The sequence below is a fragment of the Oceanihabitans sp. 2_MG-2023 genome (genome assembly GCF_030547245.1).
In the GTDB taxonomy this organism is placed as follows: Bacteria; Bacteroidota; Bacteroidia; order Flavobacteriales; family Flavobacteriaceae; genus Oceanihabitans.
In genome coordinates, this window is the sequence record NZ_JAUOQT010000009.1 from 1 (window position 1) to 57,671 (window position 57,671).

General features: G+C 31.6%; 57 protein-coding genes and 1 pseudogene (1 of these 58 running past the window's edge). 34 read left to right on the top strand and 24 right to left on the bottom strand.

All coding sequences use genetic code 11. The features are described from left to right. Positions 1-1,109 (bottom strand): annotated as a pseudogene (locus Q4512_RS14765) (hypothetical protein); the annotation flags it as partial. A gap of 198 nt (positions 1,110-1,307) precedes the next feature. Here Q4512_RS14765 and folE point away from each other — a divergent pair. The 7 genes from folE to Q4512_RS14800 all read left to right on the top strand — a co-directional run bounded on the left by folE (position 1,308) and on the right by Q4512_RS14800 (position 7,969). Next, a complete protein-coding gene (folE, locus tag Q4512_RS14770) occupies positions 1,308-1,985 on the top strand; it encodes a GTP cyclohydrolase I FolE (protein WP_303426017.1) in 678 nt (225 codons plus the stop codon). A gap of 24 nt (positions 1,986-2,009) precedes the next feature. After that, complete coding sequence (gene cysS, locus Q4512_RS14775; protein ID WP_303426019.1) at positions 2,010-3,503, top strand: cysteine--tRNA ligase; 1,494 nt, start codon at positions 2,010-2,012, stop codon at positions 3,501-3,503. 44 nt (positions 3,504-3,547) lie between these two features. Next, positions 3,548-3,787: a membrane protein insertion efficiency factor YidD gene (gene yidD / locus Q4512_RS14780; protein ID WP_303426020.1), complete on the top strand. Its 240-nt coding sequence runs from the start codon at positions 3,548-3,550 to the stop codon at positions 3,785-3,787. Between the two features lie 71 nt (positions 3,788-3,858). Continuing rightward, positions 3,859-4,785, top strand: coding sequence for a prolipoprotein diacylglyceryl transferase (gene lgt / locus Q4512_RS14785; protein ID WP_303426021.1), 927 nt, complete (start codon positions 3,859-3,861; stop codon positions 4,783-4,785). A 137-nt stretch (positions 4,786-4,922) separates the two neighbouring features. Continuing rightward, on the top strand, positions 4,923-5,417 hold the full coding sequence (locus Q4512_RS14790) for a DUF192 domain-containing protein (RefSeq protein WP_303426022.1): 495 nt from the start codon (positions 4,923-4,925) through the stop codon (positions 5,415-5,417). Further along, complete coding sequence (locus tag Q4512_RS14795) at positions 5,407-6,255, top strand: serine aminopeptidase domain-containing protein (protein WP_303426023.1); 849 nt, start codon at positions 5,407-5,409, stop codon at positions 6,253-6,255. Before Q4512_RS14790 ends, Q4512_RS14795 begins: the two co-directional genes overlap by 11 nt. Before the next feature lie 94 nt (positions 6,256-6,349). Further along, entirely contained in the window at positions 6,350-7,969 is a 1,620-nt protein-coding gene (locus tag Q4512_RS14800; RefSeq protein ID WP_303426024.1) for a hypothetical protein, read from the top strand. Positions 7,970-8,217: 248 nt separating this feature from the next. On the opposite strand, the gene secDF is transcribed toward Q4512_RS14800, so the two are convergent. From secDF to asnB, 6 genes are all read right to left on the bottom strand, one after another. Continuing rightward, positions 8,218-11,193 carry a protein translocase subunit SecDF gene (secDF, locus tag Q4512_RS14805; RefSeq protein ID WP_303426026.1) on the bottom strand — a complete coding sequence of 992 codons (2,976 nt, stop codon included), beginning with the start codon at positions 11,191-11,193 and terminating at the stop codon, positions 8,218-8,220. A gap of 143 nt (positions 11,194-11,336) precedes the next feature. Then, the gene (locus Q4512_RS14810; protein WP_303426028.1) at positions 11,337-11,954 is read right to left on the bottom strand and encodes a hypothetical protein; all 618 of its coding nucleotides are present in this window, start codon (positions 11,952-11,954) and stop codon (positions 11,337-11,339) included. Positions 11,955-12,048: 94 nt separating this feature from the next. Beyond that, the gene (locus Q4512_RS14815) at positions 12,049-12,975 is read right to left on the bottom strand and encodes a malate dehydrogenase (protein WP_303426030.1); all 927 of its coding nucleotides are present in this window, start codon (positions 12,973-12,975) and stop codon (positions 12,049-12,051) included. A 65-nt stretch (positions 12,976-13,040) separates the two neighbouring features. Then, a complete protein-coding gene (locus tag Q4512_RS14820; protein WP_303426032.1) occupies positions 13,041-13,877 on the bottom strand; it encodes a tetratricopeptide repeat protein in 837 nt (278 codons plus the stop codon). Between the two features lie 72 nt (positions 13,878-13,949). Beyond that, positions 13,950-15,899 (bottom strand): DNA topoisomerase (ATP-hydrolyzing) subunit B, encoded by a 1,950-nt coding sequence (gyrB, locus tag Q4512_RS14825; RefSeq protein ID WP_303426034.1) that lies wholly within the window; start codon positions 15,897-15,899, stop codon positions 13,950-13,952. Positions 15,900-16,207: 308 nt separating this feature from the next. Then, positions 16,208-17,881, bottom strand: coding sequence for an asparagine synthase B (asnB, locus tag Q4512_RS14830; RefSeq protein ID WP_303426036.1), 1,674 nt, complete (start codon positions 17,879-17,881; stop codon positions 16,208-16,210). Between the two features lie 270 nt (positions 17,882-18,151). Here asnB and Q4512_RS14835 point away from each other — a divergent pair, with 270 nt between their 5' ends. Continuing rightward, positions 18,152-18,697 carry a DUF2911 domain-containing protein gene (locus Q4512_RS14835; protein WP_303426038.1) on the top strand — a complete coding sequence of 182 codons (546 nt, stop codon included), beginning with the start codon at positions 18,152-18,154 and terminating at the stop codon, positions 18,695-18,697. 49 nt (positions 18,698-18,746) lie between these two features. On the opposite strand, the gene Q4512_RS14840 is transcribed toward Q4512_RS14835, so the two are convergent. After that, positions 18,747-19,379 (bottom strand): 7-carboxy-7-deazaguanine synthase QueE, encoded by a 633-nt coding sequence (locus tag Q4512_RS14840; RefSeq protein WP_303426040.1) that lies wholly within the window; start codon positions 19,377-19,379, stop codon positions 18,747-18,749. Between the two features lie 96 nt (positions 19,380-19,475). Between Q4512_RS14840 and Q4512_RS14845 the strand changes: the two genes are divergently transcribed. From Q4512_RS14845 to Q4512_RS14875, 7 genes are all read left to right on the top strand, one after another. Further along, positions 19,476-20,999: a helicase HerA-like domain-containing protein gene (locus Q4512_RS14845; RefSeq protein WP_303426042.1), complete on the top strand. Its 1,524-nt coding sequence runs from the start codon at positions 19,476-19,478 to the stop codon at positions 20,997-20,999. 107 nt (positions 21,000-21,106) lie between these two features. After that, on the top strand, positions 21,107-21,661 hold the full coding sequence (locus Q4512_RS14850; RefSeq protein ID WP_303426044.1) for a hypothetical protein: 555 nt from the start codon (positions 21,107-21,109) through the stop codon (positions 21,659-21,661). Positions 21,662-21,672: 11 nt separating this feature from the next. Continuing rightward, the gene (locus tag Q4512_RS14855; RefSeq protein WP_303426045.1) at positions 21,673-22,644 is read left to right on the top strand and encodes a YitT family protein; all 972 of its coding nucleotides are present in this window, start codon (positions 21,673-21,675) and stop codon (positions 22,642-22,644) included. Between the two features lie 56 nt (positions 22,645-22,700). Continuing rightward, entirely contained in the window at positions 22,701-23,066 is a 366-nt protein-coding gene (locus Q4512_RS14860; RefSeq protein WP_303426046.1) for a cupin domain-containing protein, read from the top strand. Position 23,067: 1 nt separating this feature from the next. Beyond that, positions 23,068-23,892 (top strand): alpha/beta hydrolase, encoded by an 825-nt coding sequence (locus tag Q4512_RS14865; protein ID WP_303426048.1) that lies wholly within the window; start codon positions 23,068-23,070, stop codon positions 23,890-23,892. Positions 23,893-23,912: 20 nt separating this feature from the next. Then, complete coding sequence (locus Q4512_RS14870) at positions 23,913-24,659, top strand: pseudouridine synthase (RefSeq protein ID WP_303426050.1); 747 nt, start codon at positions 23,913-23,915, stop codon at positions 24,657-24,659. Continuing rightward, entirely contained in the window at positions 24,652-25,074 is a 423-nt protein-coding gene (locus tag Q4512_RS14875) for a VOC family protein (RefSeq protein ID WP_303426052.1), read from the top strand. The genes Q4512_RS14870 and Q4512_RS14875 overlap by 8 nt, the downstream gene beginning before the upstream one ends. Here Q4512_RS14875 and Q4512_RS14880 read toward each other — a convergent pair. The 4 genes from Q4512_RS14880 to Q4512_RS14895 form a co-directional block, all read right to left on the bottom strand. Beyond that, complete coding sequence (locus tag Q4512_RS14880; protein WP_303426054.1) at positions 25,067-25,789, bottom strand: TIGR02206 family membrane protein; 723 nt, start codon at positions 25,787-25,789, stop codon at positions 25,067-25,069. The genes Q4512_RS14875 and Q4512_RS14880 overlap by 8 nt on opposite strands. A gap of 15 nt (positions 25,790-25,804) precedes the next feature. Beyond that, positions 25,805-26,683: a bifunctional 5,10-methylenetetrahydrofolate dehydrogenase/5,10-methenyltetrahydrofolate cyclohydrolase gene (locus tag Q4512_RS14885; RefSeq protein WP_303426055.1), complete on the bottom strand. Its 879-nt coding sequence runs from the start codon at positions 26,681-26,683 to the stop codon at positions 25,805-25,807. A 43-nt stretch (positions 26,684-26,726) separates the two neighbouring features. Next, a complete protein-coding gene (ffh, locus tag Q4512_RS14890) occupies positions 26,727-28,055 on the bottom strand; it encodes a signal recognition particle protein (RefSeq protein WP_303426056.1) in 1,329 nt (442 codons plus the stop codon). Between the two features lie 202 nt (positions 28,056-28,257). After that, positions 28,258-30,009: a LamG domain-containing protein gene (locus Q4512_RS14895; RefSeq protein WP_303426058.1), complete on the bottom strand. Its 1,752-nt coding sequence runs from the start codon at positions 30,007-30,009 to the stop codon at positions 28,258-28,260. Positions 30,010-30,152: 143 nt separating this feature from the next. Between Q4512_RS14895 and Q4512_RS14900 the strand changes: the two genes are divergently transcribed. The 3 genes from Q4512_RS14900 (at position 30,153) to Q4512_RS14910 (ending at position 33,969) form a co-directional block, all read left to right on the top strand. Beyond that, positions 30,153-30,668, top strand: coding sequence for an RNA polymerase sigma factor (locus Q4512_RS14900; protein ID WP_303426059.1), 516 nt, complete (start codon positions 30,153-30,155; stop codon positions 30,666-30,668). Positions 30,669-30,785: 117 nt separating this feature from the next. Further along, positions 30,786-31,682 (top strand): FecR family protein, encoded by an 897-nt coding sequence (locus tag Q4512_RS14905; protein WP_303426061.1) that lies wholly within the window; start codon positions 30,786-30,788, stop codon positions 31,680-31,682. Continuing rightward, positions 31,675-33,969: a TonB-dependent siderophore receptor gene (locus Q4512_RS14910; RefSeq protein ID WP_303426063.1), complete on the top strand. Its 2,295-nt coding sequence runs from the start codon at positions 31,675-31,677 to the stop codon at positions 33,967-33,969. The genes Q4512_RS14905 and Q4512_RS14910 overlap by 8 nt, the downstream gene beginning before the upstream one ends. A gap of 1 nt (position 33,970) precedes the next feature. Here Q4512_RS14910 and Q4512_RS14915 read toward each other — a convergent pair whose 3' ends face one another. Then, positions 33,971-34,624: a uracil-DNA glycosylase family protein gene (locus Q4512_RS14915; RefSeq protein ID WP_303426064.1), complete on the bottom strand. Its 654-nt coding sequence runs from the start codon at positions 34,622-34,624 to the stop codon at positions 33,971-33,973. Then, positions 34,624-34,968: a hypothetical protein gene (locus tag Q4512_RS14920; RefSeq protein ID WP_303426066.1), complete on the bottom strand. Its 345-nt coding sequence runs from the start codon at positions 34,966-34,968 to the stop codon at positions 34,624-34,626. Before Q4512_RS14920 ends, Q4512_RS14915 begins: the two co-directional genes overlap by 1 nt. 251 nt (positions 34,969-35,219) lie before the next feature. On the opposite strand from Q4512_RS14920, the gene Q4512_RS14925 reads away from it, so the two are divergent. Continuing rightward, a complete protein-coding gene (locus Q4512_RS14925) occupies positions 35,220-35,351 on the top strand; it encodes a 30S ribosomal protein THX (RefSeq protein ID WP_215968596.1) in 132 nt (43 codons plus the stop codon). Here the strand turns inward: Q4512_RS14925 and yaaA are convergent, their stop codons facing one another. From yaaA to Q4512_RS14940, 3 genes are all read right to left on the bottom strand, one after another. Next, positions 35,352-36,110, bottom strand: a complete 759-nt coding sequence (gene yaaA / locus Q4512_RS14930) for a peroxide stress protein YaaA (RefSeq protein ID WP_303426067.1) — start codon at positions 36,108-36,110, stop codon at positions 35,352-35,354. It abuts the gene before it with no gap. Positions 36,111-36,386: 276 nt separating this feature from the next. Beyond that, positions 36,387-37,427 (bottom strand): RluA family pseudouridine synthase, encoded by a 1,041-nt coding sequence (locus Q4512_RS14935; protein WP_303426142.1) that lies wholly within the window; start codon positions 37,425-37,427, stop codon positions 36,387-36,389. A 52-nt stretch (positions 37,428-37,479) separates the two neighbouring features. After that, on the bottom strand, positions 37,480-38,034 hold the full coding sequence (locus Q4512_RS14940) for a PASTA domain-containing protein (protein WP_303426068.1): 555 nt from the start codon (positions 38,032-38,034) through the stop codon (positions 37,480-37,482). A 149-nt stretch (positions 38,035-38,183) separates the two neighbouring features. On the opposite strand from Q4512_RS14940, the gene Q4512_RS14945 reads away from it, so the two are divergent. The 3 genes from Q4512_RS14945 to coaD all read left to right on the top strand — a co-directional run bounded on the left by Q4512_RS14945 (position 38,184) and on the right by coaD (position 40,315). Beyond that, positions 38,184-39,158, top strand: coding sequence for a D-alanine--D-alanine ligase (locus tag Q4512_RS14945; RefSeq protein ID WP_303426070.1), 975 nt, complete (start codon positions 38,184-38,186; stop codon positions 39,156-39,158). Positions 39,159-39,168: 10 nt separating this feature from the next. Then, positions 39,169-39,777, top strand: a complete 609-nt coding sequence (locus tag Q4512_RS14950; RefSeq protein ID WP_303426071.1) for a zinc-ribbon domain-containing protein — start codon at positions 39,169-39,171, stop codon at positions 39,775-39,777. Positions 39,778-39,859: 82 nt separating this feature from the next. Next, positions 39,860-40,315, top strand: coding sequence for a pantetheine-phosphate adenylyltransferase (gene coaD, locus Q4512_RS14955; protein ID WP_303426072.1), 456 nt, complete (start codon positions 39,860-39,862; stop codon positions 40,313-40,315). A 43-nt stretch (positions 40,316-40,358) separates the two neighbouring features. Here coaD and Q4512_RS14960 read toward each other — a convergent pair whose 3' ends face one another. Then, complete coding sequence (locus tag Q4512_RS14960) at positions 40,359-42,020, bottom strand: SulP family inorganic anion transporter (protein WP_303426073.1); 1,662 nt, start codon at positions 42,018-42,020, stop codon at positions 40,359-40,361. Positions 42,021-42,119: 99 nt separating this feature from the next. Here Q4512_RS14960 and Q4512_RS14965 point away from each other — a divergent pair, with 99 nt between their 5' ends. Next, on the top strand, positions 42,120-43,853 hold the full coding sequence (locus tag Q4512_RS14965; protein ID WP_303426075.1) for a M14 family metallopeptidase: 1,734 nt from the start codon (positions 42,120-42,122) through the stop codon (positions 43,851-43,853). Between the two features lie 3 nt (positions 43,854-43,856). Here Q4512_RS14965 and Q4512_RS14970 read toward each other — a convergent pair whose 3' ends face one another. Then, entirely contained in the window at positions 43,857-44,438 is a 582-nt protein-coding gene (locus Q4512_RS14970) for an NUDIX hydrolase (RefSeq protein ID WP_303426144.1), read from the bottom strand. 91 nt (positions 44,439-44,529) lie between these two features. Between Q4512_RS14970 and pyrE the strand changes: the two genes are divergently transcribed. Both pyrE and Q4512_RS14980 read left to right on the top strand, forming a co-directional pair. Next, the gene (pyrE, locus tag Q4512_RS14975) at positions 44,530-45,174 is read left to right on the top strand and encodes an orotate phosphoribosyltransferase (RefSeq protein WP_303426076.1); all 645 of its coding nucleotides are present in this window, start codon (positions 44,530-44,532) and stop codon (positions 45,172-45,174) included. 67 nt (positions 45,175-45,241) lie between these two features. After that, positions 45,242-45,637, top strand: coding sequence for an SRPBCC family protein (locus Q4512_RS14980; protein WP_303426078.1), 396 nt, complete (start codon positions 45,242-45,244; stop codon positions 45,635-45,637). On the opposite strand, the gene Q4512_RS14985 is transcribed toward Q4512_RS14980, so the two are convergent. After that, a complete protein-coding gene (locus Q4512_RS14985; RefSeq protein ID WP_303426079.1) occupies positions 45,634-46,365 on the bottom strand; it encodes a biotin--[acetyl-CoA-carboxylase] ligase in 732 nt (243 codons plus the stop codon). The genes Q4512_RS14980 and Q4512_RS14985 overlap by 4 nt on opposite strands. Positions 46,366-46,451: 86 nt before the next feature. On the opposite strand from Q4512_RS14985, the gene rsfS reads away from it, so the two are divergent. The 7 genes from rsfS to Q4512_RS15020 all read left to right on the top strand — a co-directional run bounded on the left by rsfS (position 46,452) and on the right by Q4512_RS15020 (position 51,634). Continuing rightward, on the top strand, positions 46,452-46,823 hold the full coding sequence (gene rsfS / locus Q4512_RS14990) for a ribosome silencing factor (RefSeq protein WP_303426080.1): 372 nt from the start codon (positions 46,452-46,454) through the stop codon (positions 46,821-46,823). 29 nt (positions 46,824-46,852) lie between these two features. Next, positions 46,853-48,772: an ATP-dependent zinc metalloprotease FtsH gene (gene ftsH, locus Q4512_RS14995; protein ID WP_303426081.1), complete on the top strand. Its 1,920-nt coding sequence runs from the start codon at positions 46,853-46,855 to the stop codon at positions 48,770-48,772. Positions 48,773-48,888: 116 nt separating this feature from the next. Then, complete coding sequence (locus Q4512_RS15000; RefSeq protein ID WP_303426082.1) at positions 48,889-49,497, top strand: LUD domain-containing protein; 609 nt, start codon at positions 48,889-48,891, stop codon at positions 49,495-49,497. A 71-nt stretch (positions 49,498-49,568) separates the two neighbouring features. Continuing rightward, positions 49,569-50,390: a phosphatidate cytidylyltransferase gene (locus Q4512_RS15005; RefSeq protein WP_303426083.1), complete on the top strand. Its 822-nt coding sequence runs from the start codon at positions 49,569-49,571 to the stop codon at positions 50,388-50,390. Further along, positions 50,380-51,030 (top strand): phosphatidylserine decarboxylase family protein, encoded by a 651-nt coding sequence (locus tag Q4512_RS15010; protein ID WP_303426084.1) that lies wholly within the window; start codon positions 50,380-50,382, stop codon positions 51,028-51,030. Before Q4512_RS15005 ends, Q4512_RS15010 begins: the two co-directional genes overlap by 11 nt. Beyond that, positions 51,030-51,296, top strand: coding sequence for an acyl-CoA-binding protein (locus Q4512_RS15015; protein WP_303426085.1), 267 nt, complete (start codon positions 51,030-51,032; stop codon positions 51,294-51,296). The genes Q4512_RS15010 and Q4512_RS15015 overlap by 1 nt, the downstream gene beginning before the upstream one ends. Then, positions 51,293-51,634 (top strand): SdpI family protein, encoded by a 342-nt coding sequence (locus tag Q4512_RS15020; protein WP_303426086.1) that lies wholly within the window; start codon positions 51,293-51,295, stop codon positions 51,632-51,634. Before Q4512_RS15015 ends, Q4512_RS15020 begins: the two co-directional genes overlap by 4 nt. A gap of 53 nt (positions 51,635-51,687) precedes the next feature. On the opposite strand, the gene pafA is transcribed toward Q4512_RS15020, so the two are convergent. Next, a complete protein-coding gene (pafA, locus tag Q4512_RS15025; protein ID WP_303426088.1) occupies positions 51,688-53,355 on the bottom strand; it encodes an alkaline phosphatase PafA in 1,668 nt (555 codons plus the stop codon). Positions 53,356-53,477: 122 nt separating this feature from the next. Between pafA and Q4512_RS15030 the strand changes: the two genes are divergently transcribed. Both Q4512_RS15030 and Q4512_RS15035 read left to right on the top strand, forming a co-directional pair. After that, the gene (locus Q4512_RS15030) at positions 53,478-54,215 is read left to right on the top strand and encodes an ABC transporter permease (RefSeq protein WP_303426090.1); all 738 of its coding nucleotides are present in this window, start codon (positions 53,478-53,480) and stop codon (positions 54,213-54,215) included. Further along, entirely contained in the window at positions 54,215-54,982 is a 768-nt protein-coding gene (locus Q4512_RS15035; protein WP_303426091.1) for an ABC transporter ATP-binding protein, read from the top strand. Before Q4512_RS15030 ends, Q4512_RS15035 begins: the two co-directional genes overlap by 1 nt. 52 nt (positions 54,983-55,034) lie before the next feature. Here the strand turns inward: Q4512_RS15035 and Q4512_RS15040 are convergent, their stop codons facing one another. The 3 genes in view from Q4512_RS15040 to Q4512_RS15050 are tightly spaced (at most 50 nt apart) and all read right to left on the bottom strand, a layout consistent with a single transcriptional unit that may run on beyond the window. Further along, positions 55,035-56,516: a DUF389 domain-containing protein gene (locus Q4512_RS15040; RefSeq protein ID WP_303426093.1), complete on the bottom strand. Its 1,482-nt coding sequence runs from the start codon at positions 56,514-56,516 to the stop codon at positions 55,035-55,037. A gap of 50 nt (positions 56,517-56,566) precedes the next feature. Next, positions 56,567-57,646, bottom strand: a complete 1,080-nt coding sequence (locus Q4512_RS15045) for a mannose-1-phosphate guanylyltransferase (protein WP_303426095.1) — start codon at positions 57,644-57,646, stop codon at positions 56,567-56,569. A gap of 1 nt (position 57,647) precedes the next feature. Beyond that, positions 57,648-57,671, bottom strand: the 3' portion of a protein-coding gene (locus Q4512_RS15050) for a SprT-like domain-containing protein (RefSeq protein WP_303426097.1). 576 nt of this gene lie beyond the right edge of the window; only the last 24 of its 600 coding nucleotides appear in the window; the start codon falls outside the window, past its right edge; its stop codon occupies positions 57,648-57,650.

Sequence of the window (57,671 nt, forward strand, 5' to 3'; positions counted from 1 at the left end):
GGGATATTAATTACTGCCTCCCCTGTTGCATCTAGCGTTACTGGAGAACCTAACACCCCGGTATAATCTACGATATCCCCTGGGCTACCTTGTATTGTGAATGTTGCTGTGCCTCCAGAACAGGTCGTCGTATTACTGGTTAATGTTACCGTTGGCGTAGCACTTATTATAACATCTATACTATCGTTATCTATAAAAGTGGATCCGTCACAATTGGTATATTCCACCTCCACGGTAAAAGTTTCATTTGTAGTTGGGCAAACATTAATAGTTGGTGTATTAGCGATTGGACTATTAGTTCCATCAAACCAAGTTACCGTATAGTTTGGTGTTCCGTTAGGAGTGAAACGCCAAGCTTCATTTGTTCCAACCCAATTACTTGTATTTCTACCTGGAGGAAAAAAAGCATCGGTTCCTGCATCATTTTGTATACCAACAACAGCATTTCCATTAAGCCAAAAACAGGTTGGTTTTTCTTCTATATATATATCAATAGTATTTGTTCCTTCGTATAAAACTATCATTTGAGTTGACAATTCTGTAGCACACCCAAATTGAGGGACATTATAATAGGACGCAACAAATCTCCTGCATGGGGCAGCTCCTTGTATTTCCCAAGCAATTTCATGAGAACCACCACTAGCAGAAGGGTCCATATCATGACCAGCTCCAAAAATATTAGCTTCCCCTAAAGCTGAATTAGAATTATTTGGTAATGTATCTGCAAAAATATATTCATTTCCTGAATTTGCTAACGTTGTTTCAAAACTCAAGACACCATTAACTCCGACTAATATATTATTATATTGATTCCCATAAAAACAAAACTCAAAACCTAATGGTATGATATCTGACCAAACATCATCAGAAAATAAGAACAATTGATTTGTTAACCCAGAAAAAGAAGACGGAGGAGCATAAGGTATGGAGGAAACTGCATAAGATGTGGTTTCTCCTGTCTCTAAAAAAGTAGCTGTTAAATCTGCACACCCAGTTGTACAATCCAAATTTATTTGAGTAGGACCTGCATCTACATTAGAACAACCTGGTCCTTGAGCTACTACAAAACGAGTAACAAACAAACAAATAATAAACAAAAATCTCTTCATGAAAAGCACTTAACTTTTTTTATCTAATCGTAAAAACCAAATTTATCTCGCAAAATACTTAACTTAAAGCAATTAGCAGGAAAAGTTATAAAAAAATAAGAAAAAAATCGAAATCAATTATAAATTAATTCTACTTCAATTCAAACTAAAACAAATGGGAATTACTTATCTTTGTAAATTATAATTATTATTTTTTTGATGAAACTGGACAGCAAGATAGACGAATTAAACGCTATAGGAGACAACCATATTGGTACATCTATAAATACACCGATGCGTGAAGATGCTTTTACTCTTACAAATGAAGAGAAAATAGATCTTATTAAAGAAGATGTTAGACATATTATGGAAACATTAGGTCTAGATTTAAAAGACGACAGCCTTAAAGGTACTCCAAATAGAGTAGCAAAAATGTTTGTAAAAGAAATTTTTAGTGGTTTAGACCCTAAAAATAAGCCTAGCGCTTCAACTTTTGATAACAAATATAAATATGGAGAAATGCTTGTGGAAAAAAACATCACTGTTTATTCTACTTGCGAACATCATTTATTACCAATTGTTGGAAGAGCACATGTTGCATATATATCTAACGGAACTGTTGTTGGTTTATCAAAAATGAATCGTATTGTCGATTATTATTCCAATAGACCACAAGTACAAGAGCGTTTAACGATTCAAATTGTAAAAGAATTACAAGAAGTATTAAATACAGAGGATGTTGCCTGTGTTATAGACGCTAAACATTTATGTGTTAATTCTAGAGGAATAAAAGATGTAGATTCTAGCACTGTAACCAGTGAATTTGGTGGTAAATTCAAGGAAAAAGATACACGTAGAGAATTTTTAGATTATATTAAATTAGATACTACTTTTTAGTAGTTAAAGTAAACGGCCTACTTTATGCAAACTTCACAAAAGCAAAACATAGAAATATACAATTCCCTTTCTGGTAAAAAAGAAAAATTCACACCTATAACAGAAGGATATGTTGGCATGTACGTTTGTGGACCAACGGTTTACAGTAATGTACATTTAGGGAATGTTAGAACTTTTATGTCTTTTGATATGATTTTTCGCTACCTCCTACATATAGGCTATAAAGTACGCTATGTTAGAAATATTACAGATGCTGGGCATTTAGAAAATGATGCAGATGTTGGAGAAGATAAAATCACCAAAAAAGCAAGATTAGAAGCTATTGAACCAATGGAAATTGTACAGCGTTATACTGTAGATTTTCATAATGTACTTAATACATTTAATTTTCTTCCTCCAAGTATTGAACCTACTGCAACGGGTCATATTATAGAGCAAATAGAACTGATACAAACTATTATTGATAATGGTTTTGGTTATGAAGTGAATGGTTCTGTGTATTTTGATGTACATAAATACAATCAAACTAACGACTATGGCATTTTAAGCAAACGTAAACTAGAAGATTTAATTCACAATACACGTGAATTAGATGGGCAAAGCGATAAAAAAAATCCGCAAGATTTTGCCCTTTGGAAAAAAGCAGAACCAACACATATTATGCGTTGGCCTTCACCTTGGAGTGATGGTTTTCCTGGTTGGCATCTTGAATGTACAGCAATGAGCACCAAATATCTTGGCGAATATTTTGATATTCATGGAGGTGGAATGGATTTAAAATTTCCACATCACGAATGTGAAATTGCTCAAAATAAAGCAGCTAAAGGAAAAGACCCTGTAAAATATTGGATGCACGCCAATATGCTAGAACTTAATGGTGCACGAATGAGTAAATCGACAGGAAATTACATTAATCCTTCCGAATTACTTACAGGAAAAAACAATATTATGTCTAAAGCATACAGCCCAAGTGTGGTTCGATTTTTTATGATGCAAGCTTCTTACAGAAGTGTTTTAGACCTTACAGACAACGGTTTATTAGCAAGCGAAAAAGGCTTTAATCGTTTAATGGAAGCTGTCAATGGATTAGAAACACTAACACCTTCTAAAGAAAGTTCTAAAAATACCAAAGAAACTTTAGCTATTTTAAAAAGCAAGTTTTATGAAGCAATGAATGACGACTTCAATACACCAATATTAATTTCTTGGTTATTTGAAGGTGTAACAATCATCAACAAAATAAAATCTGTTAACGAAACGATTTCCAAAGATGATTTAAAAGATTTCACAGCATTAATACATACTTTTGTTTTTGATATTTTAGGTTTAGAAAACAATTCAGCATCCAATACAGGAACAGACAAACTTTCTGGTGCTGTAGATCTTTTAATAAAACTAAGACAAGAAGCAAGAGCAAATAAAGACTTTGCCATGTCTGATAAAATTAGAGACGAATTAGCTGCAGTTGGTATTAATTTAAAAGATGGTAAAGAAGGCACCACTTTTTCGACTAATTAACGAATAAAGAGCATTTTATTAATTTTGCTCCTCACCTATTGGTTATGAAAAAGATACTTATCGCACCTTTCTTATTCCTTATCAAAGTATATCAAACATTAATTTCACCGTTAACACCTTCAACGTGTAGGTTTCAACCAACTTGTTCGCATTACACAAAAGAAGCGTTAGAAAAACATGGTTTTTTTAAAGGTGGAAAACTAGCAGTAAAACGAATTTTTAGTTGTCACCCTTGGGGAGGCTCAGGTTATGATCCAGTTCCAGAAAAGCTTTCTGAAAAATAACATTTCATTAAGTCCGGTTTCTTTTTAATCCATTTGCAATTGTCTATATTTACGTTTTCAAAATAAAATCTATGCATTTTTTAATATTCGATTGGAATCCGTTAACAGGAATTGACATTATTGGTAATTTTAAATTACACTTTTATAGTGTAATGTGGATTATTGCATTCCTTTTAGGATTGCAAATCATGAAACGTATTTTTAAAAGAGATCAAATTAAACCAGAATATTTAGACCCTCTTTTTTTATATACCATAATAGCCACTATGCTTGGTGCTCGATTAGGTCATGTAATATTTTACCAATCGGAACTTATATCGCAAGACTTTTTTAGCATATTTTTACCTTTCCGTTTTGTGCCAAAATTTGAATTCACTGGTTTTCAAGGATTAGCGAGTCATGGAGCAGCAATAGGAATTATTATTGGAATGTATTTATATAGAAGAAAATATAAGTACAAATCATTAATGTGGATTTTAGACAGAGTTGTAATTCCTGTAGCAAGTGGCGCAGTATTTATTCGTTTAGGAAATTTTATTAATTCTGAAATTATAGGAAAAATCACAGATTCTCCTTTAGGTGTTCGCTTTATTCAACAAGAATATAACAAATATGAAGCGATGCAATTAACGGGTATGAAAACGCCCAAAGAAGCTTATGATGCCATTGCAAATAACCCACAATTTCAAAATTTATTAGATGCAATACCTTTAAGACATCCAGCACAATTGTATGAATCTTTTTGCTACATCTTTGTATTTTTAATTTTATGGTATTTCTATACTAAAACCAATAAAGACAAACAAACAGGTTTCTTATTTGGTTTATTTTTAGTATTACTTTGGACGATTCGTTTCTTCGTAGAGTTTGTAAAAGAAGCACAAGTAGATGATAGAGCTACTTGGGCTTTAAATACTGGGCAATGGTTAAGCATACCTTTTATTATAATTGGCCTATACTTTATGTTTGTTTATAAACCAAAAACTAAAGTAATTTAGATAAAACAATGTCACCTCGAGCATTACTAAAATAAAATATTTTTTTTATAGAAAGTAGTGAACGTAGTTTCTCGAGAGGTATTTAAAATTTACTATTTATAAAATAGGTCTCGACTACGCTCGACCAAACATTTATTATGAAATTCAGATTATTTACCAGTATTATTTTATGCTTCATCCTCTTTTTAAGCGCCTGCAAAGATGAAAAAAAAGACATAAAACCAATTGAAGTTTCCTTTACAAAAGAAGGAGATCTTACTATTTATAAAGCAGCAACAGACTCTATAGTTACAAGACTAAATATAGAAATTGCAGATACAGATTATGATGTACAAACTGGTTTAATGTATAGAAATACTATGAAAGAAAACCAAGCGATGTTATTTGCTTTCCCTACCATGCGTGAACGTTTTTTTTATATGAAAAACACTAGAATTCCATTAGATTTAATTTACTTAGATAACAACAAACACATTGTTAGTTTTCAAGAAAACGCTGTGCCTTTTGATGAAGCCTCTTTACCTTCACGAGTTCCTGCGCAATATGTTTTAGAAGTCAATGCAGGACTAGCTGAAAAATGGCTTTTAGAAGTTGGTGACCGAATAGAATATACAACGATCAATGAAAAATAATGTTCGTAGTATATTTTTAAAAACTACAACAGGACATGCTATTAATGTCACTATATTTTCACCTGAAAAGTCGAACAAAAAAAGTATAGTAATATCGTCGGCAACAGGAGTTTTACAGAAATTCTATTCTAAATTCGCCCTTCATTTTAGTACCTTAGGCTTTACTATTTATACTTTTGATTATTATGGTATTGGTGCTTCTAATACCGAGAGCTTAAAAAAAAACAAAGCCAATTTAAACACTTGGGCTTTAGATCAAGCTGCTGTTATAAAATTTGTTAAACAAAAACAACCACAAAACAAAGTAACACTAATAACGCATAGTATTGGCGGACAACTCATTGGTTTGAATCCAGAAATACACACAGTAGATTCTATAATAACTGTAGCATCACAAACTGGATATTGGAAATATTTTAAAGGCTTTCCTAAGTTTCGATTATTTGCGTTTTGGTACTTTATAATACCAATAGCAACTCCGTTATTTGGTTATTTTCCAGCTAAAAAACTAGGTTTATTTGAAAACTTACCAAAACAGGTTGTTTACCAATGGCGAAAATGGGGAATTCATCCTAAATATATGTATAGCCAGTTTAACGATTTAGAATTTAGTAAAATAACTAGTAATGTACTCGCTTTAAGTTTTCCTAGAGATAGCTTTGCATCTAAGGAATCTGTAGATTGGTTAGCATCTAAATTTAAAAACACAAATGTAGACCGAAGACACATTATTCCTGAAGAGTTACAAATTGAAGATGTACAACATTTTGGTTTTTTTAGAGAATATTTTAAAGATTCACTATGGCAAATCACTGAAAATTGGATAGTTACAAATTAAAATTTATTTCGTTTTAGATAAAATACGTAGTACTACGTATTTTTTTTGTGCTCATTTATGGCTACTTTTAAGATGCTAATTAATCTTAAATATTATGAAAAAATTAATCACATTGCTCGTATTACTATTTAGTGTACATTGTTTTAGTCAGGAATATCATATTGTAGATTATGTTGTAATTGGAACACAAGACAATAATGACTACCAAATACATGCTAAATTTAATGACAACGATTTTAACTTAAAAATAGCAAATAAAAACGCTCACGAAGAGAGCATAGGTATTCCATACAAAGTAGACGAAGCAGTTTTTAACAGAGCAATTATAAATTTAATTAAAGAAAAATTAGACACCACAGTTGTACACAGTGATCTATCAGATGAAGCTGCTAAAATTATATTAAATAAAATTTCAAACAAAAAGAAATCATTACGCAGTCTTACCGAAATTATAGATGGTGAACCTGCTCAATATTCGGGAAAAATAACTTTAAATCAAACCATACCTTTAAAACGTGTTGACACTTCTAAATGTAATGGTCAGACGCAAAATTTTCTTGAAGAAAACACTACTCCGAAATTACACATTGAAAAAGCATATATTAATTTCTTTAACAATAAAGCTTCTACTATAGTTTTAGAAGGTAGAGTTAACAATGATTCCACAGAAAAAGTTACTGTAGTAAACAACAACTTTAGTGTGCCAATTCGTTTTTTTAATAACTATGGCAGCAAAAATAAGTTTAAAACAAATAAAAATATTTGCTATGAACTGGAATACAATGATATATTTGATTTTGACTCTGATCAACACTTTAATTACTCTGTAGCTAATGATGAGTTACATTTTGACAAAGACAATTTAGAACAACAAGTAAGACAACGTCAATTTTTTGATTTTTTTACAGCAGTATTATATACAGATGTTATGGCCTTTGACAATAATAACAGTAATAGTCTAGTTAATGCACAAGCTAAATTACTTTTACCTTTAAACCAAAAGAACTCAACCATTGGAACTGCTAACTATACACTTTTTAGACAAATGATAGCAGAAGCTAACATTGCTCTTTACAATGGATCTAATGATACTTTTAGAACTATTGAAATCTCTAAAAACAGTACAGAAAATGGTAGCTTTAGTAATTTTGACTTATTAACCAAAAACAATATTAACGGAAGTCTTTCTGTAGATGTTTTATCGCATGAAGCCAAACGCTTTTTCTCTTATATTTCTTTAGGTTATCAAGGTGCTTTTTATAGGACTGCTCTTAAAACATCTATCATTAATTCTGGTGATGGTGACACCGCTAAAGACGATGAAAATATTTCGTCTTTAATATCTACCAGTCATGGTCCTTATTTAAATATAGAGATTAGACCACAAACCAATTTTGGTGCAGATGTTAGTCTAAGTTTAAATAATCTTTCTTATAGTGGCGCTAATAGCATAGGTGATATAAATATAAAAGAGACTATAGTGGATAATGGTGTTGAGCATTTTGGATTTCAATATAACGTAGTTAATATCAAGGCAGATTTTTATTGGTTAACGAATCCGAAAAAAGGAAAAAAAGGTGGTGTTTTTGCGCGATTAGGCGCTTATTATCATACGCAAAATTATCAAGTACATCCGCAGTTGATGGTTGGTTATGCTACTAATTTAACTTCTTTTGTAAACAAATTTAGTCCTAATAAGGAGGAAGATAAATAGTATTGCGTTAAGGATTGATGCGGCATCCTTTTGTTTTAGCAGCAAGAATATTTACTAGTATGGATTGCTATTTAAGGTATGAATATTTACAAGAAAACAATCCAGTAACAAAAGATATAGCGGAAAGCCTGACACTACGAAGTCTAAACGTAGTAGTGTAACGCCCAAATTAATAAAATAGAAGAAATAAAAAAACCTTTCTGCATAACACAGAAAGGTTTTTTAATATTTAAAAAAGGATTCGTTGCTTATGCTTCTAACGTTTCTTCTTCTTCTTTTTCTTTAATCTTTAAAGCATCTGTAGCTCCTGCTTTTTTAACAGAATCGTACATGATTGGTGTTGCAATAAACAATGAAGAATAGGTACCTACAATAACACCTACTATTAATGCAAACATAAATCCTCTAATAGAATCTCCACCAAAAATAAAGATTGCTAATAACACAACTAGTGTAGTTAAAGAGGTATTTAATGTTCTACTTAGTGTACTACTTAATGAGGCATTAATTACTTTATCAAAATCCCAAGCAGTATGCTCATTAAAGAACTCTCTAATTCTATCGAATACAACTACGGTATCATTTAAAGAGTAACCAATTACCGTTAATATTGCGGCAATAAATGCTTGGTCAATTTCCATTGTAAATGGCATGAACTTGTAAGTAAGTGAGAAAACACCTAATACAATTAATACATCATGAAATACTGCTGCTACTGCACCAAGTGAGAATTGCCATCTTTTAAAACGGAATAAGATATATAAGAATACTACGATTAAAGATCCTAAGATTGCCCAGAAAGATGCTTTCTTAATATCATCTGCAATAGATGGACTTACTTTATAAGACTCCATAACACCAATTTGTTTATTTTCATCGTTAAGATCTATAAATTGATCGTAACTAATGTTCGATAAATGTGGTTGTAATGCGTTGTATAATTTATGTCTTATTTCTTCATCTACTTCTGAAGAAGCTTCATTAATTTTATACTTAGTAGTAATTTTTACATCGTTACTTGTACCAATTAACTTCGCATCTGCACTACCAAATACATCTTCTGCAGAAAGCACTCCTGAAATTTCGGATGCACTAACTGGTTGCTCGAAACGAACTTGGTAGGTTCTTCCTCCAACAAAATCTACACCTTGATCTAATTTATTTGTAAATAATGATCCTAAACTTAAAAGAATAAATATTCCAGAAATAACATAAGCAATCTTACGTTTTTTCAAGAAGTCTATATTTATGTTTCTAAATAAGTTTCTTGTTAAACCTGTAGAGAATTCTAATTTCCCTCCTTTATTAGAATACCAATCTACTAGTAATCTTGTAATAAAGATTGCTGTAAATAATGAAGTTGCAATACCAATAATTAATGTCGTTGCAAAACCTTTAATTGGTCCTGTACCAAAAACAAATAATATTAATGCTGTTAAACCAGTTGTTACATTGGCATCTAAAATAGAAGAAAGTGCGTTTGCAAAACCATCTTTTATTGATGTAGCTTGGTCTTTACCTTTAGCTAGCTCTTCTCGAATACGCTCGAAAATAAGAACGTTTGCATCTACCGACATACCAATGGTTAATACAATACCTGCAATTCCAGGAAGCGTTAATACTGCTCCTAAACCAGAAAGAATACCAAATATTAATAAGATGTTTAATGCCATTGCAATATCTGCAAATAGACCTGCTTTACCATAGTAGAAAACCATCCATAAAAGCACTAATGCTAATGCTATTAAAAAGGACATTTTACCACTATCGATAGCTTCTTGACCTAAAGATGGACCAACTACATCACTTTGAATAATATCTGCTCTAGCAGGCAATTTACCAGCACGTAAAACGTTTGCTAAATCGGTTGCTTCATTTAATGTAAAGTTTCCTGATATTTGAGAATTTCCACCAGCAATCGCTCCTGTTGTTACTCCAGGTGCAGAATATACTACGTTATCTAAAACAATAGCTATTTGGCTTCTTTGTGTAAAAGCTCTTCCAGTCATTTCCTCCCAGATTTTAGCACCTTTACTATTCATTTGCATACTTACAAGAGGTTTTCCTAAAGGATCATAATCTTGTCTTGCATCTACAACTACACCACCACCTAATTCTGGTACGTTTTCTCTGTTAGCTATAAGTGCGTATAAGTCTACTAACTCACTATCTCCTTTTTGTTTCCCAAATGCAAACTTTACATAACGTTGTTCTGCAGGAAGTAAGTTTCTTACTTGTGGCATATTTAAATACTCACTAATAATTTCTCTATCTGCAATATTTACTAAAGCAATTGCTGCAGGATCTTGAGAACCGATTAATTTATCTAAAAGCGGATTTGCTACTACTGCTGTAGAATCTGGATCATCTCCTAAAAGATCTGCAATTTTATCTTCTTCTGAAGTGGTTTCTTTAACTTCTTCGGTGTTTACTTCTTTTGATTTTTCAATACTCTTAATGGTTTCATTAGCTTGTACTAGAAAGTTATTGAAAAGTGTTTTGTTGTACACATCCCAAAACTCTAATTGTGCTGTACTTTGTAATAATTTAGTAGCACGTTCTGCATCTTTAACTCCTGGTAACTCTACTAGAATACGTCCTGAGTTTCCTAAACGTTGGATATTAGGTGATGTAACACCAAACTCATCAATACGTTTACGTAATACTTCGAAAGCAGAAACAATAGACTCATCAATTTTTCTTGAAATTACCGGTTTTACTTCTTCATCCGTCATATTTCCATCAATTTCTCCATCTAAAGCTCTAGTATAGAAAATATCTGGCGAAGCTAATTTAGTATCTCCTTTTATAGCTTCAAAAGAAGTATAAAAATCTTCTAAATAGGTGCTTTGACTATCTTTTTGAAGTTCTGTTGCATCGTCTAATGCTTTATTAAAAATAGGATCTGTAGTATTGTTAGCTAATCCTTTTAATATGTCTTTTACAGAAACTTGTAATATTACGTTAACTCCACCTTTAAGGTCAAGTCCTAAGTTCATAGCATTTTCTTTTACCTCGTTATAGGTATATTTTGCTATTCCAATATTATAGACTTCTTGGTTCGATAATGAATCTAAATATCTGGTTTCTTTTACACTATCTCCATTTGCATAAGCAGCCGCATTGCTTTCAATACTACTGTTTTTAAATGTGAATGATAATTGGTAGATACTTACCAAACCAAACAATAGTGCAAATAATTTTACTAATCCTTTGTTTTGCATTTTAATGATTTTTTATGGTCCATTTTTTGAACGTGCAAATATATAGTTTACACGTAATTTTTTGACACTTTTTAATGTTTAAATAAAATTTTAGCTCGTTTACTCTTAAACACAAGTATGTCTTAAGAAGTTAATTAGCTAGTTTATGAAGTTTTGTTAGTATTTGGGCCTGCTCTAACTTCAGGTATTTTATACGAAGTATTATCTATTGCAATTGCAATATTTGTATTTACTTTATAGACAACTTGTAAGTATGTGTTTAGCTTATTTACCTCTATAGGGCAAGCTGAAAAATACACATTAGGATTAGAATAACGATCGCTTTCTAATCTAGGTTCGATAGCCACTTTACCATCAAAACCAGAATTAGCGTCCTTAGCATCCTGAATTTTATAAACATCTAGATTATAATTTTCATTGGTTGCTGGTTTTTCAGGATGTTTTTCTTGGTTTGAAGCATAGTCTATAGCTAGCTTTTTTTCTTTGGAAAGTTTACTTTTAATACTAACAACATCTGCATCACTATAATACGTGATTTTTAGTTGTCCGTTTTCAATTTTATGAATTTGAATATGGTTTACACCAAAATCTAACAATTGCTTTTTTACAATTGCAACGGTGTTTTCAATTTGATTAGAAGTGATAGTAGTGTCAGAAAACTGTAGTACTATTTTCTGATTTGGCAAAGCAGATTGTTCCTTACTAATATAACCTAGTAAGGTAAAAGCAATAACTAAAGTACAGATGTACCACTTTTTCATGCGCCAAATATAAAAAATAAAGACTGTATTTCTACAGTCTTTATATAAATATTAAATAAAACCTATCTGGTTTAAAACCAGACAGGTTGATAAATTACAATTCTAGCAACCCATTAGTTGCTTTAACACCTTCAGCTGATTCAGCTAATTTTGTTTTTTCCGCATCTGTTAAGCTTATTTCAACAATTTTTTCAATTCCATTAGCACCTAATACACAAGGAACACCAATAGATAAATCGCTTAACCCAAATTCTCCGTCTAATAAAGCAGAACAAGGAAAAATCTTTTTAGTATCGCAAGCAATTGCTTGTACCATTGCAGATACAGCTGCTCCTGGAGCGTACCAAGCAGAAGTACCTAATAAACCGGTAAGTGTTGCACCACCAACTTTAGTATCTTGTACTACTTGATCCATTCTTTCTTCCGATAAAAACTCAGAAACTTTTACACTATTTCTTGCAGCTTTACCTATTAATGGTACCATACCTTTATCGCTATGTCCACCAATCACCATTCCGTCCACATCAGAAATTGGAGCTCCTAATGCTTCTGCTAATCTGTATTTAAAACGAGCAGAATCTAAAGCGCCACCCATTCCTATAATTTTATTTTTTGCTAAACCTGTAGTTTTATGTACTAAGTAAGTCATTGTATCCATTGGGTTACTTACCACAATAATGATTGTATTTGGCGAATGTTCTATTAAGCTAGAAGATACCATTTTTACAATTCCTGCATTAATACCAATTAACTCTTCACGAGTCATACCTGGTTTTCTTGGAATACCTGAAGTAATTACACAAACATCAGATCCTGCTGTTTTAGAATAATCATTAGTACTTCCTGTTATTTTAGTGTCGAAATTATTTAATGATGCAGTTTGCATTAGATCCATTGCTTTACCTTCTGCAAAACCTTCTTTAATGTCTAAGATTACTACTTCGCTAGCAAAGTCTTTAATAGCAATATATTCTGCACAACTTGCACCTACTGCTCCTGCTCCTACTACTGTTACTTTCATTTTTTATATATTTTGTTTGTGTTGAATTTTATAACTGTAAAATTAATACTTTATATTGAATTTTACTATAAACCAAACCAGCTTTTACGTACTTGATATGGATAGCGTTCATAAATAGAGTTATCTTCGTACATAATATCATCATTTATAAAATCTTCTTTTGCTTCTTTAAACTTAAGCTCTGCTTTATCTCCCTCTCCTATCCTAGCTAAACATATTGCTTGATAAAATTTCACGTCGCTAAATTTTGGTTGCAGTAGTAATGCTTCATCGAATATTTTAATTGCTTCTTTGTAGTTATTTAATTCGTAATTCGCAATTCCTAAGTACATTAAATCGTTAAAATGAATCCACTCTTCGCCGTCTTCTTTAACGGATTGGGCGATACTTTTTTCAAAAAAAACTTTAGCCGTTTCAAATTCGTTTAATTGTAAATAACATAAGCCTAAATAAAAATAATAGGAATGATCCATGACATACGATTCTCCATTTAATTCTAAAGCCTTATTAAAATCTACAATGGCATCTTTATAATTTTTAGAAAATATACATTTCATAAAAGCCATATAATCTAACCATTTCACCGGATTTAATGCTGCTGCTTTTTCTAAGTATGGTAAGCCAAGTTCATCTTTATTTTCTTTATACAGAGGCATAGCTCTTTGTTGGTAGAGATACGCCATATTGGGATTTTTAATTATTGCAGAATCTAAAAATTTTCGTCTTGCTTCAGAGTTTAACCCAAATTGGTAGGATTCTTTTACTATCGCTGTTGCAATAGAATCGGATTTAAAATCGACTTTAACTTCTATTTCACTTTTTTGCTGTTCTTTATTATTACAATTAAAAAACAAAAGACATATAACTATAAAACCGCAATATTTTTTTTTTAAGTACAACATATATATTAGATTAAAAAAAAACCTGTAAGGTTGTGAAACTTTACAGGTTTAAATTATTAAAATAGAAATGAATTACGCATCAATATTAGCATAAATTGCATTTTTTTCTATAAACTCTCTACGAGGCGGAACCTCATCTCCCATTAACATAGAGAACACGCGATCTGCTTCTACTCCGTTTTCAATATGAATTTGACGCAATGTTCTAAATTCAGGATTCATTGTAGTATCCCAAAGTTGTTCTGCATTCATCTCTCCAAGACCTTTATAACGTTGTATTTTTGAAGACTCTCCAAACTCTTCCATGATTGCTACACGTTCTTCATCAGACCAAGCATATTGCTTTTTAGCTCCTTTTTTCACTAAATATAAAGGTGGAGTTGCAATATAAATATGTCCGTTTTCTATTAATTCTTTCATGTAACGGAAAAAGAATGTTAGAATTAAAGTTTCAATGTGCGAACCATCAATATCGGCATCACACATAATTACAATTTTGTGGTATCGTAATTTAGAAAGATTTAATGCTTTACTATCTTCTTCTGTTCCAATAGTAACACCTAAAGCGGTAAAGATATTCTTAATTTCTTCGTTTTCAAACACTTTATGTGTCATCGCCTTTTCTACATTCAGGATCTTACCACGTAATGGTAAAATCGCTTGAAATGCTCTATCACGACCTTGTTTAGCAGTACCACCTGCCGAGTCTCCCTCGACAAGATATACTTCACATTTTGCAGGATCTTGCTCGGAACAATCGGATAATTTCCCAGGCAAACCACCAATACTCATTACAGTTTTACGCTGTACCATTTCACGCGCTTTTTGAGCTGCGTGACGTGCTTGTGCTGCAAGAATTACTTTTTGCACAATAATTTTAGCATCGTCTGGATGTTCTTCTAAGTAATTAGTTAACATTTCGGAAACCGATTGACTTACTGCTGCAGAAACTTCTCTGTTACCTAGCTTTGTTTTTGTTTGGCCTTCAAATTGTGGTTCTTGAACTTTTACAGAAATAATAGCAGTTAATCCTTCACGAAAATCATCACCTGCAATATCAAACTTAAGCTTGTCTAACATTCCAGACTCGTCTGCGTACTTTTTTAAGGTATGTGTTAAACCACGACGAAAACCAGAAAGGTGTGTACCACCTTCATGTGTATTGATATTATTTACGTAAGAGTGTAAATTTTCTGCATAAGATGTATTATAAATCATTGCAACCTCAACAGGCACACCATTTTTTTCACCTTCAAAAGAAATAACATCTTTCATTAAAGGCTCTCTTGTTGCATCTAAAAAGGTTATAAATTCTTTAAGACCTTCTTCAGAATGAAATGTTTCTCCTTCAAAAGAACCATCTTCTTTTTTACTTCTTTTATCTACTAAGTGAACTGTAATTCCTTTATTTAAATACGCTAATTCACGCATTCTACTTGCTAGCGTATCGTAATTATACTCTAAGGTTTGTTTAAATATGGTTGGATCTGGTTTAAAAGTAACCGTTGTACCTCTTTTATCACTATCTCCAATAGCTTTTACAGGATAAAGCGCCTTACCTCTTTCATATTCTTGCTCCCAAACTTTACCTTCTCTATAAACTGTTGCTGTTAAGTGTTCTGATAATGCATTAACACAACTTACACCAACACCGTGAAGTCCACCAGATACTTTATAAGAGTCTTTATCAAATTTACCACCTGCTCCAATTTTAGTCATTACAACTTCTAGTGCAGACACACCTTCTTTTTGGTGTAAACCAACAGGAATACCACGTCCATCATCTTCTGTGGTGATAGAATTATCTTCATTAATAGTTACTGTAATATTATCACAATGACCAGCTAACGCTTCATCAATGGAATTATCTACTACTTCATATACCAAATGGTGTAAACCACGTACTCCAACATCTCCAATATACATGGATGGACGCATACGTACATGCTCCATTCCCTCTAAAGCTTGAATACTATCTGCTGAGTATCCATCTTTATTAAACTCTTCTCTTTTTTCGCTCATATTTAAATATTATTTTTAGGCTCTTTTTCTATTGTTTGAAGCATAAAAAAAGACGCTTTACAGCATCCTTTTGAATACAACCAAAGATACGAAATAAAAAACGTTTTTCAAGGGTTTTTAAGCACAGTGACTAAAAATTATTAACATTTGTTAATTAACAGAAAAGCCCTTAAATCGCTTAAAAAGCGCTTTAAAAAAGATTTTAGTGTTTTTATTTATTAAAAAATATTCGCAAAAAATAAAAACCTCGCAGAAGCGAGGTTTTAAAGTCTATAAAGTATCCTTTTTATATGGAAATAGATGTAAAACTAAGAGGTTGCATACGATTTATCATGCACGTTAGCTATTGCACGACCAGAAGGTTCGTTCATGTTCTTAAATGCTTCGTCCCATTCTAAAGCAGTTGCTGTACTACAAGCTACACTTGCTTCTTGAGGCACACTTAGAGCTGCTGCATCACTAGGGAAGTGTCCTTCAAAAATAGAACGATAATAAAACTCTTCCTTATTTTGAGGTGTTTGAATTGGGAAACGGAATTTTGCATTTTCCATTTGCTCATCAGAAACTTCTTTTTCAACCACTTCTTTTAAAGTGTCAATCCAACTGTAACCAACCCCATCGCTAAACTGTTCTTTTTGTCTCCAAGCTACACTTTCTGGTAACATATCTTCAAATGCTTTACGAATCACCCATTTTTCCATACGTTCTCCATTAATCATTTTGTCTTGTGGGTTGATACGCATAGCAACGTCCATAAATTCTTTATCTAAAAATGGTACACGACCTTCAATTCCCCAAGCAGCTAAACTTTTGTTGGCTCTTAAGCAATCGTACATGTGTAATTTATCTAATTTACGTACTGTTTCTTCATGAAATTCTTGTGCATTTGGTGCTTTATGGAAATATAAATAGCCTCCAAAAATCTCATCAGCTCCTTCTCCAGAAAGTACCATTTTAATTCCCATCGACTTAATAACTCTTGCCATCAAATACATTGGTGTACTAGAACGAATAGTAGTAATATCGTAGGTTTCAATGTTATAAATAACATCTTTAATAGCATCTAGACCTTCTTGAATAGTAAATTTTATTTCGTGATGAACGGTTCCAATATGATCTGCAACTTTTTGTGCAGCAGCTAAATCTGGAGAACCTTCTAATCCTACAGAAAAACTATGTAATTGTGGGTACCAAGCATCTGACGTATCATCACTTTCAATTCGTTTTTGCGCATATTTTTTAGCTATTGCCGAAGTTACTGAAGAATCTAACCCACCAGATAATAACACCCCATAAGGCACATCGCTCATTAACTGTCTATGTACTGCAGCTTCTAAAGCTTCTTTAACTTCTGCAATACTAGTTTCGTTTTCTTTTACTGCTTCATATTCACTCCAATCTCTATTGTACCATTTTACAAACTTTCCATCTGTACTAGACATATAGTGCCCAGGAGGAAACAATTCAATTTTAGTACAAGTTCCTTCTAAAGCTTTTAACTCGGAAGCAACATAGAATGTTCCGTTTTGATCCCAACCAATATATAAAGGAATAATCCCCATATGATCACGAGCTATAAAATACTCATCCTTTTCAACATCATAAATTGCAAAACCGAAGATACCATTCATTTCATCTACAAAGTCAACTCCTTTTTCTTGGTATAATGCTAAAATAACTTCGCAATCACTTTGTGTTTGAAAATTATATTTCCCTTCAAATTGCTTACGTAATGCTCTGTGGTTATAGATTTCTCCATTTGCAGCTAACACCAATTTATTATCTGGACTAAATAATGGTTGTTTACCAGAAGCTGGATCGACAATTGCCAAACGCTCATGTGCAAGAATTGCTTTATCGTCACTATAAATTCCAGACCAGTCTGGTCCTCGATGACGAATCGTTTTAGACATTTCTAAAACCTGAGGTCTTAAATCTTCACTTTTTTGTTTTAGGTCGAAAGCACATACAATTCCACACATAACTTATATCTTTTATTTTTTTTATTCCTTATTATTATAATTACTGAGACAAATATGCGAATGTTGTTTCATACTACAAACACAAAATGAAAAAATGATTACAATTTAAAACTTAATATACGAATATTCCATAAAAATGAAACAGAATAAAAGATTTACACTATTATTTTTTATTAATCTGTAAACTTTTACTTTCTAAAACGACTTTAATCTTGATTTACTACTTTATTAGTATGTCTTAAACAATTCACAAAAACAAAAAAACAAATTATGAAAACTCAAACAGGACTTTCAACAATCATTATGGCATTTTTAATGTTATTCACTTTTAATCTAAACGCACAAGATTTTACTGGATTAGACAAAAGCCCAATGGATGCAGCATACTTTCCTAGTAGCCATAAAGAAGCGAACAAATTAATAAAAGTAGTTTATAGTAGACCACAACTAAAAGAAAGAAGCTTAGAGAAGCTTGCTCCTAATGGTAAAGTTTGGCGTACTGGAGCAAATGAGGCTGCAGAAATCACACTATACAAAGACATGAAACTTGGAAACACTCTAATTAAAGCTGGCACCTACTCTTTAGCAACTATTCCTGGAGAAAAAGAATGGACAATTATTATAAATTCCGATTTAAATGCTTGGGGAAGTTATTCTTATAAAGAAGCCAATGACGTAGCAAGAATATCAGTTCCTGTTGGATCTAGCGAAAAAACTATAGAAGCTTTCTCTATTGCTTTTAATGAAGCTAAAACTGGAGTAGACATGTATTTAGGTTGGGACAAAGTTGTTGTAAAAGTTCCTTTTAGTCTTTAAAAACTAAATCCTTTATAAAAAAAGCGCCTTGATTTTCAAGGCGCTTTTTTTATGGTATATTTAAATATTTATGTGTCTGTAGGGAAACTTTCCATTTTGGGTTATTCATTACGTAATCTACAATTTGCGGAACCACTTTATCTCTTTTACTCCATTCTGGTTGCAAATACAAAATACAATCTTTATTTACTTTAGCTGCTTGCTCTTCGGCAAACTTAAAATCATCTTTATTATAAATAATACATTTTAATTCGTGTGCTTGTGCGTATACTTCTTCTGTAGGGAGTTTATTCTTTTTTGGCGAAAGGCAAATCCAATCCCAAATACCGGTAAGCTTATACGCTCCAGAAGTTTCAATATGTACTTGTAGCCCTTTTTCTTTTAACGCATTAGTTAACGGATTCATATTCCACATTAAAGGCTCACCTCCAGTAACCACAATTGTTTTACTATACTTTGCAGCATTTTCTGCTATCTTTAATGTTTCGGTAGCAGGATGTAATTCTGGCAACCAGCTTTCTTTTACATCACACCAATGGCAACCAACATCGCAACCACCAATTCTCACAAAATACGCAGCAGTTCCTTTATAGAAACCTTCTCCTTGAATCGTATAAAACTCCTCCATTAAAGGCAATAACAACCCTTTATCTAGCAACTCTTGTCTTTCACTTCTTGTCATAGCTTGCAAAGATAGTTTATTATCATGTAAGTTTTAATATTTCCATTTTATAGTTGATTAAATTTACACTATTTTTATGCAAATTTTAAGCATATTATGAGTAGACAGGAAGATTTTTTTAATCATATCACAGAAGGAAACAAAACCAAAGGAGAATTCATCACTTTAGGTGCTGCAATGTTAGACGGAGAGACTATTAAAGATGCCTTTGTAAAGATTCCGTTAAAAACCATGAATAGACATGGTTTAATTGCTGGAGCCACTGGAACAGGTAAAACAAAAACCCTACAAATTCTTGCTGAAAATCTAAGCGAACAAGGAGTTCCTGTACTTTTAATGGATATTAAAGGAGATTTAAGCGGATTAGCACAACCAAGTCCTGGTCATGAAAAAATTGATGAACGACATGCAAAAATTGGTTTGCCTTTTGATGCTAAAAGTTTTCCTGTAGAAATACTTTCCCTTTCTGAGCAAGAAGGCGTTAGACTTCGAGCAACAGTTAGTGAATTTGGACCCGTTTTATTATCTAGAATATTAGATCTTACAGATACCCAATCTGGTGTAGTTGCAGTTATTTTTAAATATTGTGACGACAATAAACTTCCTTTATTAGACTTAAAAGATTTCAAGAAAATATTACAATACTGTACCAACGAAGGAAAAGAAGAATTTAAAGAAGAATATGGTAGAATTTCTTCTGCATCTACAGGTGCTATCTTAAGAAAGGTCATTGAAATAGAACAACAAGGAGGTGATTTATTTTTTGGCGAAAAAAGTTTTGAAGTTGAAGATTTAATGAGAACAACTCGTGACAGTCGTGGTTATATTAATATTATTCGCTTAACAGATATACAAGATCGCCCAAAATTATTTTCTACTTTCATGTTAAGTCTTTTAGCAGAAATTTATGAAACACTACCTGAGCAAGGAGATTCTGGAAAACCAGAATTAGTACTATTTATTGACGAAGCGCATTTAATTTTTAATGAAGCATCAAAAGCATTATTAAATCAGATAGAAAGCATTGTTAAATTAATTCGTAGTAAAGGAGTTGGTCTTTACTTTGTAACACAAAACCCAACCGATGTACCAGAAGGTGTATTGAGCCAGTTAGGTTTAAAAGTACAGCATGCGCTTCGTGCGTTTACTGCAAAAGATAGAAAAGCAATTAAACTTACAGCTCAAAATTATCCAGACACCGACTATTATGATACTGCAGAAGTATTAACTTCCTTAGGAACAGGTGAAGCTTTAGTTTCTGCGTTAGATGAAAAAGGAAGACCTACTCCGCTTGCAGCAACAATGTTACGTGCTCCAATGAGTAGAATGGATATTTTAAATGAAACCGAATTGAACAATCTTTTAGACGACTCAAAATTAGTAATGAAATACAACGAAACCATAGATAGAGAATCTGCCTATGAAATGTTGAACGAAAAAATAAAGAAAGCTGAAGCTTTAAAAATTAAAGAAGACGAAAGAGAAGCAAAAGAAAAAGAGCGTAAAAAAACACGATCTAGCTCTAGTAGAAGTAGTACAAGGATGAACCCTATTGTAAAAGTGCTTACAAGCGCAACTTTTATTCGTTCTGTTTTTGGTATACTAAAAAAAGTAATGTAGTTTTTATTTACACATTAAACTATAAAAAAACATAAAACAACAAACACTATTTTTTCCGTTTATACGGAAATGAAAAACGAAGCCTTCCGCTTTCTCGGAAATCAAATATGAAAAACACCATTTTAACACTTTGTTTATTTAGCATCGCTTTTATTTCATGCAAAAAAGAGGTGAATCCTTTTCTAATTTCTAAAAACAATATTGGTCTTTTAACAGACTCTACACAAGTAAAAGATATAGAAACTATTTACGCTAATGATTCTGTTGTAAAGAGAATTAATGGAGATGAATTTACTGGAGCTATAAATGACATAGAAATTTATGATAAAACAGGAAACCAATTATTAATTCTTTCACCAAAACAAGCTTTAGATTCTACTGCTAGAATAAGTACTATTAAAGTAGTAGACCAAAGATATAAAACAGAAAAAGGTCTAAATCCTACGAGTACATTTGCAGATATTAAAAATAATTATACGATTTCAAGCATTCAAAATACATTAAGAAATGTAGTGGTTTTTGTAAATGAGATAAACGGTTTTTTCACCATTGATAAAACGGAATTACCTGCAGATTTACGAATGGATGTAAATAAAAAAATTGAAGTAATACATATACCAAATACCGCAAAAATTAAACATTTCATGATTGGCTGGAATTAACCTAGAGAGCAATGAACCCATTATTCGGTAAATTATTAACAGATTTAGCAAAGCAAAGGCTTAAATCGAAACATGCTCCTAGTCCATATTCTGAAAATCAAATAGCTCCAATCATTAATAATATTAAAGTAGAGCTTTCGCATGCAGCAAAAGAATTTCTCTTTATTATAATTGGTGTTTTCTCTGCTGGATTCGGTTTAAAAGGCTTTTTATTACCCAACCAATTTATAGACGGAGGAGCTACAGGGATTTCTTTACTTCTTCAAAACATTACATCCTTATCACTTGGTGTTTTACTCCTTATTGTAAATCTCCCTTTTCTTATTTTAGCAACAAGAACAATAGGCACAAAATTTGCAATTAAAAGTGTAATTGCAATTGCTTTTTTAGCAATAGTAGTACATTTTGTAGACTACCCAACAATAACAGAAGACAAATTATTAATTGCTGTATTTGGTGGCTTCTTTTTAGGTTTAGGTATTGGTTTAGCAATGCGTGGCGGAAGCGTTATAGACGGCACAGAAGTTTTAGCCATTTTTTTAAGTAGAAAACTATCGATCACTGTTGGCGATGTATTACTACTTATAAATATTGTGATCTTTTCATTTGGCGCTTATGTTTTATCTATTGAAACTGCTCTTTATGCTATTTTAACCTACTTAGCTGCTGCAAAAACAGTAGATTTTGTAGTCGATGGTGTTGAAGAATATGTTGGCATTACTATTATTTCTGAAAAACACGAAGAAATAAGAATAATGGTAACCACAAAATTACGAAGAGCTTGTACAATATATGCAGGAAAAGGTGGTTTTAGTTCTAACGGAAAAAGCTACGATAAAGACATTATTTACACCGTTATGACTAGATTAGAATTAGCAAAGCTTTACACCGAAATAGACAAAATAGATAAAAATGCTTTTATAACAATTGGTATTGTAAAAGACTTAAAAGGAGGAATGATTAAACGCAAACCTTTAAAATAAAACCAATATTTTAAAAATCTCGTATATAAAATATACTACTATACTTTTTATTAATTATGAAAAAGAAATACACTATCCAAAAAACACCATTTGTTGTTCCTACAACAGATGGAAAAGTGATAGAAGAACATTTTGGTTTGGCTAGTAATAACAATCCGCAATTAAGCATAGCACGTATGATTGCTCCTGCTGGTTGGAGTGAACCTTTTCAAACTCCAGAATTTGATGAGTATACCTATATAATTAAAGGCAAAAAACAATTTATTATTGAAGACGAAGTTGTAGTTTTGCATGCTGGGCAATCTATAAAGATTAGCAAAAATACTCGTGTACAGTATTCCAATCCTTTTACAATTGCATGCGAATATATAGCTATTTGCCTACCTGCATTTGCAATGGATTTAGTTAATAGAGAAGATTAAAATGAATTTTATATCCAAAACAATTGGTTTTTTTGTAAACCTTATAAGTTATATCACTCCAAAAACAGCTGGAAATCTAGCTTTAAACCTATTTTCGACCCCTTTAAGAGGTAAAATTAAAGAAAAAGATTTTGATTTTTTAGACACCGCTTTTAAAGAAGAATTACAATACGAAGATTTTAGTATCATGACCTATAGATGGCTTGGTAAAAACAAAACCATACTATTAGCACATGGCTGGGAAAGTAATGCCGCAAGATGGAGACCATTAATTGAAAACTTAAAAAAACAAAACTATAACATTATAGCGCTAGATGCTCCAGCTCATGGTCGTTCTGGAAGCAAACGTTTTAATGCCATTTTATACTCTGAGTTTATACATATCGTTTCCAAAAAGTTTAATCCAGATATTATTATTGGACATTCTGTTGGTGGAATGGCAACAGTTTTCTACCAACATAAATACCAAAACGCAGAATTAGAAAAGCTAGTTTTATTAGGAGCTCCTTCAAATTTCACAGGTGTTTTTAACCGTTATGTACAAATGATGGGGTACAATAAAAGAGTAGACAAAAAAATGGGTGATATCGTATTAGAAAAATATGGCCACTTACCTGATTATTTTTCAGCTGCAGATTTCACTAAAGAAATAAAAACCACAGCGCTTTTAATACATGATGAACGCGATAGAATCATACCATATCAAGACGCAAAACATTTTGAAAAGAACTATCTAAATGCGAAATTAATAACAACACAAGGTTTTGGTCATTCGCTAAACAACGAAACCATAACAGAATATATAAATAAATTTATTGCTGTTTAAACTTGTAGTATCTTTGCCAAATGGAAGAGAATCTTAAACGTATAAATAAATATTTAAGCGAAGTTGGTTATTGCTCACGAAGAGAAGCAGATAGACTTATTGATGCTGGAAGAGTAACTATAAATGGTGTCGTACCAGAAATGGGAACAAAAATAGCTCCAACCGATGAAGTACATGTCGATGGAAAACTAGTTATTAAAACCAAAGAATCTTTTACCTATTTAGCTTTTAACAAACCTGTTGGTATTGTTTGTACAACAGACACCAGAGTAGAAAAAGATAATATAATAGATTTTATAAATTATCCTAAGCGCATATTTCCAATTGGTAGGCTAGACAAACCAAGTGAAGGCTTAATCTTTCTTACAGACGATGGAGATATCGTTAATAAAATACTTCGCGCTAGTAATAACCACGAAAAAGAGTACATTGTAACGGTAGACAAACCTATTTCGCAAACATTTTTAGAGCGAATGTCTAGTGGTATTCCTTTAGAAGAACTAGGAAAAACGACAAATCCTTGCATTGTAGAAAAACTAGGCAGTTACAAGTTTAAAATTATATTAACACAAGGATTAAACAGGCAAATTCGTAGAATGTGCGAATATTTAAATTACGAAGTTAACACCTTAAAACGTGTTCGTATCATGAATATTAAACTAGATGTTCCAGTTGGAGAATTAAGAGAATTTACTCCTGAAGAATTAAAAGAATTAAACGCACTTTTAGAAGCTTCAACCAAAACATATCTTGAAAAAAATGGCTAAACTTTCTCCATTTCACATTGCAATTCCTGTTGATAATTTAAATACTTGCAGAACATTTTATAGAGACATATTAAACTGTGAAGAAGGCAGAAGCAGCGCACATTGGGTAGATTTCAATTTTTTTGGCCACCAATTAGTTATACATTACAAAGCACAGGCTGCAGAAGAGACACATACCAATGCTGTAGATGGAAAATCTGTTCCTGTTCCGCATTATGGCGTTGTTTTAGACTGGGAAGATTTTCACGCTTTTGCAGAAGATTTAAAACTAAAAAACATAGCATTTATTATTGAGCCCTATATTCGTTTTGAAGGCTTAGTTGGCGAACAAGCAACCATGTTTTTTAAGGATCCTTCTGGAAATGCATTAGAGTTTAAAGCTTTTAGAGATATAGACCAGCTGTTTGCTAAATAGTTTTTTTTCTGGTAAGATAAAAAGGCAAGTAAATAAGTAAAAACATTGGGATTAAAAAAGCATCTACAATAAACAGATAATACGGCCAATCTGGTAAAGAATCTAAAACTGAAGCAGATACTGGTTTTCTATTTAAATATGAATAATTAGATTTTAAGAGGTAATTAATTCCTATAGAAATTCCTAAATAGACTTGTATGACCACAAAAGATTTAAAAACACTTTTTAGTTTTGGTCGCATGTGCAACACAAAAGTTGCATAAAAAATAATAATGAGTAATCCTAAATGTACAATCCAATATCTAAAATAATCAAAACTAGGAAAACCCTCTGCTATATCTGGAGTAATAACACCTTGAGATGTTCCAGCAACAATCCAAAACAACAAGATTTCATACATCCAATACTTCCTATAGAATGTAAAAACAGGAATAATTAAAGCTAAAAAACTACATAGATATAATGGCAAATCTTCTGAAATAGAATAACCGCCTTGACAAATTTGATAGCTATGAAAAATAATAATCGTTAAAGAAACAAAAAAACCAAAAGTTTGAAATAACGTTTCTTTTTTTCTTTGATTTAACTTTCTGTTAGCATACCGAAAACAAAACACAGAAAACAAAACAGCGAATACTATTGGTAGTATGTGGTGTAAACTTCCAATTGTTACGCGTTCTATTATTTTTAAGTTAGACAGAAAATAGAAAGCCATGCTATACAATAGTAATTATTGCATATGTCTTTCTCTTGCTAGAAGTGTATTTTTAAGTAGCATAGCAATAGTCATAGGTCCTACTCCACCAGGAACTGGGGTAATATAACTTGCTTTTTTACTCACATTTTCAAAATCAACGTCACCAGTAATAACATAACCTTTAGCTGCAGTATCATCTGCAACACGAGTAATACCAACATCAATAATTACTGCATCATCTTTCACCATTTCGGCTTTTAAGAAATTAGGAACTCCAAGTGCAGAAATAATAATATCCGCTTGACTAGTAATTTGCGTAATATTTTTTGTGTGGCTATGTGTAAGTGTTACTGTAGAGTTTCCAGGAAAACCTTTTCTTCCCATTAAAATACTCATTGGTCTACCAACAATATGCGATCTACCAATCACTACAGTATGTTTCCCTTTAGTCTCTACCCCATAGCGATCCATTAGCTCTAAAATACCAAATGGTGTTGCAGGAATAAAAGTAGACATATCTAATGCCATTTTACCAAAATTCATTGGGTGAAATCCATCTACATCTTTATCTGGGTTAACAGCCATTAATACTTTTTGCGTATTAATTTGCGGAGGTAATGGCAATTGAATAATAAACCCATCAATATCGTTATCGGTGTTTAATTCTTCAATTTTATCAAGTAGCTCTACCTCGCTGGTGGTATTAGACATTCTAACCATTGTAGACTCAAAACCAACACGTTCACAAGCACGTACTTTACTAGCAACATACGTTAAACTTGCTCCGTCATTACCAACAATAATTGCAGCTAGATGTGGTACTTTTTCACCTTTAGCCACCATTTTTTTTACTTGTTCTGTAATCTCGTCTTTAATGTCGTTACTTACTTTTTTTCCGTCTAGAATTGTCATTATAGGTAGTTTTTAATCTAATTTATAAATAAAAAAACATGAGTTACCTCATGTTCTTCATTGCATTCATCATACGTTTTCCGCCACCACCTTGCATCATCTTCATCATTTTAGCCATTTGGTTAAATTGTTTTAGTAATTGATTTACTTCTTGAACCGAAGTACCAGAACCTTTTCCAATTCTCTTTTTACGGCTTGCATTTATTATTGCAGGATTTGTTCTTTCTTTTGGTGTCATAGAATGAATAATAGCTTCAATAGCTTTAAAAGCATCATCATCGATGTCAATATCTTTCATCATTTTACCAGCTCCAGGAATCATTCCAATAAGGTCTTTCATGTTCCCCATTTTCTTAATTTGCTGAATCTGCTTTAAAAAATCGTCAAAACCAAATTGGTTTTTAGCAATTTTCTTTTGCAATTTTCTTGCTTCTTCTTCATCAAATTGCTCTTGAGCTCTTTCTACTAAAGAAACAACATCTCCCATTCCTAGAATACGATCTGCCATACGAGATGGATAGAAAACATCAATTGCTTCCATTTTCTCACCTGTACCAATAAATTTTATTGGCTTATTTACTACAGACTTAATTGTAATCGCTGCTCCACCACGCGTATCACCATCTAATTTGGTAAGGATTACACCATCAAAATTTAAAACATCGTTAAAGGATTTTGCTGTATTTACAGCATCTTGACCTGTCATAGAATCTACAACAAATAAAGTTTCTTGTGGTTGAATTGCCTTATGGATGTTAGATATTTCGGTCATCATCGCCTCATCTACAGCCAAACGACCAGCGGTATCAATAATTACTACATTATGTCCATTTGCTTTTGCATGTGCTATACCAGCTTGTGCTATAGCAACAGGATCATTATTTCCTCTATCGCTAAAAACCTCCACTTTTAATTGGTCTCCAACTACATGTAGTTGGTCAATTGCTGCTGGACGATATACATCACAAGCAACTAATAGAGGCTTCTTTGTTTTTTTATTTTTAAGGTAGTTTGCAAGTTTACCAGAAAAGGTTGTTTTACCAGACCCCTGTAAACCAGACATTAAAATAATACTTGGTGAACCAGATAAGTTAAGCCCTTCTGCATCTCCTCCCATTAATTCGGTAAGTTCGTCTTTAACAATCTTAACCATTAATTGACCTGGTTGCAGGCTTGTTAATACGTTTTGACCAAGCGCTTTTGTTTTTACTCTATTAGTAAATTCTTTTGCGATTTTAAAGTTAACATCGGCATCTAATAACGCTCTACGCACTTCCTTTAGGGTTTCGGCAACATTAACTTCTGTAATGCTTCCATGACCTTTTAGTACATGTAACGCTTTATCTAACTTTTCACTTAAATTATTAAACATATTTTTTTTATTTCAAGAGTTGCAAAAGTAAAGAAATATTTTGTTTTTCTTTAATGGAAAAACTTGTTTTAATTGGAATTATAAGGATATTTAATACTTCTTTAAAAAAAAGCTAATTATATTTTATTTTTATCAATTAAAAATAAAAGAGCCTTCTGAAAAGAAGGCTCTTTTATTTAACAACTAATTAATTAAAATAGTCTTACAAACATGTATAACAGTCGCCATCTAAATTAAATAACGTTTCAACTTCATTTGCACTTAAAGTTCTTTTATAAACTCTCAAGTCATCCAGATGGCCAATAAACCCTTCTCCGATAATATATTCACCTGGAGCTTGAGAACCAACACTAAAGTTTGAGTTATCAATATTATTTCTTAATACTCCATCTCTATAAAGCTTCAATGTATTTGTAGCATCAACAGTAATTACTAAATGATGCCAATCTGTATTTTGCCATTCGACATCAACTTCCCCATTCCAATCATTATCCCAAAGCGATGTTCCTAAATTATCGAAGAAAAGTGGTGTATTAAGATCATATACTCCTAATTGAAATCCTTGTGATGCATTTCCTGGTGATCTAAAGAATATCTCTAAATCTCCAACAGTAGTGTTTTGCATTTTAAACCATAAACTTATAGAAAAACTATCTCCTTGTATGAGTTGGTTATTTGTGTTTACGGGGATTTCAAATGTATCATTTCCTGTAAAAGCCATAGCACAAGAAGAGTTTCCTTGCCTATCTTCTACAAAAGCATTTGTACTATTTTGTGCATTAAAACCACTTATTAAATCGTAAGCTCCTTCTGCTAAGGGCATGTATATTATTAAATCATTAATTAAAACTTCTGCGTTATCACAATCTTCACAATCTTCTTCTAATTCCATAGTAAGAGCATCATTTCCTATGCCTTGTAAAAATACAAAGTCATCTTCTTCGCAATCTAAAAGCAACCATTCTCCATTTAATAAATCGAAAGTTATTAATCCATCCATGGTTAAAACATATCCAGAACCAGATTCAGCAAGAGACCAAGAGCCAACTTCTGTTACTGCTGGTGTTCCATTTACAATCACTTCTCCACTTGCATTAAATTCTAAATAATTTTCATCTACAATATTACCAGACGCATCATAAGTATGTGCAACCATGATACATTCTATTAAAGCAGAGCTTATAAATTCTTCAGTACAGTCATCATCATCATCATCATCATCATCATCATCATCATCATTCCAATCGTAGTCATCATCTTCATCACAATCATCTTGAGCTGCTTCAATTGCAGCTTCCATTTCTGTATTATTTTCTACTACAAGCGTATCTCCATTAGTTAGCACCATAGTAACTGGAAAATTTATACTTGCTAAAACGCCTCCGTCTAAATTCTCAATAAAAAGGTACAAAGCTTCATCGTTATTTATTGCAACTGTATCAATAACTTGAAAATCTGTATTATACATTGAAATAGCAATTGGATATTGAAAATCGATACATTCTATATCGTCATCATCTTCATCTTCCCCATTACAATTGCTAATCAAGGTATCTAAGCTTTCTTGATTTTCTATAACAATTTCAGAATAATTACTAGATATTATAGTAATGGGAAAAATTATACCTATACTATCTTCATCAGTATCAAATTCATCAAAAACAGCTTCTATAGCATCAAAACCATCCTCAGATTCAACGGTAATTTGAATACCGTTAGCGATAACAGTTACAGGTAATTCTACTTCTAAACAATTCGCATAATCTATTATATTATCTCTAGAACCATCATTGGTTGCTATATTTCGCATTAAGTTTGCTAAATTTGAGTTTGGCGCTATAGTTTCATCATTATCTGGTTCTGTAATTTCTGTTACCTCCTCTTGACATGCAGAAAATAGCATCAAAAAAAGGAAAGGTAAAAAAAGGTGTAATTTTAGGTGCATTGTTTTCATGGTTACGTTTTTTTTATAATAATTGTTTCTTTTCATAGCAACTTTTAATTGCTTCATACCTCTATAACATCTCAGCTTTAAAAATCCCTACCTTGACTTTTAAAAAAAATTGTTACTACTTTGTATAAAATTTCTTTATTAAAATGTTAAAACCCATAGGCAATAATATATGTAATGAAAATCGTTTTAGCGCTATTTTTAAAAAATATGCCAAAGACTTACATGCTTTTTTGTTTTATAAATACGGAGAACATTTAAACCCAAAAGATAAAGTGCAAGATGCATTTATAAAGCTTTGGCAAAACTGTGGTAAAGTCTCTCCCGAAAAAGCGAAAAGCTATTTATATACTGTAGCTAATAATTTGATGTTAAACGAAGTTGCACATCAAAAAGTTGTTTTAAAGCATCAAAAAACAAAACCCACAGCGCATTCTAACGAATCGCCCGAGTTTTTAATGGAAGAAGATGAATACCGCAAAAAACTAGAAAAAGCTATTGCAAATTTAACCGAAGCACAACGTATTGCTTTTTTAATGAATCGTGCTGAGGGGAAACGTTTTAAAGAAATCGCATCCCTTTTAAATATTAGCACAAAAGCAGTAGAAAAACGAATTTATGGTGCATTAAAAAAATTAAGAGAAGAAATTGATGAGTTATGATTCCGGTTTTTACTGGGAAGGCCGTTTTTTGAAACTTCAAAACAAAAAAATTGGATAATTATTTTTTCAAGGTAGGAGTTTTCACCCTTCACTTGTTATATAATAGAATAGTACAAAATGAATAAAGAAGAACTAATACTAAAATGGTTAGATAACGATCTAACTCCAAAAGAGCTTGAAACATTTAAAGCACTTGCCGATTATGAGTCGTTAATTAAATTATCGAACTACAGTAAAGGATTTAAAGCACCTAAATATGATACAACAGATGCTTTACAAAACACCTTAGACTCTATTGAAGCAAAAAAAACTGTTTCAAAAAACTGGCTACAACCTATATTAAAAGTTGCTGCGATTCTGGCGATTTGTTTTGGTGGTTATTATTACACCACCACTTTAGACAGTACTTTTGCTACCCATTTTGCTGAAAAATCTAGTATAGAACTTCCAGATCATTCCTCTGTACATTTAAATGCACTTTCTAAAATCACTTTTAATAAAACAAACTGGAATAATAATAGAACCATTACACTAGATGGTGAAGCTTTTTTTAAAGTGGAAGAAGGCAGTACATTTAATGTAAAAACAGATGTAGGAACGGTAACTGTTTTGGGCACACAATTTAATATTAAACAGCGTAAGAATTATTTTGAAGTAATTTGCTACGAAGGTACAGTGCAAATAAATTACAATACTGCAAAAACTATTTTAAAAGCTGGTGATTCTTTTTTAGTATTAAACGGAAACATTATAACAGACTTATCTATTAACAAAAAACAGCCAGAATGGCTTAACAATGTTAGTGCTTTTTCAAGCTTACCTTTAAGTGAAGTGTTAGCAGAATTTGAAAGACAATACAAGATTAAGTTTGACACTTCCAATATTAAAGTCAACACTTTATATACCGGAAAGTTTACACATAAAGACATAGATATTGCACTTAAATCTATAACAGAACCATTACATTTAAACTATACAAAAAACAACAAAACCATTATTTTATCGCGTGAATAAATCGCTAAAAAATGCGCTATTATTAATTTTCTTTTTTTTTGGTTGCCTAACTGTTTTTTCGCAAAACAAAAAGCAACCTTTAGCTCTTGTATTGGATTTAATCGAGCAACAATTTAAAGTTAGTTTTTCTTATGCTGACAGTACTATTAAAGATTTAGACGTCTTTTTCGATGGCGAGAAAAAACTAGATATTATTATAACTTCTTTAGAACAACAAACGCAGTTAAAATTTAATAAATTAAACAAACAATTCATTACAATTGTAAATCCTGAAGCAGACGCTTTTGCAATTCAAGAACTTGAAGAAGTATTTATTTCCAACTATCTAACTACAGGAATTAACAAAAAACTCACAGGAAGCATTACCATAAAGCCAGAACAATTTGGTATTTTACCAGGCTTAATAGAGCCAGATGTATTACAAACCATACAAGCACTTCCAGGAGTTATAAGTGTAGACGAAACGGTTTCTAACATTAATATTAGAGGAGGAACGCACGACCAGAACTTAATTCTTTGGGAAGACATTAAAATGTATCAATCTGGTCATTTTTTTGGGCTTATTTCTGCATTCAATCCATATTTAACAAACAAGGTCAATGTTTCTAAAAATGGAACCTCAGCACAATATGGAGATGGTGTTTCTAGTGTTATAGATATGCAATTATCTAATACAATACAAAGTGATTTTAAAGCGGGAGCTGGTTTTAATTTAGTGCATGCAGATATGTATACCAAAACACCAATTGGCAAGCATGCTGAGCTACAACTTTCGGCAAGACGTTCGTTTACAGACTTCGTAACCGCTCCTACATACAAACAGTATTTTAAACGAATTTTTCAAGATTCAGATTTAGATAACAATCAAGAAATTGAAAACAATACCATATCAAAAAATGAAAAATTTTACTTCTATGATTTTACAGGAAAGTTTCTATTAAATATCTCTAAAAAGGATAAGCTACAGATTCGTTTTTTAACCATTCATAATAATTTAGACTACGAAGAACAGTCTACCATAAATAATATAAATGAATCTTTAAATAGTAATCTTACACAACGCAATATGGCTGGTGGAATTAGTTATTCCAGAAATTGGAATTCTAAATTAGCTTCTACAGCACAAGTATATTTTTCTAAATACAACTTAGATGCTAAAAATTTTGACATAATTAACAACCAACGCTTAATACAAGAAAATAAAGTATTTGATAGCGCTATAAAATTAGACACTAAATGGAGGATTAATGAGAACGCTAACTTTCAAATTGGCTATCAGTTTTTTGAAGTTGGCATCAGTAATTTAGAAGATGTTAACAATCCGGAATTTAGAAGCTATATTAAAGAAGTAATTAGAAGTCACGCTACTTTTACTGAAGCACAGCTAGTATCCAACAACTTAAACACTAATGTAAAAGCTGGAATACGTTTTAACTACTTCCCAAAATTAGACACCTTTTTAGCCGAACCAAGAATAAGCTTTAGCCAACGGTTTGCAAATTATTTTAGATTAGAGCTTCTTGGTGAATTTAAGAGTCAGACAACTTCACAAATTATAGACTTACAAAATGATTTTTTAGGAATAGAAAAACGTCGTTGGGTTTTAGCTAATAATACAGATATTCCTATAATAAAAAGCAAACAAGCTTCTTTAGGAATTAATTACAATAAAAACAAATTTCTAATTAGCATTGAAGCTTACTATAAAAAAGCAGATGGAATTACAACGAGGAGTCAAGGTTTTCAAAACCAGTTTCAGTACATAAAAGCTATAGGAAGTTATCAAGTAAAAGGAGTTGATTTTTTAATCCATAAACAGTTTACAAAATTTAATACTTGGCTAAGTTATTCATATAGCAAAAACGATTACACTTTTGAAAGTTTGAATAACGCAAATGCATTTCCTAATAATGCAGATATAACACATGCTGTTAATTTTTCAAATACGTATACACAAAACAAATTCAAATTTGCCTTAGGCGTAAATTGGCATTCTGGGAAGCCCTATACAAAGCCAGATAAAACTATTACATCTAGTAATATTAATTACAATTCACCTAACAGTTCTAATTTAAAAGACTATTTACGTGTAGATTTTTCTGCTACAAAAGATTTTAAAATTTCGGAAGGAATAAATGCTGAAATTGGAGCTTCAGTTTGGAATCTTCTAAACACAAAAAACACGATTAACAGATACTATGTTTTGGATACAGATGAAAACATTTCGAAAGTAGAAAACCAATCGTTAGGCATTACACCAAATTTAAGTTTACGTGTTTATTTTTAGACTACAAATATTCTTGATACTGCATCACTCTAAAATCGAATGTATTAAATTTAGAATTACTAGCTTTAAGCTGTTTATATAGAGACATACTACCAATAGCTCTATTTGCAGATCCTGACGAAGAGGTTAAAGAAACCGTTTTAATAATTCTATCCTCTAAATTAAACCGATGTATTCTTGGCACTTCGTTTACAATTAATTCTAATTTGATATTATGTTCTTTTATATGTTTTCGGAAGAAATATTCAGGACCATTTTTACTATTTCCTCCAATAAACAATAGCGTTTCAATACTTGGATGCTTTTTTAGGTATGCAATTATATTACGAAGCTGAATATTTTGCATCCCTAAATCGGAAGCATCTATTTTTTCACGTTCGGCACTTGCTACAATATCGCAAACGCCTATTTTATGCTTAATAAGAAATGTTTTTCTTTCGTCTATTGCTTCTTGCGAATTATCGTACCTTAAATTCAAACCATGAATTTTTTCGATATACAACCATAACGAATTGTAGTAACTACCATAACAAAAATCTACATCTTTTTCTAAAAGCGCTCCTACACTAAATCTTGGAGGAGGAAGCGTACCTACAATTAATTTCTTAGTGTCTTTTTGTATAAAGGGTTGGTATGGATGTTTGTGAAGAAACATTATTCTTTTTTTATTTTTTCACCAAGTTTCTTACCAATAATATAAGCCACAATAATACCAAGTAAAATAATTATAATATTCAGAAAAATATAAAGTGTATATAGAAAAATATTTTCTTTAGACTGAAAACAAAAACTAGGTATAAAACAGATCTCTGATGATTTCTCTGTAAAAAATGTCAAAGAAAAACTAGAAATTAAAATCACAAATATGCTTATTACTAGATACTGCACTTTTGAAAGCTGCTTTTTCTTAACACCTGTTGGTTTAAAAACATTGCGTTCTGTTTCTGTACGTTTATCATTTTGTAAAGACCAAACAACTTTTTTTTCTTCTGTACTCATTTTACTCCTGTATTAAAAATACGAATTCACTCTTAAGTTATATTGAAATTCCAAAGAAAACATTTAATCCCCTTTTTAAACCTCCTGTTCCATAAATACAAGAAAACACATACAAAAATGGGTTTTCGAATACACCTATGTACTTTTACGTTTCTTAGTTTAAGATTATGGTTGGTTCACAAAATTATGTTTTTGCTTGAATTTTCGCTTTAAATTTTGTATTTTATATAATCAACAAATAAATTTAAGCTATGGGAAAAGGAGACAAAAAAACAAAACGAGGTAAAATACACAGAGGTACTTTTGGCGCAAGAAGACCAAGAATAAAAAAACGTATTAAACCCGAAGCTAAAATCGATATTACTAAAAAAGCAAAGGCTTAATTATCTTATAAACATTAAATCTTTCTCGGTTGACATGGCTTCGCTAAAACCATAACCGTCATAATTAAAGCCTTTTAAATCTTCAATTGTTTTTGCATTTGTATCTACAATATATCTAGCCATAGCCCCTCTTGCTTGTTTTGCAAAAAACGAAATTACTTTATACTCGCCATTTTTTAAATCTTTAAAATTTGCTGTAATTACTGGTACCTTTAAAGCCTTTACATCTACAGCTTTAAAATATTCGTTACTTGCTAGGTTTAAAAATAGTTCATCTGCTTCTAACTCTTTGTTTAAGGCTTGTGTTATTTTCTTCTTCCAGAATTCGTACAGGTTTTTATTTTTACCTATAGGCATTTTTGTACCCATTTCTAATCGGTAAGCCTGCATTAAATCTAAGGGCTTTAACACACCATATAAACCAGAAAGTATACGAACACTATCCTGTAATACGTTTAGTTTTTCAGTTGGAATTGTACTTGCATCTAAACCTTTATACACATCACCAGAAAAAGTGTACACTGCTTGTCTTGCATTTTCTTTTGTAAATGGCAAGTTCCATTCTTGGTTGCGCTCGTAATTAAGCTGTCCTAAATTATCGGAAATATGCATGAGCTTAGATAAGCTTTTTGCTGATTTCTTTTTTAGCACTTTATTTAAGCGTTCTGCCTCATTTAAAAAAATAGCTTCTGTGCTTTTTGTTGTTGGTAATTGCGTTTCAAAATCTAAAGACTTTGCTGGAGATAGTACTAGTTTCATATTTATTTCCTGTGAAATCAGGAATCAATTTAAAAGGTTAAAATCATTTTCTTTTTCAAATTTACAATTTACATCGGTATCTTTTTCGACATATAAACTGAAATTTTCTATACTTATATAAGGGTTTGTTATGAAAACGAATTTGCGTTAAGGATTGTAGTGGCATCCTTTTTTGAGGCACGAGAAAAAGATATAACGAAAAGCCTGCCCTTTTTTTCTGCTAGGTCTAAAAACCTAGCAAATTAAAAAAAGGAAACGCCAAAATTATTAAAGAACTTAGTTGTTTACATGCTTCGAGTAGTGTCTCCATTTTTCGATACATTGTTGGATATCGTCTGGTATTTCGGACTCAAAACGCATGAATTCTTCTGTTTTAGGATGTATAAACCCTAGTGTCTTTGCATGTAGTGCTTGTCGTGGTAAAATTTTAAAACAGTTGTCTACAAATTGTTTGTATTTGGTAAATGTGGTTCCTTTTAAAATAAGGTTTCCGCCATAACGCTCGTCATTAAAAAGGGTGTGCCCAATATGTTTCATGTGTACACGAATTTGGTGTGTACGTCCTGTTTCTAACTTACAAGAAACCATAGTAATATAGCCTAAACGCTCTATCACTTTGTAATGTGTTACCGCTGGTTTTCCGTTTTCGGCTTCGTCATCTAAATAGACAGTATTTTGCAACCTGTTTTTGGGATGTCTACCAATATTACCTTCTATTGTACCTTCGTCTTCATTCATATTTCCCCAGACTAATGCTACATATTCGCGTTCGCTAGTTTTTTGAGCAAATTGATTTGATAGGTGTGCCATTGCTTCTTCGGTTTTTGCGACTACGAGCAGGCCACTAGTATCTTTATCTATTCGGTGTACTAAGCCTGGACGCTCACTAGAGTTGTTTGGCAAATTGTCGAATCTATGAATTAATGCGTTTATTAGTGTACCCGAATAATTGCCATGTCCTGGATGCACTACCATTCCTGCTGGTTTATTTACTACAAGTAGTTCGTCGTCTTCGTAAACTACATCTATAGGAATATCTTCGCCTACTAAGAGATTCTCGAAAGGTGGATGTGCAAATTTAACGCGAATTTGATCCAAAGGTTTCACCTTATAATTCGATTTTACTGTTTGGTCATTTACAAAAATGTTTCCATTTTTTGCTGCTGTTTGAATTTTATTACGAATTGCATTTTCAATTTTATTCATTAAATATTTATCAATTCGTAAAGGCGCTTGCCCTTTATCTACGGTAAAAGCGTGATGCTCGTAGAGGTCCTCTTGTTCTTCTTGATTTTCTGGTGTGTAGTCTTCTTTCATCATTCGTTTCCGCAAAAGCGGTTATTTCTTTACAATCGTTTAATTTAAAAGACTAAGGTCTTTTTCCGTTTCCTAAAACTACATCTATTTTAGAAGTTTTTGGTAGTAAGTCTCCAGCTTTTAGTGTTTTTCCTTCAAAGGATAATTTCACAACCTCATCCTTACCTAAATAATCAATATATGTTTTTTTACCAATAGTAAAGCCTAAAGCTTCTAACATTGGTTTTGCTTGTCGATAGGTACGTTCTCTTAAATCTGGAACTTGTATTTTTCGGTAACCTGAAGGATTTAATGTTAAATAAATTTTACGATTTTCTTTTACTTTTTCGCCAGAAGGAGGATCTTGATCGATAACAGAAAATTTTGGGTATTTTGGATTAAAATTGGCAGAATCCTGTATTTGCATTACTAGATTATTCTCTTTCAGCTCTATTTCGGCAACATCAATAGATTTTCCTTTTAATTCTGGAACGGTTTCAAAATCGCCATGATTAGTAGTATAACTCAACCATCTTAACATAAGAAAAGTCAGTACTGCTATAGCCAAAAAAGCCAATCCAAGTTGTTTTAAAAATGTTTTACTGGTAATAAATTTAACAATGCTCATGATCTTATTTTAGATAGGCAAATATATAAAAACAGAACTGTTTTTACTTTTGATTAATTAATGATATTTTAGCTTAACTAATAATAAGTACTATTTATTATATAAAACTAGTATAATTAACAAGTTTACCACTTGTGTGGGAAATAAATATGAAAAAAAACATTGCCATTATAATGGGAGGATATTCTAGCGAATACAAAATCTCACTAAAAAGCGGAAACGTTGTACACGAAATGCTTGATGCTACTAAATACAACACGTACAGAATTCACATTTTTAAAGACAAATGGGTTTATGTCGATGTTTACAACAAGGAGTTTGCCATTGACAGAAATGATTTTTCGGTTACCATTAATGAAACAAAAATAACTTTTGATTGTGTTTTTAATGCTATTCATGGTGCTCCTGGAGAAGATGGTTATATGCAAGCATACTTTAACTTGTTAAATATTCCGCAAACCAGCTGTGGCATGTACCAAGCAAGTGTAACGTTTAACAAACGTGATTGTTTAAGTATTTTAAAACCTTATGGAATTAAAACTGCCGAAAGTTTTTATATAAATCTTGGAGATACAATCCAAGAAGACGCTATTGTTAAAAAAGTAGGCTTACCTTGTTTTGTGAAAGCCAATAAAGCTGGAAGTAGCTTCGGGATTACTAAAGTGTATAGAAAGAAAGATTTACAAAATGCCATCGACGTTGCTTTTAAAGAAGATGATGAAATTATAATTGAATCTTTTTTAGATGGCACTGAAGTTTCTGTTGGTGTAATTACCTATAAAGGAGAAACTAAGGTTTTACCCATTACAGAGATTGTACCTAACAATGATTTTTTTGATTATAAGGCAAAATATTTAGGCGAATCGCAAGAGATCACTCCTGCTAGACTAACCAAAGGCCAAGAAGAAAAAGTGAATACTATCGCAAAAAAAGTGTACGAAATTTTAAAAATGAAAGGCTTTAGTCGAAGTGAATTTATTTTTAAAGATGGAGAACCACATTTATTAGAGGTTAATACCATTCCTGGTTTAACCAAAGAAAGTATTTTACCGCAACAAGCAGCAGTTGCAGGAATAACACTTCCAGAATTATTTGATAACGCAATAACAGAAGCATTAAAGTAATACGTTAACTATGTTTTTCTTTGGCACTAAAAATTCTAAAATTAAAAGAGGTCAGATTAGTAATGTCACTTGTCCTAACTGCAAAGAGGTAACAACTCTTACTTTTACTGTTTTTGGAAAATATGTACACTTTTATTGGGTTCCAATGTTTCCGCTAAGAAAAAAGACAATTGTAGAGTGCAACTCTTGTTACAGAACCTATAACATTAAAGAAGCTCCAGAACCTGTAAAGCATAAATTTCAGCGTGAAATGACAGGAATCAAAACACCGCTTTGGTATTATAGTGGTCTTGCAATACTTGCTTGTCTTATTTATTTAGCATTTTATTTAAGTAAAAAAGACGAAATAAATGACGCAAATTATATACAAGAACCAAAAGTTGGAGATATGTATACCATTGAAGCTGCAAAAAAGGGTTACTATACCACTATGAAGGTGAATAGAGTAACAAAGGATAGTATTTTTGTAATTAGAAATGACTTTGACTTATTTAGAAGATCCAAAATATATAGAATAAATAAAGACGAAAACTACACCACTAAAATAGATTCTTTTTCTAAAACAGAATTACAACATTTATTTAATAACGGCAATATTTTTGAAGTAGACAGAAAGTAAACAGTATATACAAATCATTAAATTAATATTTCTATATTTATACTACTAACAATAAAACGCCTTAAGTAATAAGGATACAATTATGAGACGAGCACTTTTCCCTGGATCTTTCGATCCTATAACCCTTGGTCACTATGATATCATTAAACGTGGTGTTAAACTTTTTGATGAAGTTATTGTTGCAATTGGAGTAAACTCTGAAAAAAAATACATGTTTTCGTTAGAAGATAGAAAGCGTTTTTTAGAAGAATCTTTTAAAGACGAGCCAAAAGTAAAAGTGGTAACCTATAAAGGTTTAACAATCGATTTTTGTAAAGAAATGGAATCGGAATTTATATTGCGAGGCCTAAGAAATCCTGCCGATTTTGAATTTGAAAAAGCTATTGCACACACCAACAGAAAATTATCAAAAATAGAAACCGTTTTCCTTTTAACCGCTGCCAGAACATCCTATATAAGTTCTAGTATTGTTCGAGAGGTTATTAGAAACAATGGGGATTACACGGTTTTAGTTCCAGATAGTGTTCGAGTTAAATAACACCACTACTAAAAAAAAAGCGAGCCAATTGGCTCGCTTTTTTTTAAAACTTATATTCTGAAAGTGGTTTAGGGAAATCTTCAGGGTTAGCTGCTAAATGATATCTAGGATCATCTACATCTTCCTCTATAACACCTCTAAACTTTGGACTTGCTTTATATAACAACACCTTACAGTCTTCACTTAAATGTTTTAATTTTATACTTTTTCCTTCTGCTTGATATTTTTCCACTAAATTAAAAATAGCTTCAATAGCAGAATGATCACTAATACGAGATTCTACAAAATCAATCTCTACTTTCTCTGGATCATTTTTCGCATCAAACTTTTCATTAAATGCCTGAATACTTCCAAAAAATAATGGTCCCCAAATTTCATAAACTTTCGTTCCATCTTCTTTTACACGTTTCCTTGCTCTAATTTTCTTGGCATTTTCCCAGGCAAAAACTAATGCCGAAATAATTACTCCAACAAATACTGCTACTGCTAAATCTACAAATACTGTAACTAATGAAACGGTAATAAGCACAATAGCATCAGACAATGGTATTTTCTTTAAAATTCTAAAACTAGACCAAGCAAAAGTTTCAATAACCATCATAAACATAACGCCAACTAACGCTGCAATTGGCACCATTTCAATCAATTTATCTGCAAATAAGATAAATGACAATAAAGTAACTGCCATCATGATTCCAGACAATCTCCCTCTTCCTCCTGCATTAATATTAATTACGGTTTGACCAATCATACCACAACCTCCTGTTCCGCCAAACAAACCAGAAACAATATTTCCTGCTCCTTGGGCAACACATTCTCTATTTCCGTTTCCTCTTGTTTCTGTTAATTCATCTACTAAATTCATTGTCATTAATGACTCAATTAAACCAACGGAAGCTGCTAAAAATGCTGGTAATGCAATAAATTTTAAGGTATCTAAATTAAAAGGTAATTTTTCCCAAAGCTCCATGTTTGGTGTTGGAAACACTCCTTTTAAACCTGTCCCTCCTCCTTCAATGATATAAGACCCTACTGTAGAAACATCCATATTAAAACCAACTACAATAAGACTCGTTACTAAAATAGCTGTTAATGCTGCTGGTAATTTTTTTGTGATTTTTGGCAATCCCCAAATGATCCCCATTGTTAGCAATACCAAGCCAATCATAGTATATAATTCGGTTCCTTGCATATAAGTACTAACATATTCTTTTACTCCTGCAGCAGAAACTTGTAAAGATTTATGGGAAAACATTTTTACTTGTGCCATAAAAATCACAATCGACAAACCATTAACAAATCCCATCATTACAGGGTGCGGAATTAAACGAACAAAGCGTCCTAATTTAAAAACACCTGCAAAAATCTGAATAATTCCCATGAGCACCACACAAGCCATTAAATAGAAAAACCCCATGTTTTCAATAGGTGTATCCATTAACATTCCTTTGGTATGCCCATCTGCAATCATACTCACAAAAATAACAGCAACCGCTCCTGCCGCTCCCGAAATTAAGCCTGGTCTTCCCCCAAAAATTGCCGTTATTAAACCAATTATAAATGCTCCAGATAAAGCCATTAGAGGATCTATCTGTGCAACAAAGGCAAATGCCACTACTTCTGGTATCATTGCTAGAGAAACAGTAATTCCTGCTAACACATCGTCCTTTGCATTTGGAACTATTTTTCTTATAAACTCTGTCATGTCATTGTTTTTGAAGCAGCAAAAGTACTGTTAATTAACAGAAACGCAAGTGCATATTACTATATTTGTACTTTTATTAGCTACTAAAACGTTTGAAAAATGAAGAAATTTTTATTGCTTCTTATTATATTGACTTCTTGTTCTTCGGAAAAAAACAAATCAAATTTTGATTTTACAACTACTTTCGAAAAAAGCCAAGGCACTGAAACTGCTAGCTATAAAGAAGTAATTCAATACTATTCGCAGTTAGCGGAAGAATTTCCAGAAATCTCGATACAAGCAATTGGTGAAACAGATTCTGGGAAACCTTTACATATAGTCACTTTAAATTACGGAAAGAGTTTCAACTTTTCGGAAATAAGAAAAAACAAACGTATTATATTAATTAATAACGGCATTCATCCAGGAGAATCGGATGGCATTGATGCTACCATGCTATTATTCCGAGACATCGCACAACAAAAAATAAAAGCACCACAGAACACGGTTTTAGTTACTATTCCTATTTACAATATTGGTGGAAGTCTAAATAGAAACACCACAACAAGAACCAACCAAAACGGGCCAAAAGAATATGGTTTTAGAGGAAATGCTAGAAATTACGACTTGAACAGAGATTTTATAAAAAGTGACACCAAAAACGCGAGAACCTTTGCGCAAATATTTCATTTAGTACAACCAGACGTTTTTATAGATAACCATGTCAGTAATGGTGCAGATTACCAATATACCTTAACTCATTTATTTACACAGCACAATAAACTTGGTGGTGATTTAGGCAACTATTTACACTCGGAAATGATGCCAAAACTAGAAGAAAAACTAGCCACTAAAAATTGGGACATCACTCCTTATGTTAATGTGTTTAATAAAGTTCCAGAAGCAGGATTTAGTCAGTTTATGGATTCGCCAAGATATTCTACAGGTTACACCACTTTATTTAATACTTTAGGAATGATGGTTGAAACACACATGCTTAAACCATATAAACAAAGAGTCGAAGGCACTTACGAACTCATGAAAAGCATGCTTGAAATTACGGAAGCAGATAGTGACAAAATTAAAACGCTTCGCAAAAACCATAATCAAAAACTACTAAAAAATAAAACGTACCCTTTAAACTGGATAGTAGACACAACAAAAGTTTCTACTTTAAATTTTAAAGGATTTGAAGGAAAAAAAATCCCAAGTGAAATTACAAACAATGAACGTTTAAAGTTTGACAGAAGCAAACCTTTTACAAAAGAAGTTAGATACCAAAATTATTTTAAGCCAACAGATTCTGTACGTATTCCTAGTGCTTATGTAATTCCTCAAGGGTGGTGGCATGTAATAGAATTGTTAAAAGTAAATCATGTAGCAATAGTACCACTTAAAAAAGACACTACCTTACAAGTTGAATCCTATAAAGTGGACAAATTTGAGACCAGAAAATCTCCTTACGAAGGCCATTACCAACACTATAATACCACTGTCAAATCTTCCATAGAAAAAGTGTCTTTTAAAAAAGGCGACATTATAATACACACTAATCAAATAGCACTTCGTTATGTATTGGAAACTTTAGAACCACAAGCACCAGATTCTTTCTTTAATTGGAATTTTTTCGACACCATCTTACAACAAAAAGAAGGATTTTCACCTTACGTTTGGGAAGATAAAGCAAAAGAATTATTAATGAAGAACCCAAAACTTCAAATTGCGTTTAACACCAAAAAAACGTTTGATAAAGAATTTGCTAATAACTGGTATGCACAATTAGATTGGCTACATAAACAAAGTGAAAATTATGAAAAAGCGCATTTACAATATCCTGTATACAAACTGAAATAGAAACTAAACCAAAAGTTTAATATTCGCATAGCTGTTTTCTAAAGCTTTTAGACTTTGCGCGGGATTTAACCATTCTACTTTAGTAATTCCTTCATTTTCTTGAGGATATAATTTCCCTGTAAAACTAGTTTTCATTTCAAACCAATAGGTAACCTTAATTTTATATTTACCATTACGCTTAAAAATATGATACGTAGTTTGCAAAGGTTTTACTATTTTCAAACCAGCAACGCCAGTTTCTTCAGCAACTTCTCGAATTGCTGTTTCTTCAATAGTTTCATGTGGCTCGGTTTTTCCTTTTGGTAAATCCCATTTATCATTTCTGTAAATAAAGAGAATTTCTCCTTCTTGGTTAAAAACTTTTCCTCCACCTGCAACTACATTTGGAAGTAGTTTCAAAAACTTTTTAAGCAGTTTTTCGGGTTTTTTATGAATTAATCTAACTTCTTTTAAGGAAGTAGTATTAAGCTCTTTAATAACTTTTAGAATATCTACAGAGTCAAGCAAATAGTTTTTAAAACCAGATTCTTTTTCTACAATATTAGTAAGTACTATAGGTTTGTCGCTTACAAAAACTTGATACATTATTTTTAGTATGGTTAGGTTTTGTAAAAATATCATTTTTTTGCTCAAAACAAATAGCAATAAAATTAAATTTATATGTAGTTTTGCATCTATGATTTTTAACAAAGATACCGCCAAAAAAACAGCAGAAGTATTATTGCAAATTAATGCGATAAAACTTAGTCCGAAAGATCCCTTCACTTGGGCTTCTGGATGGAAATCACCAATTTATTGCGACAACAGAATCATATTATCTTTTCCGCCAATTCGAAATTATATTCGTGAAACGATGGGAAAACACATTGAATCGCAATATGGTAAACCAGATGTCATTGCTGGTGTTGCTACTGGAGCTATTGGTATTGGTATGTTGGTTGCAGAATATTTAGGTCTACCTTTTATTTATGTAAGACCTGAAGCTAAAAGCCATGGTAGAAAAAACCAAATAGAAGGATTTATAGAATCTGGACAAAACGTTGTAGTTGTAGAAGACTTAATAAGCACAGGGAAAAGTAGTTTAAACGCTGTAAAAGCTTTAAAAGAAGCTAAGGTAAATGTAAAAGGAATGGTAGCCATTTTTTCTTATGGTTTTGCTATTGCAGATCAAAATTTTAAAGAAGAAAACATTACACTACACACTTTAAGTAATTATAAAAACTTGTTAGAACAAGCATTAGATACAAAATATATTACTGAAGACCAGTTACAAACTTTATCCGATTGGAATGCAAACCCTAGTGAATGGAACGCTTTTTGAAGTAGTATAAATATTGTTATATTGTAAAACACAATAAACAACTAAACAAATAACAACAAACAATACAATGAATTTACAATCTCCAAAAGCAACCATTCAAAAATCTGCGCAAGAAACTTTTGATTTTTTATGTGACATAAAGAATTTTGAAACTTTAATGCCTGAAAACATAAGCAAATTTGAAGTTTTAGATAAGGACAAATTTCTTTTTGCTTTAAAAGGGATGCCAGAAATTGTTTTAAAAAAGAAAGAAACAGAAGCTCCTAACAAAGTTGTTTTAGGTGCAGCTGGAGGGAAATTAGATTTTTCTTTAACCGCCAACATTATTGAAATTACAGAAAACACTAGCGAAGTACAATTATCTTTTGCAGGAGAGTTTAACGCAATGATGGCAATGATGATAAAAAAACCAATAAGTAAGTTTATTGAAACTTTGGCTAATAATATGCCAGAAGCTGTTTAATACAAAAGCTTAATTTCTTTTAAATCGTATTCTTTTATAATATTATCTTCTAATAATACTTGAAGCTTTCCGTTTTGCGAAATAGATTGTATAATACCAGAAAACATATCTCCTTCTATGTCTTTAAACGTAGAAGGTTTATTTTTTCGAAACAAGTATTTTTCATAAGTTGTCTTTAATACTTCTAAGTTTCCACTTTCTAAAAACGAAAAATAGTACTTCAGGTTTTCAATACATTGAAATAAAATTTCATCTACATCAAAAACCTTTCCTGTTTGTACTTTTAATGACGAAGCTTGTGGTAAATTTTCAAAATGAATTTGATTTACGTTAATACCAATTCCTATTATAGAGTCTTTAAATTTATTTTGTTTGATACTATTTTCTATTAAAACACCACAAACTTTTTTATTTTCTGACAAAATGTCGTTAGGCCATTTAATATTTAATTTAGGTACTTCATGCGCTTTTAATGTCTTAATTATTGCAAGGGCTACAGTAATACTGATATAAAAATGCTGTTCGAAACCTAAAAAAGAAATATCTTTAACCACACTAAACATAAGGTTTTCACCAGAATTAGCAGACCAAGAAGTCCCAATTTGCCCACGCCCATTCGTTTGATAATCTGTTTGCACTACAGTATAATCTATTACAGCCTCTTTAGCACTTAATTCTTTTAAAAAAGTATTCGTAGAGTTGATGGCATTAAGTTTGATTATACGCATTATATTAGTGCTTTTAAATCTTATAGATTTTTAACAGTATAAAGAACTAAAAAAATAATAACTTTGCACAAATTTAATTCATATTAATGACAAAAGAACAAACAAATCCAGACCAACTAATCGCAGGTATATTAGCTGGAATTGAAGATGTAAAAGGACAAAATATAAACATTCTAGATTTACGAGAAATAGAAAATACAGTTTGTGACTACTTTATAGTTTGTGAAGGTACTTCTAACACACAAGTAAGTGCTATTGTTAATTCTGTACAGAAAAAAGTTAGCAAAGATTTAAAAGATAAACCTTGGCATGTAGAAGGTTTAGATAATGCCGAATGGGTTTTAATGGATTATGTAAACGTAGTTGTTCATGTATTTCAAAAACACATTAGAGAGTATTATGACATTGAGAGTCTTTGGGGAGACGCAAAAACTACAGTTATAGAATCTAACTATTAAACAGGATTACCACTTTCGTGGGAAAAAATATGGCAAACGAAAAAAACACAAATAGCAAAAAACCCAAGTTTAATTATTATTGGATATATGGTGGCATTATTGCCGTTTTTATACTAATGCAATTTTTAAACGGAAGTAGTTTACAAGACGCAAAAACAATAACTCCATCACAATTTTTTGAATATGCAAAAGATAATGATGTAGCAAAAGTGGAAATAATAAACAGACACGAAGCAAACGTTTATTTAACAACAGAGGCGCAAAATAAAGAAATACACAAGAAATCTAAACCTTCTAGTTTTATACCTAGTTCTACAAAGTTACCAAACTATAGTTTTGAAATTGGTGATTTACAGAACTTTGAAAACGACCTTAAAGCAATTGGTAAATACGATATTTTAAGTAATAAAACGGTTTCAAATGCTTGGGGTGATTTATTGATTGGATTAATACCTTTTATACTTTTAATAGGAGTTTGGGTATTTATTATGCGTCGTATGTCTGGTGGTTCTGGTGGTGGCGCTGGAGGCCAAATATTTAATATCGGAAAATCTAAAGCAAAACTTTTTGATCAAAACACAGAAGTAAAAACTTCTTTTAAAGATGTTGCTGGTTTAGAAGGGGCTAAAGAAGAAGTTCAAGAAATTGTAGATTTCTTAAAAAACCCAGAAAAATACACAAACTTAGGTGGTAAAATACCAAAAGGAGCATTATTAGTAGGACCTCCAGGAACAGGAAAAACCTTATTAGCTAAAGCAGTAGCTGGAGAAGCTAAAGTACCTTTCTTTTCTTTATCTGGATCTGATTTTGTAGAAATGTTTGTAGGAGTTGGTGCATCTCGTGTTAGAGATTTATTTAAACAAGCCAAAGAAAAATCGCCTGCAATTATTTTTATTGATGAAATTGATGCTATTGGTCGTGCTAGAGGTAAAAACGCGATGTCAGGATCTAATGACGAACGTGAAAACACCTTAAACCAATTATTAACTGAAATGGATGGTTTTGGTACAAACACAAACGTAATCGTCTTGGCAGCAACCAATAGAGCCGATATTTTAGATAAAGCTTTAATGCGTGCAGGTCGTTTCGATAGACAAATTTTTGTAGACTTACCAAACTTAACAGAGCGTCGTGCAATTTTTGATGTACACTTAAGACCTCTTAAAAAAGTAGAAGGTTTAGATATAGACTTTTTAGCAAAACAAACACCAGGATTTTCTGGAGCAGATATTGCAAACCTTTGTAACGAAGCTGCATTAATTGCTGCGAGAACAAATAAAAAAGCAGTAGAGAAACAAGATTTCTTAGATGCTGTAGATAGAATAGTTGGTGGACTTGAAAAAAGAAGCAACCTGTTTTCTGTCGAAGAAAAGAAAACGATTGCATATCACGAAGCTGGTCACGCTGCTGTAAGTTGGTTTTTAGAACATGCAGATCCTTTAGTAAAAGTAACTATTGTACCTAGAGGAAGATCTCTTGGTGCAGCTTGGTACTTACCACAAGAAGCATATATTACAAGAACAGAAAAGTTTTTAGATGAAATATGCGTAACAATGGGAGGACGTGCTGCCGAAAAAATTGTATTTAATCAAATATCTACTGGAGCTTTAAGCGATTTAGAAAACGTAACTAAAAAAGCAAAAGCAATGGTTATGATTTATGGACTAAACGAAAAAGTTGGTAACATAACTTTTTATGATCCAGCTGGAGAAAATGGTTTTGTAAAACCATACAGTGAGAAAACTGCTGAATTGATTGATAATGAGATTAAAAACATTATTGAAACACAATTTCAACGTGCATTAGATTTATTAGAGTCGAAAAGAGATGTTCTAGACAAACTTGCAAATAGACTTATAGAAAGAGAAGTGATTTTTAAAGACGATTTAGAAGAGCTATTAGGAAAAAGACCTTTTAAAACAGAAGATGAAGCACTTTTAGAAAAGTAATTTCTTCAAAAAAATTGTTAACATTAATTTAAAATCTTAAATTAACCCATTGGTTAATTTAAGATTTTTTATCTTTGAAAAACGCTATAGCTAAAGCAAAACCAGCTATAATTTAAATGAGTCTTTTTAGAAAAATATTTGGTTCTAAATCTGATACATCAGAAGAAGAATTACAATCGGACAAACGTGGCAAATACATGCCAGAAATTAAACTCCCAATAGATGAAAAGTTTACAATAAACTTTAAATCTAATGGTGGCAAGTTCTTGTATTGTGAAAATTTAAATGAAATTTTTGACTGTATGCAGCAAATTATTATTGAAAATAATTGGCAAGAAGCTAAAGTATTTATACTAGACACAAATTTACAAGACAAATTTTCTAATGTTAATTTAAATGTTTCCAAAAAAATCCCTGAAACAGAATATATGCTTACTACCTGCGAAAATCTTATTGCTGATGACGGGTCTTTACTTATTTCTTCTAACCAAATAGCAGAAAAAAAATTAAACGAATTGCCAGATAACTTTGTGGTATTCGCTACTACAAGTCAAATTGTAGAAAACATTGGAGAAGGTTTAAAAGGGATAAAAAAGAAAAACAAACAAAAAATACCTACAAACATCACGACCATTAAACACTTTAAATCTAGTGATGAAAAAGACTTCTTAACCTATGGAAGTAGTTCAAAAAACTTATATTTGCTGCTTTTAGAAGATCTTTAAGATGAAACCTTTAAAAAATGTATGTACTAAAAACAATACATCTGTTCTTTAAAAAAACCCAAAACCAATAGATGAAAGATATTGCTATTCGCGCATTTTCAGGATTAATTTATGTATTACTACTTGTTTTTTCGTTGTATAACAAACATGCATTAATTATTCTATTTTTTATTTTTGGTCTTATTTGTTTAGCAGAGTTTAAAAAACTAATCCAATTAAAAAGCCCTATATCTTATATTCTTTTTACTATTCTTTATTTCATTTTTGGTTATTGGCAGTTAGTAATGAATTCTTCTATAGGTTTAGACGAAGCCACACAAATACTACAAGTAATCACCATTTTTGTTCTTTTATTTTTAATTAAAGATTTGTTTTCTGAAAAAACAATTCCCCTTTTTAGTTCTAAAAGATTTATTCTTACTACTTTTTATATTTCAAGCGCATTTGTATTTTTAATCCTTATTGCAAATTATTATCCAGAGTACAATCCGAATATTTTACTAGGTTGTTTTATCTTAGTTTGGGTTAATGACACCTTTGCTTACTTGGTTGGATCTCGCTTCGGAAAGCAAAAACTTTTTCCTAGCATTTCACCAAAAAAGACTGTAGAAGGTTTTCTTGGTGGTCTATTATTTGCTTGTATAGCTAGTTATTTTATAGCCGAATACACCAACACATTGCGATTTACATATTGGTTAGTAATAGGCATTATAGTTAGTGTATTTGGCACTTTAGGAGATTTAATAGAATCTAAATTTAAACGCCAAGCCAATGTAAAAGATAGTGGCGTTATTATGCCTGGACATGGAGGATTGCTAGACAGGTTTGATAGTATTATATTTGCAGCTCCATTTATTTATTTATTTTTAAGAATTTCACATTATGTTTCATAAAGAAGGTTATAAAATTATAGCAATTACATTTATTATAGTTGTAGGCTGTTATTTACTTATTGATAATTTTGTTGCCTTAAATTGGCTTCAAATATTATTATTTACTGTCGTTGGTGTATTTCTAATTTTAATTCTTCAGTTTTTTAGAAATCCAAAACGAAATACGGTAAACAATAACAATCACGTACTTTCTCCTGTAGACGGAAAAGTAGTTGTTATTGAAGAAGTTTTTGAAAAAGAATACTTTAAAGAAAAGAGATTACAAGTAAGTGTTTTTATGTCTCCTTTAAATGTACATGTAACACGTTACCCAATAAACGGAAAAGTCTTATTTAGCAAATACCATCCAGGAAAATACTTAGTTGCTTGGCACCCAAAAGCTAGTGAAGAAAACGAACGTACTACTGTAGTAGTAGAAAACGATACTTACGGTAAAGTACTATACAGGCAGATTGCAGGTGCTCTAGCTAAACGTATTGTTAACTATGCTAAAGAAGGAGATACTGCAACGCAAGGTAGCGATTCTGGTTTTATTAAATTTGGTTCGAGAGTAGATTTATATTTACCTTTAGATACCAAGATTAATGTTTCGATTAACCAAAAAGTACGTGGTGGCGAAAGTATTATAGCAGAAAAATAATGACTTCTGAAGAATTAGATATAGCATTTAAAGATGCAGTTGCAAGAATAAATATGCATGAAGGTCCATTTCCTGCAGATTTCTTGTTACGTTTATATGCTTATTATAAAAAGGCTACAAACGACTATAGTAGACCTAGTAGTAAGAAAGAAATTATAAACGCATTTAAAACGAATGCTTTATTTCAAATTCAAAGTATTACAGAAGATCAAGCAAAACAAACCTACATTGATTTAGTAAATAATTACTTTTTATATAGAAAATGATACCCTTTAACTTCTTGTTAGAAATACTTGCTTTAGTTGGTATTATATTTATAATAACAGGAGTTTTCATGCAAATATTTCCACCAAAGAAAATAAATAGCCTGTATGGTTACCGAACGAATCGTTCGATGCAAAATCAGAAAAAATGGGATTTCGCACAAAAATACGCTGCTAGATTATTAACTATAATTGGTCTTGTACTTCTAATAATTTCTCTTATAAATAGTTTCTTTTCTATTCGTTATGGAGCTTCAGAAAAAATAACCAATGTTATTTTAATTATTGGTTCTGTTATATTCCTACTTATAAAAACAGAAAAAAGACTTAAAAACATATAATTTTAAGCCTTTTTTATGTAGATTATTTCCACTAAATCAAAAATGGAAAACCATTATTCTTTAAGCACAAACTCTAAAGGAATTCCTGTAGCACCATTAGGGAAACTAGTTCCTAAAAGAGCAGAAATTGTAGGAGCAATATCTGTAATTACCGTCTTTTGATAAGTACTTCCTTTTGTTATTCCTTTACCATAGAATAAAAGTGGCACATGTGTATCGTAATTTAAACCAGAACCGTGAGTAGAACCTGTTTTGCTATAAGATATAACCGCAGGATCTAAAACTGCTAAAATATCTCCAGAACGTTTTTGGTTAAATCCATTTTGTAATAGTTCTTCAATTCCGCTAGTAAAATCTGTAGTTTGCATAGTAGTCGCAGAATATACTTTATCTATATTTTTATATGTGATAAGCTCATTTACTATTGCTTCTTGCACATCTTCTAAATTTAAGCCCAATAAAGCGATACGCTCTCTATTTAAAAATATTTGATTATTACTTCCGTTTTCTAATAAATCACTAGCTCCAAATCTTTTAGATATAAAGCTACTTAACTTGCTTTTAAAATCTTTAGAATCAAAATAACCAGAAGGTATGTTTACACTTTGTAAATACGACGGTACATCTACTGCACCATGATCTGATGTTAGAAATAAAGTATATTCGCCTTTTCCAACTTTAGCATCTAGAGCATTAATAATACGCTCGATATCTTTATCTAATCGTAAGTATGTATCTTGTATTTCTTTAGAGTTCACTCCAAAATTATGTCCAACATAATCTGTACTAGAAAAACTCACTGCCAAAACATCTGTAATATTATCTTGCCCTAACTGCTCTCCATCTATTGCAGCAATAGCAAAATCGGCAGTTAAAGCATTTCCATAAGCAGTAGCCTTTAAAATATCAAATCCGTTATTTTCTTTACTTAATGCTTTTAAGTCATAAGGAAATGTTGCAGATTCTTTACCCTTAAAACCACCTTCAAAAGTATTTAAATCTGTGCCACTTTCAGTATATGTATTAATATCATGTAATGTACTCCATGGTTTTAAGTAAGATGCTGCAGCATCTGAAGCATTGAAATCAATAACCCAATTCGGCAAATCATTTCTATAATATGTACTTGTAATCCAGTTACCTTCCTCTTTTCCATGAAACCAATATGCTGCATTTGCAGTATGGCCTGCAGGTAAAATTGCGCCTCTATCTTTTACAGAAATACCTATCGTTTTTCCACGCATTTGCGTAAACAATCTATTTTCATCTGCAAAGGTTGTTGTTTTCATTCTACGTGGTGACATTTGACCAGAAGTTGCCGTTGTACCAACAGAGTTCTCTGTATCATCTCCTGCACAATAGACCGATTTTTTAATCTCTTTATCATACCAATTATTAGCAATAATACCGTGGTTTTTTGGAGTTGTTCCAGTATATATAGAAGTATGCCCTGGACCTGTATATGTTGGTATATAATTGTAATGATTATTTTTACAATTAAATCCATCGTTCATTAATTTTTTAAAGCCACCTTCTCCAAACTTGTTATAAAAACGGGTTAAATAATCGTATCGCATTTGATCGACAACAATACCAACAACTAATTTTGGTCTTGCGTTTAACTCTATTTTAGCTTCTAGATTAGTTTGTGTAGTGTAGTTCGTTTGCGCTTTACATCCAAAAAATAAAGAGAAGGCAAAAATGTATAATAAAGGTTTCATAATAGTATGATTAAATTTATTTTTTCAAAAATACAGATTTATAGCTTTTAAATTTTCCTTTTTCAATTAATTTATCGTTAAATACGTCTTAGTTTTATACTTTAGCATTAACAAATTTGTTTATGACATACCTTCATAATATAGGAGCTTACTTTATAATGATTAAAGACATGTTTCGCAAACCTACAAAATGGTCTGTAATGAAAACATTAATCTTTAAAGATATTGATGACCTCATCATGGGCTCCCTAGGTATTGTTGCCTTTATTTCCTTTTTTGTTGGTGGTGTAGTTACTATACAAACGGCATTAAATATTGACAACCCTTTAATACCAAAATATTTGGTTGGTTTTGCCACCAGACAATCTATTATATTAGAGTTTGCTCCTACTTTTATTTCAATTATCATGGCTGGAAAGGTAGGATCATTTATCACATCAAGCATAGGTACTATGCGGGTTACCGAGCAAATCGATGCTTTAGAAGTTATGGGGATAAACGCAATTAACTATTTAGTTTTCCCTAAATTTATAGCACTTATGCTCTACCCTTTTGTAATATCTATTGCCATGTTTTTAGGTATTGTTGGTGGAATGGCTGCGTGTTTTTTTGGAGGTTATAGTTCTATAGATGATTATATTATTGGTATTCAAACCGATTTTATTCCATTTCATATAGCATATGCGTTCATTAAAACTTTTGCATTTGCATTCTTACTAGCAACCATACCTTCTTTTCATGGATTTTTCATGAAAGGTGGAGCATTAGAAGTTGGTAAAGCAAGTACTACATCTTTTGTTTGGACAAGTGTGGTAATCATTCTTTTAAATTATATATTAACTCAAATGTTGCTAAGCTAATGATAGAGGTAAAAAATATACATAAGTCTTTTGGCGACGCTCATATTTTAAAAGGAATTAGCACTACTTTTGAAAATGGAAAAACCAGTTTAGTTATTGGTCAAAGTGGTTCTGGTAAAACCGTTTTTTTAAAATGTTTATTAGGGCTTTTTGAAAAAGATGAAGGAACTATAACCTATGATGGTAATATATACTCCGAATTAACTAGTGATCAAAAACGAAATTTACGGAGTGAAATGGGTATGGTATTTCAAGGCTCTGCTTTATTTGATTCTATGACTATTGCTGAAAATGTCATGTTTCCTTTACGTATGTTTACCAAACAAAGTAAAAGCGAGATGCAGGATCGTGTAGATTTTGTTTTAAAACGTGTTAATCTTCCAGATGCACATAACAAAATGCCTAGTGAAGCTTCTGGTGGTATGCAAAAACGTGTTGCTATTGCAAGAGCGATAGTAAATAAACCAAAATATTTATTTTGCGATGAACCAAATTCTGGATTAGATCCTAAAACAGCAATTGTAATCGATAATTTAATTCAAGAAATTACAGACGAATATAATATAACAACCATTATTAATACACACGACATGAATTCTGTAATGGAAATTGGAGAAAAAATTGTGTTTTTAAAAGATGGCTTAAAAGCTTGGGAAGGCTCTAAAGAAAACATTTTTATTACAGATAATAAAGTTGTAACAGACTTTGTTTACTCTTCTGAACTGTTTAAAAAAGTACGCAAAATGTACTTGAAAGAGCATCAGTAAACAACTTTAACAAAAGCGCATGCTCCATATGGGAGCATACATTATTGCCTTGTTATTGTACAACTAGCGTATCCAGTTTCAACTTTAATTTCAACCAGCTTTCTAATTTCTTTTTGTCTTTTACTCTACGTTCTGGAGTAGTAAGTGAATCGTTCCATTTTACTGTAAAAACAGCAACCGTATCTAGCTTCGAAAAGTTAGAATGTATCACATTTGCATAGGAGAATTGCTCTACATTTTCATAATTAATTTTCACTTCAAGGCTTAATTCTTCAAAAGGAATGAAATCTTTTTCAAACTTAGAAAGCCTTCTCACTTTGTCTTCTAAATAGGCGATTTTTTGTTGTTGCGACATCAAATCTAGAGAATCACGTGTTCGCAATTCCTCCATATATTCCAGATTATTTACAATTCTATTCTTGACTTGATTCACCTGTAATTTGGCATCTTTTAATGCAGTATAATTATTAAAACGCTGTTGCAAAACGGCAACGGTCGCTTCTGGAATTTCATCTGCACCAAAAGTAGTTAATTCTATGGTAGATATATCGGTAGGATTATAAACAATAGCAGCATTCTTTTTTATATAACTTGCATTAGGTAATGCTTCTAATTCATGAGAAATAAATCGTTTTGCATCGTTGTTAAAATTACTTTCACGTAATACATTTAAGAAAGTAAGTACAGCTGGAATCATGACTAAAATAGCAACAAAAGACGCTAGTCTTGAAATACGTTTACGTTTTGCCGAATTAGCATATTTAAGCATAGGAAAACGAAGTACTTTAAGCACTAAAAATGTTGCTAGAGCAATAAAAATAGTATTTATAATAAACAAATACATTGCTCCTGATGCAAACTTTAAACCTACCGAAAGATCATCATTTAAAGCATAAGCTAATCCATAACCAACCGTACATAATGGTGGCATTAATGCTGTAGCAATTGCTACTCCAAAAATTACCGAAGCAATAGTACCTCTTTTTGTTCGTGCAATAATTAATGCTAAACCACCAAAAAATGCAATCAAAACATCGCGAATATCAGGCTTTGTTCTGGCTAATAATTCGGAGGATTGTTCTTGTAAAGGAAAAAATTTAAAGAATAAAAAAGCGGTAAGTACACTTAGCAAAATCATGACACCAAAATTGATTAACGATTTTTTTAAGGTATCAATATCATTAATAGCCACCGAAAGTCCAATTCCAAGAATTGGTCCCATTAATGGCGAAATTAACATGGCTCCAATTACAACCGCTGTAGAATTTGCATTTAAACCTACAGATGCTACAAAAATAGAGCAAATTAAAATCCATGCAGTTGCACCTTTAAAAGGAATATCTCCTTTTATAGCCTCTATAGTTGCGTCTCTATCGGTATCTTCTCTAAAATCTAAGAGTTCGCTAAAAAAATGTTTTATACTTTGCAATAATCCTTTTGCTCCCTCTTGTACTGCTTTTTTAGATTGCTTTACAGCTTCATCTTTAGCAGTATTTTCTTCCTCAGAAAAATTAAATTTATTTTCTTCACTCATAGTTAATCATGCATAATCCTTAGATCTTGTTAAAATAACAAAAAATCATTTTATTCATATTGTTCGCCAAAAGTATTTTTCACATTTTGAAGTACTTTTTTAATATCCTGCTCTTTTGCCTTTGGAAAGATAAGTAATACTTCGTCTTTATCTACAATAATATAATCTTCTAATCCATCAACTACTACTACTTTACCTTTTTTGGAACGTATCATATTACCCGAAGCATCATGGGTTAATGTTTTAGCATTAACAACAGCATTATTGTTTTGATCCTTATCTAATTTATCATATAAACTCCCCCAGGTTCCAAGATCATTCCAATCGAATTCTGCAGGTAATACATATACATTTTTAGATTTTTCCATGATGGCATAATCTACAGATATGTTTTCTGCCTTTGGATAATTTTCTAAAATAAAATCATCTTCAAATTCTGTATTATAAACAGCAGTTCCTTGCGAAAATAAAGCAAATAATTCTGGTTGATTATTTTTAAAAGCTTGTACGACACTTTTTACACTCCACATAAAAATCCCTGCATTCCATAAAAAATTCCCTTGTGCGATAAACTCTTTCGCTGTTTCGTAATTTGGCTTTTCTCTAAACTGGTTTACATTTTTTATTGCTGTACTAGTTTTTTTATCAAATTCAATATAACCAAAACCAGTATTAGGAAATGTTGGTTTAATCCCAAGTGTCATTAGCGCATCGTTGTCTGCACAAAAATTAAAAGCTTGTTGCACATTTTGTGTAAATGTATTTTCGTCTTCTATCCAATGATCACTTGGTGCAACTATCATAACTGCATCTTCATTTTCTTTCTGAATTTTTAAGGATGCATATAAAATACAAGGAGCTGTATTTCGCATAGCAGGTTCTAATACTACTTGACGTTTGGTTACTTGAGGCAATTGTTCGAAAACCAAATCGTTATATTTTTCATTCGTTAGAATGAATATATTTTCTTGCGGAATTATTTTTGCTAAACGATTAAATGTTTTTTGAATAAGCGTTTCTCCTGTTCCCAACATATCGTGAAACTGCTTTGGAAACTCTTTTGTACTTATTGGCCAAAACCTTGATCCTACTCCTCCAGCCATTAATATGGCATAATTATTTTTGTTCATCTTACTCATTTAATATTTCTACTTC

Coding starts and splice junctions, on each gene's coding strand:
- folE (WP_303426017.1), top strand. CDS start 1,308: ATGAAACTGGACAGCAAGATAGACGAATTAAACGCTATAGGAGACAAC.
- cysS (WP_303426019.1), top strand. CDS start 2,010: ATGCAAACTTCACAAAAGCAAAACATAGAAATATACAATTCCCTTTCT.
- yidD (WP_303426020.1), top strand. CDS start 3,548: ATGAAAAAGATACTTATCGCACCTTTCTTATTCCTTATCAAAGTATAT.
- lgt (WP_303426021.1), top strand. CDS start 3,859: ATGCATTTTTTAATATTCGATTGGAATCCGTTAACAGGAATTGACATT.
- Q4512_RS14790 (WP_303426022.1), top strand. CDS start 4,923: ATGAAATTCAGATTATTTACCAGTATTATTTTATGCTTCATCCTCTTT.
- Q4512_RS14795 (WP_303426023.1), top strand. CDS start 5,407: ATGAAAAATAATGTTCGTAGTATATTTTTAAAAACTACAACAGGACAT.
- Q4512_RS14800 (WP_303426024.1), top strand. CDS start 6,350: ATGAAAAAATTAATCACATTGCTCGTATTACTATTTAGTGTACATTGT.
- secDF (WP_303426026.1), bottom strand. CDS start 11,193: ATGCAAAACAAAGGATTAGTAAAATTATTTGCACTATTGTTTGGTTTG.
- Q4512_RS14810 (WP_303426028.1), bottom strand. CDS start 11,954: ATGAAAAAGTGGTACATCTGTACTTTAGTTATTGCTTTTACCTTACTA.
- Q4512_RS14815 (WP_303426030.1), bottom strand. CDS start 12,975: ATGAAAGTAACAGTAGTAGGAGCAGGAGCAGTAGGTGCAAGTTGTGCA.
- Q4512_RS14820 (WP_303426032.1), bottom strand. CDS start 13,877: ATGTTGTACTTAAAAAAAAAATATTGCGGTTTTATAGTTATATGTCTT.
- gyrB (WP_303426034.1), bottom strand. CDS start 15,899: ATGAGCGAAAAAAGAGAAGAGTTTAATAAAGATGGATACTCAGCAGAT.
- asnB (WP_303426036.1), bottom strand. CDS start 17,881: ATGTGTGGAATTGTATGTGCTTTCGACCTAAAACAAAAAAGTGAAGAT.
- Q4512_RS14835 (WP_303426038.1), top strand. CDS start 18,152: ATGAAAACTCAAACAGGACTTTCAACAATCATTATGGCATTTTTAATG.
- Q4512_RS14840 (WP_303426040.1), bottom strand. CDS start 19,379: ATGACAAGAAGTGAAAGACAAGAGTTGCTAGATAAAGGGTTGTTATTG.
- Q4512_RS14845 (WP_303426042.1), top strand. CDS start 19,476: ATGAGTAGACAGGAAGATTTTTTTAATCATATCACAGAAGGAAACAAA.
- Q4512_RS14850 (WP_303426044.1), top strand. CDS start 21,107: ATGAAAAACACCATTTTAACACTTTGTTTATTTAGCATCGCTTTTATT.
- Q4512_RS14855 (WP_303426045.1), top strand. CDS start 21,673: ATGAACCCATTATTCGGTAAATTATTAACAGATTTAGCAAAGCAAAGG.
- Q4512_RS14860 (WP_303426046.1), top strand. CDS start 22,701: ATGAAAAAGAAATACACTATCCAAAAAACACCATTTGTTGTTCCTACA.
- Q4512_RS14865 (WP_303426048.1), top strand. CDS start 23,068: ATGAATTTTATATCCAAAACAATTGGTTTTTTTGTAAACCTTATAAGT.
- Q4512_RS14870 (WP_303426050.1), top strand. CDS start 23,913: ATGGAAGAGAATCTTAAACGTATAAATAAATATTTAAGCGAAGTTGGT.
- Q4512_RS14875 (WP_303426052.1), top strand. CDS start 24,652: ATGGCTAAACTTTCTCCATTTCACATTGCAATTCCTGTTGATAATTTA.
- Q4512_RS14880 (WP_303426054.1), bottom strand. CDS start 25,789: ATGGCTTTCTATTTTCTGTCTAACTTAAAAATAATAGAACGCGTAACA.
- Q4512_RS14885 (WP_303426055.1), bottom strand. CDS start 26,683: ATGACAATTCTAGACGGAAAAAAAGTAAGTAACGACATTAAAGACGAG.
- ffh (WP_303426056.1), bottom strand. CDS start 28,055: ATGTTTAATAATTTAAGTGAAAAGTTAGATAAAGCGTTACATGTACTA.
- Q4512_RS14895 (WP_303426058.1), bottom strand. CDS start 30,009: ATGAAAACAATGCACCTAAAATTACACCTTTTTTTACCTTTCCTTTTT.
- Q4512_RS14900 (WP_303426059.1), top strand. CDS start 30,153: ATGTTAAAACCCATAGGCAATAATATATGTAATGAAAATCGTTTTAGC.
- Q4512_RS14905 (WP_303426061.1), top strand. CDS start 30,786: ATGAATAAAGAAGAACTAATACTAAAATGGTTAGATAACGATCTAACT.
- Q4512_RS14915 (WP_303426064.1), bottom strand. CDS start 34,624: ATGTTTCTTCACAAACATCCATACCAACCCTTTATACAAAAAGACACT.
- Q4512_RS14920 (WP_303426066.1), bottom strand. CDS start 34,968: ATGAGTACAGAAGAAAAAAAAGTTGTTTGGTCTTTACAAAATGATAAA.
- Q4512_RS14925 (WP_215968596.1), top strand. CDS start 35,220: ATGGGAAAAGGAGACAAAAAAACAAAACGAGGTAAAATACACAGAGGT.
- yaaA (WP_303426067.1), bottom strand. CDS start 36,110: ATGAAACTAGTACTATCTCCAGCAAAGTCTTTAGATTTTGAAACGCAA.
- Q4512_RS14935 (WP_303426142.1), bottom strand. CDS start 37,427: ATGAAAGAAGACTACACACCAGAAAATCAAGAAGAACAAGAGGACCTC.
- Q4512_RS14940 (WP_303426068.1), bottom strand. CDS start 38,034: ATGAGCATTGTTAAATTTATTACCAGTAAAACATTTTTAAAACAACTT.
- Q4512_RS14945 (WP_303426070.1), top strand. CDS start 38,184: ATGAAAAAAAACATTGCCATTATAATGGGAGGATATTCTAGCGAATAC.
- Q4512_RS14950 (WP_303426071.1), top strand. CDS start 39,169: ATGTTTTTCTTTGGCACTAAAAATTCTAAAATTAAAAGAGGTCAGATT.
- coaD (WP_303426072.1), top strand. CDS start 39,860: ATGAGACGAGCACTTTTCCCTGGATCTTTCGATCCTATAACCCTTGGT.
- Q4512_RS14960 (WP_303426073.1), bottom strand. CDS start 42,020: ATGACAGAGTTTATAAGAAAAATAGTTCCAAATGCAAAGGACGATGTG.
- Q4512_RS14965 (WP_303426075.1), top strand. CDS start 42,120: ATGAAGAAATTTTTATTGCTTCTTATTATATTGACTTCTTGTTCTTCG.
- Q4512_RS14970 (WP_303426144.1), bottom strand. CDS start 44,438: ATGTATCAAGTTTTTGTAAGCGACAAACCTATAGTACTTACTAATATT.
- pyrE (WP_303426076.1), top strand. CDS start 44,530: ATGATTTTTAACAAAGATACCGCCAAAAAAACAGCAGAAGTATTATTG.
- Q4512_RS14980 (WP_303426078.1), top strand. CDS start 45,242: ATGAATTTACAATCTCCAAAAGCAACCATTCAAAAATCTGCGCAAGAA.
- Q4512_RS14985 (WP_303426079.1), bottom strand. CDS start 46,365: ATGCGTATAATCAAACTTAATGCCATCAACTCTACGAATACTTTTTTA.
- rsfS (WP_303426080.1), top strand. CDS start 46,452: ATGACAAAAGAACAAACAAATCCAGACCAACTAATCGCAGGTATATTA.
- ftsH (WP_303426081.1), top strand. CDS start 46,853: ATGGCAAACGAAAAAAACACAAATAGCAAAAAACCCAAGTTTAATTAT.
- Q4512_RS15000 (WP_303426082.1), top strand. CDS start 48,889: ATGAGTCTTTTTAGAAAAATATTTGGTTCTAAATCTGATACATCAGAA.
- Q4512_RS15005 (WP_303426083.1), top strand. CDS start 49,569: ATGAAAGATATTGCTATTCGCGCATTTTCAGGATTAATTTATGTATTA.
- Q4512_RS15010 (WP_303426084.1), top strand. CDS start 50,380: ATGTTTCATAAAGAAGGTTATAAAATTATAGCAATTACATTTATTATA.
- Q4512_RS15015 (WP_303426085.1), top strand. CDS start 51,030: ATGACTTCTGAAGAATTAGATATAGCATTTAAAGATGCAGTTGCAAGA.
- Q4512_RS15020 (WP_303426086.1), top strand. CDS start 51,293: ATGATACCCTTTAACTTCTTGTTAGAAATACTTGCTTTAGTTGGTATT.
- pafA (WP_303426088.1), bottom strand. CDS start 53,355: ATGAAACCTTTATTATACATTTTTGCCTTCTCTTTATTTTTTGGATGT.
- Q4512_RS15030 (WP_303426090.1), top strand. CDS start 53,478: ATGACATACCTTCATAATATAGGAGCTTACTTTATAATGATTAAAGAC.
- Q4512_RS15035 (WP_303426091.1), top strand. CDS start 54,215: ATGATAGAGGTAAAAAATATACATAAGTCTTTTGGCGACGCTCATATT.
- Q4512_RS15040 (WP_303426093.1), bottom strand. CDS start 56,516: ATGAGTGAAGAAAATAAATTTAATTTTTCTGAGGAAGAAAATACTGCT.
- Q4512_RS15045 (WP_303426095.1), bottom strand. CDS start 57,646: ATGAACAAAAATAATTATGCCATATTAATGGCTGGAGGAGTAGGATCA.